The sequence below is a fragment of the Kribbella sp. NPDC051952 genome (assembly GCF_040680855.1).
In the GTDB taxonomy this organism is placed as follows: Bacteria; Actinomycetota; Actinomycetes; order Propionibacteriales; family Kribbellaceae; genus Kribbella.
Genome location: NZ_JBFAXQ010000001.1, coordinates 449619 through 506333 on the forward strand (window position 1 = coordinate 449619; position 56715 = coordinate 506333).

Genomic DNA, 56715 nt, shown 5'->3' on the forward strand with positions numbered 1-56715 from the left:
CGTACTCCAGCAGGTCGACACCCCGCTGAACCTCTACGACCGGCCGAAGAACAAGTTCGTGGCCGGCTTCATCGGCTCGCCCGCGATGAACCTGATCGAGGCCGAGATCACCGACGGCGGCGCGAAGATCGGCGACTACGTGGTTCCGATCGAGCGGAAGCTGCTGGCCAAGGCCGGTGACGACAAGACGCTGACGCTCGGCATCCGCCCGGAGGCGTTCCACCTGGCCGACGCCGGTCTGCCGGTGAAGGTCGCCGTGATCGAAGAGCTCGGTTCGGACGCGTTCCTGTACGGGACCGCGGAGCACACCGACGAGAAGCAGCAGATCATTGCCCGGATCGGCACCCGGCTCCACAACGACAAGGGCACTCTCGTGCACCTGGCCCCGGACGCCGACAAGCTGCACCTCTTCTCGACTTCCACCGAGGAGCGGTTGACCGCCTAGATACCGTTGCCGGATGCAAGCGTGGGTCAAGGGTGCATCCGGCGTGATGGAGCTGCCGTCGGGTCGACTGGTGCGCGGACGTGGTCTGCGCAACGGCCCGGCGGCAGAGCCATGTCCGGCGTACGGCGTGTACCTGTTGGGCAAGGAGCCACCGCCGGTTTCCTGGGAGTCGCGGTGGCTTCGCTGGCCCGACTTTTGGCTGCCCTCCGATCGCGCGGAAGCCCGCGCCGTTTTCGCTGAGGCGTTGGAGCGGGCGGGCAGCGAGCGGGTCGAGTTCGCCTGCGGCGGTGGTCGCGGTCGCACCGGTACGGCGCTCGCCTGTCTCGCGATCCTCGACGGGATCCCCGCCGCGGACGCCGTCGACTACGTGCGCCGGAACTACGACCGGCACGCAGTGGAGACGCCCTGGCAGAAGCGTTTCGTACGACGCTTTACCCGGTGAAACTCTTGACCCGGTAAAGCTGTTGACCGTAGCGCCGCGCTCGCGTTGGCTCGGGGGGTGACGATCGAGCGCGCCAACCCGGATGGACTGCACCCGACGCCTGGCTATCACCACGTGACCAAGGTCCAGGCGGACATGCTGATCTACCTGGCCGGCCAGTGCCCGCTGCAGCCGTCGGGCGACCTCGCCGAGGGCGGGCTGGAGGGCCAGACCGCACAGGTGATCGCCAACATCCTCACCGCGCTCGAATCCGCGGGCGCTTCCCCGGCAGACGTCGTACGCACGGTGATCTACGTTGCGAGCCCAGTCCGTGAGGACCTCTCGGCGGTGTGGACGCAACTGAACGAGTCCGCACTCGCACCGGCGTTCACCTCGGCCAGCACGCTGCTCGGCGTTGCCCAGTTGGGCTTCCCAGGCCAACTCGTCGAGATCGACGTAACAGCCGCTCTGTGATCGCACCCGCCGTGGTCGAGGAGCTGATCGCTAGAGCTGGTGATTCGCAAGCAGCCGGCCATCCGGGTCGTACCGGCGCTTGAGCTCCAGCAGCCGGTCGTAGTCACCGGGATCGAATGCCTCCCGGAGCTCATCGCTCGACAACACAGCGAAGGTGAAGTTGAGCAACCGGCCGACCGTAATCTCTCGCCAGGGCTCGAGGATCGTCCGGTACTGCTCGGCCCGATCGGCCTCCCCCGGTTGCAAAACAGTCAACGCGTACGCAGCCTCCCGATGGCCGACCGCGTTCGGGACGGCCGGCGGGCGGCTGAGTGCACCACCGAGATGACGGATCCCGATCACGGACATCGACGACGCGTCCGGACCGGCGAGGTCGGGCAGGGTCGCCAGCGCCTTCGGGTCGAGATCGCTGAGCAGGACATTGCGGGATCGATAGCTGTCCGGGCGTTCGGGCTCGGCGAAGATCTTGCCGGACTCGGCGTACGAGAGTTCGCCGACCGTGTCGAGCACTGGCTGACCGATCGCCCGGAGCGGCTTGATCAGGTCCTCACCGCCCGAACCGAGGATCGCGAGCTGGAGCTGGGCGATGTACTTGCCACGCAGTGGGGCAGGCACAGGCGGGATGTCGGGGATCGGGACAATCGCGACCGCCGAGGTGACCTCTTCGGGCACGGTCCGGGTCCATTCGCGCCAGACTTCCGCCGCGTCCGGGTACTCGGTGAAGTCGAAGTACAGGCTTCCGCCGTACAGCGTCGGTACGTCGAAGAGGTCGATCTCGATCCCCGTCACCACGCCGAAGTTGCCGCCACCGCCGCGGAGCGCCCAGAACAGATCCGGGTCGTCCTCCGCGTTCCGGCGTACCCCATCGGGCGTGATCAGCTCGATCCGCCGCACATGGTCGGCCGCGTATCCGTGCCGCCGAGCCATCAATCCGAGCCCGCCGCCGAGCGTGTACGAGATCGCGCCGACCCCAGGAAGACTGCCGGACAACGGCGCAAGCCCGTACGGCGTGGTCGCCTCGATCACGTCGCGCCAGGTCGCACCCGCTTCGACCCAGGCGGTCTTCCGGTCCGCGTCGACCCGGACACCATTGAAGGCGCCGGTCGCGATCAGCACGCCGCCGTCCATCCCCGCGTTCAGTCCGTGCCCGGCTGCCTGGACCGCGATCCGCAGGTCGTGATCGGTCGCATAACGGACCGCGTCCTCCACCTCCGCCGTACTCGTGACCGGGAAGATCACCGCGGGCCGGTGCGGGTCCCGTCGCTGGAATCCGAGCCGTGCCTCGTCGTAGCCGTTGCTTTCCGTCGTCAACATCATGTGATTCACCCTAGGAGCCCTTGCGGACACATCTTGTCCGCAAGGCATGCTGGTGTGGTGAGTACCCGGAAGGAGATGCCAGGCCGCCTGCTCCGCCTGCTGTCGTTGCTGCAGAGCCGCCGCGAGTGGTCCGGCCACGAACTGGCCGACCGCCTCGGCGTCACCGAGCGGACAGTACGGCGCGACGTCGACCGGCTGCGCTCCCTCGACTACCCGGTCACCGGGACGACCGGGACCGCGGGCGGCTACCGACTCGGTCCGGGTACGACGTTGCCGCCGCTCCAACTCGACGACGACGAAGCGGTGGCCGTCGCGCTCGGTCTGGTCGGCGCGGCCGGTGGCGGGGTGAGTGGGATCGCGGAGAGTTCGATGCGGGCGCTGGCCAAGCTCGAGCAGGTGTTGCCGGCTCGGCTGCGGCCGCAGTTGGCGGCGGTGAGTTCGGCCGCGGCGGCGGTTCCTCGGCCTGGTGTTCCACAGGTGGATCCGGAGGTACTAGCCGTACTCGCGCGGTGCTGCCGGAACCACGAGATCGTTGCCTTTGACTACCAAGGTCGTCAGGGGGACCCGGCACGTCGCCGGGTAGAGCCGCATCAGTTGCTGACGTTGACCTGGCGGTGGTACCTGCTCGCGTTCGATCCGTCGCGCGATGACTGGCGGACGTTCCGGGTCGACCGGATCGACGCGGTGACGCCGGCGTTGCATCGGTTCACGCCGCGGGTCCTGCCGGCGCCGGATGCTTCGACGTACCTGGTGGAGTCCTTCGCGGCCGCGCAGTACCGGCATTCGGTGCGGCTCACGGTCCAGGTGCCGGCTGAGGTCGTGGCCGACACGTTCGAGGGCGTGGTTCGCGGGACGGTTGAAGCACTGGCGGCCGATGCCTGCGTGGTCCGGTTCACTGCGGACACGGCCTCGATGGTGCTGTCCCAGGTGGTGTCGGTCGTTGCCCTAGGCGCCGAATTCACCGTCGACGAGGCGACCGAGGAGGTTGCCGCCCTGATCGGCTCCGTCGGCGAACGGCTCGCGGTGGCCTTCCGCGCCCGCGGGCAGTGATTCCACCCGCGGGGCGGCGTGGTCAGGCAACGATCAGGCCGATGCCGAGGGTCAGTACGCCAAGTGCGAGGGACGCGGCGCCGACCCAGAGCACCCAGAGGAACTGATTCGGCTGCGTCCGGTCCTTGCCCGCGGACGAGGCGAAGAACCCGCCGGACATCAGGACTGCCGCCGCCGGGATCGCCAGCCGCGCGACCCACAACCAGAACCCGGTCAGGCTGGTCTGGTCGACGTACAGCAGCCCGACCAGACTCAGGATCACCAGTACACCGGCATGCGCGTGACCGGCTCGCGCGAACGACTTCTGGAACCCGGTCATCGGCACCTGACCACGGACGATCTTGGTCATGAAGTAGCCACCGAACTGGATCGTGACGATGGTCAGCAGGATCACTCCGGCGATGATCCGGGATGTGTCGGTCATACGTACACCTCTTCTTTCACGTGGATCTCAGGGGACTTGCGTGCGGCCCGGGCCACCCAGAGCGCGACCGCCAGATAGAGCACCTGCTCAGGAATCCGCTGCCACAGCGGCGTCGCCTCACCACCGGCGAACGGTACGTCGGCGACCGCGGCGTGAATGTTTGCCGGCAGCAACGAAATGAACAGCGCGGCGAGCGCATAGCCGGCCGCCCAGCGGGTCGCGGTGACGACGAGACCGACTGCGCCGAGCAGTTCCAGAACACCTGTTATGTAGACGAGTGCGTCCGCGAACGGCAGGAACGGTGGCACCATCCGCGTCATGTCGGCGTGGTTCGGCATCACCGTCACATTCGCCGGGACGAAGTGCGCGCTCGCGGTGAACAGCAGCATCAGCGCCATCCCGTGCGCCGCACTCGCCGGCCAGCTCGCGAACCGCTGGACCCCGAGCGCACCCAGCGCCCGGAAGACCAGCGTCGACAGCACCAGCACGAGGGGGATCATCGATTCAGCTCCTCACATGGATAGTTGGAGTATCCGTTTATGGATACTGATACTATCCATCACAGTCGAGCGGAAGGCAAGCGAAAATGCGAATCGGGGAACTGAGCAAGGTCACCGAGGTCCCGGTGCCGACGATCAAGTACTACCTACGCGAGGGCCTGCTCCCCGCGGGCGAACTCAGCAGCCCGAACCAGGCGTCGTACGGCGAACCCCACGTGCGCCGGCTCCGCCTGATCCGGGCCCTGGTCGAGCTCGCTCAGGTCCCGGTCGCGCAGGTCAAGGACATCCTCGAGTCGCTCGACTCGGACGACGTACCCCTGCACGAACAGATCGGCCGCGCCCACCGCGCGCTCACCCCGACCCGCAAACAGACCGCCACCGAGGAGGCCCGCATCGCCGCCACCACCCAGGTCACGGACTTGATCACCAGGCGCGGCTGGACCGTAGAGCCCGAGGCCCCCGCCCTAGCCACCCTGATCGAAACCGTCGCCGCCTTCCGAACCCTCAGCCAGGACAACCTCGTCACCCTGCTGGACGCCTACGCCGACGCGGTAGACAGCTTCGCCGCCCTCGAAATCGAAGCAGTAACCGCCAACCCCACCCGGGACCAGCTGGCCGAGTCGGTCGTCATCGGCACCATCCTCGGCGAAACCCTCATCTCGTCCCTCCGCCTCCTGGCCCAAGAATCAACCTCAGCCAAACACTGGAAGAACCGCTAACCGTCGTGGGCCATGTCCACAAACCGCGAGTAGTGCCCCTGGAAGGCAACGACGACATCGGCAGTCGGCCCGTTACGGTGCTTGGCCACAATAAAGTCAGCTTCACCCGGCCGGGTCGACTCCCGCTCGTACGCATCCTCGCGGTGGAGCAGGAGGACAACGTCGGCGTCCTGTTCCAGCGAGTTGTGTAGGGCGATGCCGTTGGCGATGAAGTTGTGGGTGCTGAGGACGGTGGCGTCGTACACCTCTTGTTCGCCGAGGCTTTCGACCGAGGTGATGGTGTCCCAGAAGATGTCGTTGGTCGCGAGGACTTCGAGGTCGGCGTTGTCGAGGATATCGGCGACCTTGGCGAGGCGTTGCCGGCTGGGAGCGTGCTTCCACATCGTCGAGCCCGAGAACTTGGTGTCCATGGCTGCGGCGAACTCGCGGTGTGTGACGTTGCGGTCGGCAAGGACCTCGCGAACCCGGGACCAGACCTCCTTCGGCACCGTGTCCAGGTTGGTGTTGCCCTTGATGTCGCGGAGGGCTGTCGCGACCTCCAGCACCTTCAGGCCCCGAAGTCCGTGGACGCCGATCTGGTCACAGAACCGGAGCTGGTTCTCGGCGCCGTAGATGTGCAGGTGGTACGAATCGCGATAGCCAGCCTTCTTGGCTGTCTTGATCCGGGTGAAGATGTTGTGGCGGAGAAGGAGTCGGGCCAGGTCGTCGACGAGGCGGCGGCTGGTGCTGGCGTAGTAGATGCGACCTTGGCGGGTCTTCGCGTCCCAGCGGACCGAACCGTCGGTGGCCCAGAGATGGCGGATGAACTGAGCGATCTGCTCCTTCGGGAGCGCGAAGACGCCGTCGGGCACGAACTTCTCATGGCTGCGGAGGCCGAACAGTCCCAGACCGTCAAGCCAGGCGGCGATCGGGTTGCGCTTGCCGCGAGCCAGCCGGTACGGCGCGGGCAGACGAAGACTGGTCACCCGAGCGGCGGCGTGCTCATCGCGGATCCCGGTGATGCCGAACCGCCGGTGTGCCGCCTCCGCGACCGCGGTCAAATTGCCTTCGTCGATGCTGGCGTAGCGGATCGGCTGACGCTTGACGAAGGAGCCGTCTCCGAGGAGGTGCGCGAGCAGCGTGACCTCATCCTCGTCCCACGGCTTGACCTCGAGCGGCGGCGGCACGTGCCGGAGCGAGCCCACTCGGAACCCCGGGATCAGATCGCCCAAGGACTTCCAGCCGTCGTACGTCAGGAACGGGTGGTTCGCGGTGGCCTTGACCTCGCGGCCAGACGCGAGCTTCACCCGGAAGACCTCCTTGACCCCGCTCGGGAAGGCGTGCGTCAGGGTGCGCGGCACGAGCTTCAGCCGGTCGTCCAGCGACCAGACCGGGATGTCCTTGGCGTCCGTCGCCAGCAACTCGCCGAGCGAGATCTCCGCGCCGGAATCCGCACGCAGCAGCCGCGTGTCAGCGGTTAGGCAGCCGGATTCGCGGAGGTCTGAGGCCATGGGGCGTTTGTCGGAGCGTTGTTCTGAGCCTCGGTTCAGCTGGCAGATGGCTACTACCGGGAGCTCTAGTTCTTTGGCGAGGAGCTTGATGGAGCGGGAGAACTCGGAGACTTCGAGTTGGCGGGACTCGACCTTCTTGCCCGACGTCATCAGCTGGAGGTAGTCGATGACGATGAGGCGGAGGTCGTGGCGCTGTTTGAGGCGGCGGGCCTTGGCGCGGATCTCCATCATGGTGAGGTTCGGCGAGTCGTCGATGAAGAGGGGAGCCTCGGAGACCTCGCCCATCTTGCGGGCCAGGCGGGCCCAGTCCTCGTCGGTCATCTTGCCGTTGCGCATGTGGTGCAGCGGGACCTTGGCCTCGGCCGAGAGCAGACGCATGGTGATCTCGTTGCGGCTCATCTCCAGCGAGAAGATGCACGAGGTCAGGCCGTGCCGGATCGAGGCGGAGCGGGCGAAGTCGAGGCCCAGGGTGGAGTTGTGGGTCGGGATCATCGTCTTGCCGGCCAGGTACAGATGGTCGGGGTTGTCCACCTCGACACAACGCACCGGCACACTCTCGACCGGGTCGACCCACTCGAGCCGGCGGTCACCCTCACCGGCGAGCGCGGCCGGGAAACCGTGCCCGGTGATCTGCCGCGGCGCCGACCCGGGGATCGGCGGTGTCAGTCCGGGACTCGCTGACATCGCCGTGTACAGGTCGGCGGTCGTGCAGACCACCGGGCGGCCACCGTCCTCGACGCGCCACTGGTGCTCGGCGTCGGCGACGATCGTGCTGGCATCGGAGAAGGACAGCCGGAAACACGGCCGGTCCACCATCACCTCGGTCGCCGCCACCACCGTGGTCGGCTGACCGTTGGCGTCGAGGAGCTGGTCGCCGACGGCGATCTCGCCCATCGTGGTCCAGCCGGTCGGCGTCGGCAGCGGGGTGTCGAGCGCGAGCGCCTTCCCCATCGCGGGACGGGCGGCGACGATGATCATCTGGCCGGGGTGCAGGCCGTTGGTCAGCTCGTCCAGGTCGGTGAACCCGGTCGGTACGCCGACCATCGCGTCCCCACGGGAGTCGATCGCCTCGATCTCGTCGAGGGCGCCCTCCATGATGTCCTTCAGCGGCGCGTAGTCCTCGGTGGTGCGCTTCTCGGTGACCGAGTAGATCTCGGCCTGGGCCTCGTCGACGACATCGTCGACCTCACCCTCACCGGCATACCCGAGCTGGACGATCTTGGTGCCGGCCTCGACCAGCCGGCGCAGGATCGCCTTCTCCCGGACGATGTGCGCGTAGTACCCGGCGTTCGCAGCAAGCGGGACGGAGGCGACCAGCGTGTGCACGTACGGCGCGCCGCCGATGCGGGCCATGTCGCCGCGCTTGTTCAGCTCGGCGGCGACCGTGATCGCGTCGGCCGGCTCGCCGCGGGCATACAGGTCGGTGATCGCGTCGAAGACGGACTCGTGGGCCGGCCGGTAGAAGTCCGTGCCGCGCAGGGTCTCGATCACATCCGCGATCGCGTCCTTGCTCAGCATCATCGCGCCGAGCACGCACTGCTCGGCCGCCAGATCCTGCGGCGGCGTACGGTCGAAGCCCATCTCCGGGCTGCGCTCTTCCTGGCCGCCGCCCTGTCCCCCGCGGAACTCCGCCACGCTCACTTCGCCCGACCTCCTCGTTCACCGCTGCCCGACCATCGAAGGCCGGGATCGAACACCTGATCGAACCGTAGCCGTGCCCACCGACACTGTTCGCGCCCAGGTGACACGCGACCGTACGCCGGTCTCGTCACCGGGTGGTAGCCAGTCGTCCACAGGGGGTGTGGACGAGTTGTGGGAAACCCCGGCAGGTGGTGTGCACAGGTTGGGCACAACCCTGTGGATATCTGGGGACAACCATCCACAACATCCCTCTGACCTGCGGTTTCTCCCATTCACAACTGTGGAGAAGAATTAGTCCCGAACTTCTTTCCGCAGGCCGGGATCCGGCGCCTGTGTACAGCCGAAGTCAGGCACAATAGGCCGCATGCTCATGACGTGCCGCCGTCCCCGACCATCGGCATCGTGACAGGTCGCAGCGGACTTCGCCGGCTCTTCGGGGACCAGGACAAGGAGATTCTGCGGCTCGCCGTCCCGGCGTTCTTCGCGCTCGTGTCCGAGCCCCTCATGCTGCTGGCCGACTCGGCGATCGTCGGTCACCTCGGTACGCCGCAACTCGCCGCGCTCGGGGTCGCCGGGACAATCCTGCAGACGCTGGTCGGCATCTGCGTGTTCCTTGCCTACGGCACCACTTCTGCCGTCGCCCGTCGCATCGGCGCCGGCGATCACAAGGGCGCACTCGCTCAGGGCATCGACGGATTGTGGCTGGCGTTGCTGCTGGGCGTCGTACTGGCGTTGGCCGGTCTGATCCTCGCGCCGGCCGCCATCGGTGCGTTCGATCCGTCCGCGGATGTCGCGGACCACGCGGTGACCTATCTCCGGATCTCATGTTTCGGGATCCCGTCGATGCTGCTCCTGCTCGCGGCGACCGGCGTACTGCGGGGTCTGCAGGACACCAAGACGCCGATGATCGTGGCGATCACCGCCAACCTCGCCAACATCGCCCTGAACGTCCTCCTGGTCTATGGCCTCGACCTCAACATCGCCGGCTCGGCACTCGGTACGGCGCTCGCCCAAACCGGAGCCGGGGTCGCGCTGGTAGTGGTCGTCGTCCGCGGTGCGCGACGGGACGGCGCCAAGCTCCGGCCGGACCGGCCCGGCATCCTCGCGTCCGCACAGATGGGCATACCGCTGATCGTCCGCACCCTGACGTTGCGGGTGGCAATCATCTTGCTGACGTTCGTCGCGACAGCCCTGGGTACGACGTCAGTCGCGGCACACCAGGTCGCCTTCACGCTCTGGTCCTTCCTCGCTCTCGCCCTGGACGCGATCGCCATCGCCGCCCAGGCCCTCACCGGCCGTGCGCTCGGTGCGGGCGATGTGGCCGGCACACGCGCGATCACCCGCCGGATGATGTGGTGGGGCCTGTTCTCCGGGCTCATCGGCGGTCTGGCTCTGTGGGGGCTGCGCGACGTCTACGTCCCGTGGTTCAGCAGCGATCCGGAGGTACGCCGTACTCTCGCCGCCATCATCATCGTCGCGGCTCTCTGGCAGCCCGTGAACGGAGTCGTGTTCGTGCTGGACGGCGTACTCATCGGCGCCGGTGACGGACCGTATCTCGCTGTGGCCGGGGTCATCGCGCTGGTGCTGTACGTACCGCTGGCGCTGAGCGTGCTGTGGCTCGATGGCGGCATCGTCGCCCTCTGGTGGGCGTTCGGCGGGTTCATGCTGCTGCGGCTGCTGACACTGACCACCCGGGAGCGTCGCGACGGCTGGCTGGTGACCGGAGCTACCCGCTGACCCCTGGGGTACGGCATCGTGGGGTCCGGAGAAAGGAGCCGGCATGCCCGACACCGACGATGACCCGAATGTCGCTCTCGAGCTCGACCAGTACGAGCAGGGCGAGGACGACACCGAGTCCGCGAGTGAACGGCGTGCCCGCGCGCTGCGGCGGCAGCCGGACGAGCGACTGGCCGCCGTCACCGGGCTGACCCGGGAAGAGGACGAGGCCCGCCGCCAGGCCGAGCTCGACGCCGCTCATGCCACCGAGCGCGAGCTCAGCGCTGAGGACGAGCGCGAGCTCGAAGAGCAACGGCTGCGACACGAGACCCTCGATGCCACCGCGGCGGCGACCGAAGCCAGGGAAGCCTTCCGGCTCGCCGACCTCGATGATGCGACCAGCGATCGGCACCGCGAGCTCGCGGACACCGAACGCCTGCATTCGGTCAGCGATCAGGCTCGCGGCGGGCACAAGCTCGACGAGGCGGCCGCACGACCGGACGAGCCTGGTGCGGCCGGCCTGGCCGCGTCCGGCCGGCGTGACCAGCGCGCGGCAGCTCGCGAGGGCCGGGTGGCGACCGAAGAGGACCTCATCGCCGACGACTACGCCGGCAGAGCCCGCGAACGCCGTACCGAGGGACAGCAGGCCCAGGAAGCACAACCGCCTGCGACGGCCACGGCACCGCAGAAGCCACCCGTAGCACGCAAGTTCGTCCGCAAGGAGCTCCGGAAGCGGCGGACGCCGGATCGCAGCACCGAGCCCGACCTCGGCCTGGGCGACTAGTCAGGCTGCAGCTTCTGGGTGTGGATGATCAGCAGGTTCGCGGCGACCACCACGACGAAGATGACCGCGAGCACCGGATGCCCGAGCGCCCACAGTGCCGCGCCGGCCAGGCCGAAGACGACGACCTTCACGACCGCCCGCACCACCGGAGTGGTGCGGGTCGCGGTCGGTGCGGCGAACCGCCCCCACACCACGGCTGCAACTACTGGCAGACCGATGGCCAGCACCAGCTTCACAGCCGTGCCGGAGCCGTTCTCCCAGCCCCACCACGCAAAGATGCCTAGGGCAACCAGCTCGACGGCGAACGCCAACGTCAGGTTGCCCCACTTCCACCCCAGCTTCAGCGCAGGCACATCTAGATTCCGCGCAGGTTCGGTTGACGCTGGTCGAAGAAGAGGCCCGCGGGCGGTTCCTCCACCGGGAGCGGCGGGATCGGGTAGTCGGTGTGGGTCCCGCGGCAGGCCGCGAACGGCCCGTCCGGGTCGAGCAGCGCCATCATGTGCGGGTCCGCGTGGTCGCGCCACCAGACCGACATACCGGTCGCCGGGTCGAGCCGGAGGTGCTCCCAGGCCCGCCAGATCGAGTCCAGCCGGCTGAGTGCCTCGGCGTGCCGGTACCACTCCGGGCACCAGATGAACTGCTGTCCGATCCGCCGGGTGTACAGGTAGATCAGCCGGTCTTCGACGAACGCCGCGACATGCGGATAGAAGAGTTCCTGTTCACCATCCACCGCGCTGCTCCTCGTTCTGCTCCCACACCGGCTTCTCCGGGCCACGCGGCACCGCCGGAGGCTGGCCGGCACCGGCCGAGACCCACGGGTTCCCACCGGCGGCCGGAGCACCGGACGCACCCGGGTCGTACTTCGCCAGTGACGCCTTCACAGCCCCCGCGTCCGGCCTGGTGAACCACGGTACCGTCTTCACCATCGTGGCCGGGATTCCGGACGGGAACACGACCGCACGACCGGGCGGCATCGCGGCCAGGTCGGACACCTCGAGGATGTTCTGCCGCTGGGTCTGCCGGCTGGTGCCGCGCTTGCCCTCGTTGTACGACACCGAGCTCGAGATGATGTCGTAGTCGCCGATCAGCTTGCTCAGCCGCTCGAGGAAGTTCGAGTCCGAGGCGCCGCCGCCGTACACGCGGATGTTCGCGGCGGACCACAGCTTCTCCATGCCGTGGTCGCCCCAGCACTCCTGGCCCTGCGCCCACGACTGCAGGATCGTCATCAGCACGATGCCGCGGGAGCCGAAGTGGCTGTAGAGGTCGGGCAGGTTCTTCCAGCGGCACACGTTCGCCGCCTCGTCCAGTACGCCGACCAGCGGGTTCGGCATCCGGCCCATCGGGCAACCGCGCGCGAACTGCTCGGCGGCCTCCACGACCGCCACCGTGAGTGCGGTGACCAGCGGTCCCGCCGTACCGGCGCCTTCCTTGGAGAGGCTGTACAGCGTGCCGCCCTGGCGGACGAACTCGTGCGGGTTGAACTGCGGGCGGGTGTCGTTCGCACCCTGCGGGACGACCCAGCGGGTGACCTTGCGGTTGACCAGGAACTGGGCGCTCTGTTGCGCCGTGCCGTAGACGCCGGCGCGCTGCTTGTCCGGCGCGTTGATGACACCGGACAGTGCGTCAGCGGACAGTTGCAGGCCCGGGGTGTTGCGCAGGATCCGCTCGGGCTCGTCGTTCCGCTGGTCGGCCAGCCAGGTGTACACCTGGGTGATCGGCCGCTTCGCAACCGCCGCGGCAAGCAGCAGGCCGGCCAGCAGGTCGGTGCCGGCGGCATCGAAGAACGCGTCGGTCTGGGCGTTCACCTGGCGCTGCGAGGCGACGAAGTGCTCGGCCATCTCGCGGGCCTTGGTCTCGTCGGTGATGTAGCTGAGCGGGTTCCACCACCAGGTGTTCGGCTCCTCGCAGACCTCCTGCGGGTCGAACACCCAGACCGGCCCGCGCTCGGTCCGCGGTCCCCGGGTGGCGTCGACGATGTCGCGCTTGTTCGAGGTGGCGACCACCGCGCCCGGCGCGTCCAGGATCGCCGGTACGGCGCGAGACGTCGTCTTACCGGTTCGGGGACCCCAGATGTCGACGTGCATGTCCTCCCAGGACCCGAACACCTCGAGGTTGTCGCGGACGGTCCGGCCGATCATGATGCCGGGACCGGCATGGCCGGCGCCGAGCCGCTCCGCGATTCCCTGCGCACCCTCCCGGGTGAGCTTGAAGATCTCGGACCGCTTCGACATCAGCGACGCCTGCCGGTCCACCCGGCCGATGCTCTGCTGCGTCCGCCGGGCGAACAGCCACCCGCCGGCACCGAGGCCGGCCAGCACCAGCAGCTCGAGGATCAGCACACCGGTGGCCGCACCGGACCACATCAGCTTGCCGCTGACCAGCTCGGCCAGGGCCGTCATCGGGTTCGGGACCGGACGGCTGTGGTTGATCCCGGCCGCGATCTTGAGCGCACCCCAGACACCGACCACGACGATCGCGAACAGGCCGATGCCGACGAAGATCAGGATCGACTCGCCGGACAGGCCGCCCGGTCCGGTGCTCTTCTTGCCCTGGGCCATTACTCGTCAACTCCCGTTCTGGCGACCACTCGCGTGGTCGGGTCGGGCGGCGGCAGCATCGCCGGATCGTCCAGGCTGTACTCCCCGACGACCTCCTCGGTGCCGTCCGGGGCGACCTCGATCTTCATCGGCTTGCCGTCGGCACCGGTCTTCCAGAGCTTGTTGGTGTCGTTGATCTCGCGCTCGACCGAGGTGAGGCCGACGTGCACCGGGATGCCCGGGCGGCCACCGACCTTGACCAGGAAGTTACCGCGACCAGGGGGCGCGGCCTCCTCACCGGTGGCCGGGTCCCACGCGGGCGGGTCCTGCCAGCCGATGAGCATGTTCTGCTCCTCCTGCGACATCGGCACCACTTCGGTCAGGTTCTCCATCTCGGCCCGCGGCAGACCACCGCAGATGACCATGCCGGACCGCTCGACGAAGCCCTTGGCCTTCATCCGGTCCTCGGGGTGTTCCAGCGCCAGCAGGTCGGACATGGTGTGCGAGATCATCGCCATCCCGACACCACGCTGCCGGTTCAGCCGGGTCAGCGCGTCGACGCGGTCGACCAGACCACGACCGGCGCGCAGCACCCGCCAGAGCTCGTCGAGGATGACGAAGTAGTGCCGCCGCGGCTCCAGTCCGGCCTCGGCCAGCGCCTGGGCGACCGCGACCGCACCGAACCCGTAGGACCAGCAGGCCAGCAGTACGGCGGCCTGCAGGTTCGTCTCGGAGTCGTCGATGTTGGAGACGTCGAAGACGACCGGACGGTCCATCTGCATCGGGTTGTCGGTCTGCTCGGAGAAGATCTCACCGAGCCGGCCACCGCCGACCAGACCGATCAGGGACGCCTCGAGTCCTTCGGTGATCTGCCGGTACCGGTCCAGGCTGCCGCGGTCCAGGGCAACGTTGCGGACCCGGTCCGGCGCCTCCTGGACGACCTGGAGCAGATCGCGGAGTACCGGCGTACCGGCGTAGCGCTCGTCGAGGACCTTGAGGGCCTCGTCGATGATCGTCTCCTCGCGGTCCGTCGGCGGAGCCGAGCGCATGATCGAGATCAGCGCCGACACCATCGTCTGCCGGCGACCGTGCGCGTCCGCCTGGATCGCCTCACGCGCCTTGCCGGTGAGCCGCAGTGCGGCCTGGCGGGACTCGCCCGGGTCGAGCACGTTCAGGTGACCACGGCCGCGGCCGAGCTGGATGACCTGCCCGCCGAGGGCCTCGATCAGGTCCTTGTAGTCGGGCTTCAGGTCGCCGAGCACCAGCGGCTGGATGCCGTACCCTGCCAGGCCGAGCGCCATCCGGCGGGTGATCGTCGACTTGCCCAGACCCGGCTTGCCGAGCACGAACATCGACGGGTTCGAGATCAGCTTGGCCCGCATGAACCAGCTGATCGGGTCGCAGCACATGGTCGCGCCGGACAGCAGGTTGCGGCCGATCGGTACGCCGACCATCGGGCTGCCGGTGCCGGCCGAGAACGGCCACATCCCGCAGACCTGCACCGTCGTACCCCGCCACTCGGCCGGAGCCTGCACGTACGTCGAGTACCCGCCACCCGGCTGCGGCCAGCCACGCGGCATCGGCCGCTTGCCCCGACGGGACGGATCGACCTCTTTCTTCTTCTTGCTCACTGCGGCTCCCCTGTGGTCATAGCGACTCGCGCAGACCCGCCGGTACGGCGAGGTGGGACTGCAGGACGACGCCCAGCGGCAAGGCGGCCACGAACGCGGAGTCCTGCGAGCCGTAGGCCGGCCGGAGCAGGATGCGCGCGGTGGCGCCCAGGTTGTCGACGGCGGCGACCATGTCCGGGATCTGCTCGGCCGTCATCACCGTGCCGGTGACGACCATGCCGAAGTTGACCAGACCGGCGCCCCGCGCTTCCTCCTGCGCGGTCCGGTCCGCGGCCCGGGCCTCGGCCATCGTCCGCGCGGTCGGCCGGCTCGACGTGGTGGCCCGGAAGGACGCGTTGCGCTTGTCCGACTCCACCATGCGGGCCGAGGTGGCCGCGTCCAGCGGACGGTACAGCAGGGTGACCCGCTTGCGGTCGATGTCACTGTGCGGGGCAACCAGCTGGGACAGCACCGACGAGAACACCTCACCACGCGGTGCCTGCGTCATCTGCCAGGTCACCGACCACGCGGAGTCGTGCCGGTACTTGTCCCAGAACGACTGCGCCGCCGCCGGACCGACATCGGTCCACTGCAACTCGGGCGCCATCCCCTGACCGCGCGCTTCGTCGATCAGTACGGCGGAAGCCGGGTCGTACGCGATCCGGACGATCTCGCACAGCTCCTGGGCCGTGACCGGACGAGCAGCGCCGGCCCCGGTCGCGTTCAGGCTCTGGGTGAGCGCGGGCAGCCGGGACGCGAGCTCACGGCCCATGTCGTCTTCCTTGCGGCGCTTGCCGTTGCGGTCGGTGCCCTTGAACGTCAGTGCGACCCGGGCTGCGAGCAGCGCGGAGCCCTCCGGGTAGGTCTGGACGACCTCGGTGAGCATCGCCCTGGCGATGGCCGGCGTACCGTCCATCATGTTGTTGCCGACCTCGCGGCGGAGCCGGATCCCGGTGTCGGGCGCGCTCTCGACCGTCACCGACGCGGCGACGATGCCCGGCTCGTGACCGAGCGACGCCAGCCACTGGCCCCAGTGCGCGACCCAGACGTCCACCTGGTCCTCATCGACCAGCGAGGCACCGTCGGGCTCGGCGTTGATCACGACGGTGAAGTGCCGGGTGCTCGGGTAGAAGAGCAGCGCGAACGGCCGGCCGTACGAGTCCCGGTACTCGCTGAGCTGGGACGCGGCGGCCAGGCCGGGGATCTGGAACTTGCCCCATGCGGTCCGTCCGAGCGGACCGGAACGGTAGATGTTGTGCTTCGCCATCTTCGCTCGTTGCCATCCAATGCGGGTCGAGAGCCGTTGCAGTGTGGACTGCCCGTGCTTGTCCTTCGTCATCAGCATCAGCAGGGCGATCCCGAAGATCACCAGCGTGATGACCGCGGGAATCGGGCCGCCCGCCATCATGACGGTGATCGTCATGAGCAGGCCGCCCATCATGATCCCGGTACCCAGCGTGCCGAGGCCGGCGATACCCGCCGACGCCGGTTGCCGCCAGTTGCCGTAGGTGCGCGGGGCGCTTCGTATGCCGTCAGCCGCTGCCACGTGGTCCGTCCATATCCTGTCGTTGCTGGTCGCGTTGCCGGTCGTCGTCCTGGCGCCTGGAGTCGTCGTACTGCTGGCCCTGCTGGCGCGAGTCGCCGTAGCCGCCGCTGCCCGACGGTCCACCGCCACCACCGCCACCGCCACCACCACCGCCGCCGCCACCGCCGCCGCCACCGCCACCGCCGCCGCCACTGCTGCCCTCGGCAGTGGTTCCGTCGCCGATCGTGTTCTCGGTGGCGGCCTCGCCGGCCGCCTTCACAGCCTTGGTGCCTGCGACAACGATGGCCACCGGGGCGGCTACGGCCGCGACCGGTCCGGCAGCTGCCGCCGCGCCGGCACCGGCACCAGCACCGCCTGCGGCTGCCGCACCGCCTTCGCCGCCGGCCGCCGCCGCGGCGCCACCTTCACCGCCCGCGGCTGCCGCGCCTTCGCCACCTTCAGCGGCGCCTTCGCCACCGCCGCCACCACCCTGGCCTTGCCCCTGGCTCGGGCGACCGACGTTCCGCGCACCGCTCGGACCACCATCGCCACCGCCACCGTCGTCGCTACCGCTGTCGACGGACTGCTGGGCCTTCTCGGCCAACTTGTCCATGCCGACCAGCTTGGCCGCGAGCATGCCGGCTCCGGCCCCGCTCGCGGTGGCGCCGACCATCGGCACGATGAACCGCATCAGCGCCGGCAGCGCGAACAGCGCGAGAATCAGCATGGTGACACCGGTGACCATGTTCATGATCTGGGCGCCGGCATCGTCACCGCTGATGTTCAGACCCTTCCCGTTGTTAGACGTGAGTCTGATCGCGGTCGCGTAGACGATCGCGGCCACGGGTTTGTACAGGATGAACGCGAGCAACCAGGCGATGATCTTCTTGAACCAGGCCCGGCCCATCTCGGTGTTCGTCGCGGCCGCGGCGATCGGCAGGACGCCGAGCAGCAGGATCAGCATGGCGGAACGCACCACCATCAGCACGATCTGGATCACGCCGGCGACGACGACGAGGATGCCGATGGTGATCAGCAGTCCGATCCCGATCGGACCGGTGGCCGCGGCGAGGCCGACCATCGCCCCGATCGTCTCGCCGAACCCCTTGCCGTTGCCGTTTCCGATGCCGCAGACCCAGTTCTCCTTGCCGTCGCTCAGCGCCGTGGTCACGAGACAGTCGGAGAACTTGTCACCGAACTCGATCAGCGCCTGCGCCACTCCGACCGAGAACAGCGCGGCCGACGCCAGGGTGACCAAGGACCGGAGCAGGTCGCGGGCGGACTCACCGCGCTGGCTCCAGGCCATCTGCATCCCGCCGATGATCACTCCGATCACGGCCACGAACCAGGCGATGTACTGGGTGTGCTGCCACATCCAGCCGACCGTGTCGTTGGCCGGCTGGCCGGTTTCGATGTTCCCGACGGCCGGGGTGTCGACGTAGATCCAGAACGTCCCGATGGTGCCCATCACGACGGTGATGGCCGAGGTGATGGCGTCCAGAATCGGCTGAAAAATCACGTTGATCAACCAATCTATGGTGTCGCCGATCGCGGACATGACCGCGTCGAGCATCTGGGAGGCCCAGCTGAGCGGAATCATGTCAGGACGGTTTCGGTGCGACGAAGCGGAGAATGGCGGGCAGCGCGACCACTGCGATGATCATCATCGTGACGCCCATGACGATCTTGAGAGTGTCCGACGTACCGTCCGGCGGATGGGCTCCCTTGGGGACGGCCGGCGCCGCCATCAGCTTGATCGCGGTCGCGTAGATCAACGCCGCGACCGGTTTGTAGATGATGAACCCGGCCAGCCAGCCGACTGCGCGTTTGAACCAACTCATCCCCATCTCGGTGTTGGTCGCTGCGGCGGTCAGCGGCAGTACGCCGACCAGCAGCACGAGCATCCCGTAGCGGACGATCATCAGGGCCAGCTGGATGATCGCGGTGATCACCATCAAGATGCCCACGAAGATGATCAGGGCGAATCCGAGCGCCTCGTCCGGGGACTTCAGCGGGTCGACCATCCGCTCTGCCAGCTGTTTGGTGAAGGCGTGATCGTCCGCCCCGAGCGCCTGGCCGATGATCCAGGAGGAGAACTGGTCCGCGGAGTCGATCAGCACCGCCGCGAAGGTCGTCGCGGCGGCCGAGACCACCACCATCGTCATCAGCAGCTTCAGGATCTCGCGGAGCGGCTCACCGCGGTGCGAGATCGCCATCTGGATCGCCCCGAAGATCACCGCGATGGTCGCCGCCGCGACCAGGACGTAGTTGGTGTGGTCCTGGATCCAGGCGGCCGGTCCGTTGTCGGAGATGTCCGGCGTCTTGATGTAGATCCAGAGGAACCCGACCGCCTTCAGCACGGCCTCGACCGCCGCCACGACGACCTTGGTGATGGCCTCGAAGATCAGCTTGAAGAGTCCACCCAGTGCCTTGTTCAGGGCCCAGCCGAGGAACTCCTCGACACAGTCGTCCCAGTCCCAGGGCGCCCAGGAGCAGCCGAGTGCGATCATCACGCCCCCCGGAAGCCGACGTAGCTGTCCAGCGACGCCAGTACGTCGGGAGCTACGGTGCCGTTGAACGTGCCGTCCTCTTTGAGGTCCGCCTTCCAGTCACCCTTGTTCCACCGCATCGTGACCGGCAGCGCCGCGTAGTCCCGGTTGTTCACCTGGGCGGCGATCTGGATGATCGCGAAGTTGGATTCGTAGGCGAGGATCTTGAACCCGGCGAACTGGACCTGACCCGCCGCCTGCGGCGTGGTCGGGTGCCGGAACTCGTTCAGCGCCCGGTTCCGCCCCGGACCGGGCAGCACCCTGGCGAGGAGAACGTCCTCGGTCATGTCCGGGTTGATGACCTGGCCGAGCAGAACCATCGTCGCGAGCACGGCGCCGGTCGGTGAGTGGGCGAAGCAGGAGCGAACGCCGGACTGCGCCGTCGTCGCCGGTCCGCCGGCCACCTGGAGCGGAATCAGGATGTTGCCCTCGAACTGCCAGGTGACGGCCGGCGGCGCCGTGGTGGGCAGCTTCATGTCCGGGGTCTTGTTCCGGCAGCCGCCCGTGGTGCTGTTGAGCGGCGGCGGTGTGGTCGGTCTGGTGGTGCCGGTGCTCGTGGGTACTTCCGTCGGTGTGGCGGGCGGCACGGACGGCTCCTCGGTGGGCTGTTCGGTGGGTACGACGTTGCTCGGCTGGGTCTGCGACGGCTGTGACGTCGGAGTGTCCGAATCACCGCGGGCGAAGAACCACACCAGCAGGCAGACGAGCACGGCACCGACGACGATCGTCGCGGCAACGAAGCCGCGCTCCTCCCAGAAGCGCAGACCGTCGCTCGCGGCGTCGTCGTCGTCACCGGAGTCGGGATCCCGGCTGAACAGTCCCATCGATGATCAGCGTCCGTGGCCGGCCGGCGTCACTTGGTCGTCTGCAGGATGCCGACGAAGCCCGACGCCGAGCCGATCACGATGCAGGCCGCCAGCACCCAACCCAGCCGGGCCGCGTGCTCGCCACCCTCACCGCGGCGCTGGCCGACGGCCATCATGGCGCCGGCGATGATGATGCCGAGGACGCAGATGGCGAAGGCGATCCAGGTCACCCAGCTGATGACCTTCTCGAGGCCACCGGAGCCCGGCGGCTTCGAGCCGGTGCCCGGGTTGACCGGGTCGAGCGGCAGCAGGTTCTGAGCCTCTGAGATCAGATGTACCAACATCATCGCAGTTGTGCCTTTCAGTATGGGGCGGGGTAGTCCGCTGAGTTTGACGCGCGAAGAGCGTAGATGGATTCAAGGACTTCGAAAACCTCGTCCGGGGTGTTGTCAGGCGTGGGAGCCTCCCCTCTGCGCCACTCCTCGATCCAGGGGATGTCCCAGACCCGGGGGACGCCGCCGCCGACGATGTCGGCGAAGTCGTCGAGAACGCGCGGCAGCCGGCCGGGAGCATCCGCGATCAGCACCAGGCCGAGCACAGCCACTCCCTGGACGACACCCGAGGCCCACTCGATCGCGGCCCGCTGCGCGGCCCGGAGACCCGAACCGTGGGTCCGGGCGACCAGGATGACCGGGGTCGGCACCGGCGGCGGCGGGATCGGCCAGCGATGGTTCGCGGCCCGGGTCCCGGGGAGCAGGAGCGACAGCGTCGTCTCGCCCGCACCGCCGTGCACACCGACCCACCAGAGCGTGTCCGCCATCGGGATCGCGAATTTGGGCAGGCGCTGATCCTCCGCAGGCGGCGCAACGCCGTGCTGCGGAGCCGACGGACCGCGCGGACTGAGGTCCGGCTGAGCCGGCGGGGCGGCTGACGACTCCGGTGGACCCGCATTCGGCTGCTGTTGCTGCTGCCGAGTCCACGGATTTTGCGTCATGGCCCCTCCTCTCGCGGTGCGTCACAGGCTGTCGCCCACAGTATTCTCTCGCTTTCCAGGTGTACTTTCGTGACCCATCCACAGGCGAGGATGTTTCTACCCCCTTGTCGGGGTCAGTCGAGCCGCCGGGCTCGCGTGGTTTCTGCCTGCCCGGAATCCCTGGCATGCCTCGTGCGGAGGACATGCTAGAACGAGGACGTCGGTGCCGGACGAGCGAGGGAGATCTGTGGCGGGAATGAGAGGTCATCGTGGCTGAGAAGATCCCGTCCTGGCCCAAGGTCACGATCCACCTGTACGACGATCACAACGCCGAGGTGAAGATCGCCGGCCGGAGTCATCCGGTCAACCACGGCGATCCGAGGCAGGCCGCGATCGGGATCGTCAGCGAGCGCGCCCTGCAGCTCGGCCGCCCGGTGAAGGCGACCGCGGTGGAGTCCGACGGCGCCTCCTGGCCGCTGGTCATCCACCCGGACGGCCGGGTCGAGGCGATCGAGACCGACACCAGCCGTAAGGGCCGCGGCGCCAAGCCGATCTGGCCGATCATCGTCGCGGCCGCGGTGGCGTTCGTACTGATCGCGGGGACGGCCGTCTACCTGCTGGCGTTCAGCGGCGACGGTACGCCGAAGCCGACCGCGTCGCCGACGTTGCCGCAGCTGCCCGCGCCGAGTGTCGGCCCGGACCAGTTCATCGCCCGGCCGGTGCCGCTGGGCTGGTCCACCAACGCGAGCTGGACGGTCGACATCGCGGAGAACACGGTTCCCGCGGTGTCCCCGGACGGCACGGAGGTCGCCGTACTGACGCCGGACGAGAAGCTCGCCGTGTTCGATGCCGAGGGCAAGGTGCGCTACCAGGACGAGGTGGGGAGCCAGTTCCCGGCGCCGGTGTACACGATGATCGACGGTCACCGGGTGCTCGCGTCCGCCACCGACGATCACATCTTCTACTGGCCCGGCGACGGTGCCCTGCCGAAGTCGATCGACCTGCCGAACGGTGCCGACGTCAACTTCTTCGGCACCTCACCCCTGATCCTGCTGGCCGACGGGGCCGGAGCCGGCGTCATCTCCAACGGTGAGATCAAGACGGTGCCGAACGAGAAGCGCGGCGCCACGATGTTGCTGGCCGAGGGCGACCGGGCCCTGATGGCGCGGTACGGCGGTCCGATGTACTGGAGCCAGCCCGGCAAGGAGCTCCAGCCGCTGGATCCGAAGCCGCCGAACGGGGCCAAGGGCATCGATCACATCGTCACCGCGAGTCCCGGCCTGGCCCTGGTGCTGTGGAAGACCGCGGACCCGGAGGTCGACATCCCGGCCGTGCACTCGACCGCCAACGGCGACGCCGTCGCCCTGTGCAGCCCCACCGAGACGGACAAGATGTCCCAGTGGCAGTGGGTTCCGGACCCGTCCCGCAAGGTGGCCGCTTGGGGTGAGTGCCTGATCAACTTCAGCAAGGGCACCTCTCGCCTCGCGAACTTCAGCCCACTGTCGATCGCCGGTACGACGATCTACGGGACGGTGAACGGCACTCCGTACGCCACCACCCCGGGTGGCGCCTCACACCCGATGGCGCCCGACACCGCCCGCCCGTGGGGCATCCTCGGCGGTCACGCGATCGTCGTACAGGACTCGGTCCTCTACGCACTGGACAAGACGAAGTGACGCGGCTCGGCAGGGGGCTGGGGTTCGGCGGGGCACTGGGTGGGGTCCTCGCCGTGCTGCTGGTGGTGCCGGCCGCGCCGGCGCTGGCTGCCGACGACCCCGATCCGGTGACCTGGCCGACGATCCTCGCGCCGAGTCAGCAGGGCAGTGGATCGGACCCGGCTCCGATCCAGTGGACGCCGATCACCAAGCCGAACAGTTCCGACTCCGGCTCCGATCCCCAACCTGTCACCTGGACGCAGGTCCAGAAGGAATGAACCCAGCCCAGACATGACAAGGCCCGCGCTCCCTGGGGGGAGGCGCGGGCCTTGGCTTTGGTGCTTGGGTCAGCTCGCAGCGACCTCGAGGCGGACCGTGGCGGCCACGTCGGGGTGCAGCTGGATCGAGACCTGGTGCTTACCGGTGGTCTTGATCGGCGACGCGATCGCGATCGCGCGCTTCTCGACCAGCGGACCGCCGGCGGACTTGATCGCGCCGGCGATGTCGGCCGGGGTCACCGAGCCGAACAGCCGGCCGGTCTCACCCGCCTTCACACCCAGCGAGACGGTGAGCTGCTCGAGCTGGTTCTTGACCTCGCTCGCGTGCTCCTTGCCCTGGATCGCCCGGGCGTCACGCGCCCGCTTGATCGACTGGATCTGCTTCTCGGCACCGCGGGTCCAGCCGATGGCCAGGCCGCGCGGAACCAGGTAGTTGCGGCCGTAGCCGTCCTTCACCTCGACGATATCGCCGGGAGCCCCGAGGCCCTCGACCTCCTGCGCCAGGATGAGCTTCATGGTCCGTGCCTCCCTCAGCGAGCCGTGCTCGTGTACGGCAGCAGTGCCACCTCACGAGCGTTCTTGATTGCGGTGGCCACATCGCGCTGGTGCTGCACGCAGTTCCCGGTCACCCGGCGGGCGCGGATCTTGCCGCGGTCCGAGATGAACTTGCGCAGCAGCGCGGTGTCCTTGTAATCGACGTACGTCGCCTTGTCCTTGCAGAAGCCGCAAACCTTCTTCTTCGGCTTCCGAATGATCTTGGCCATTGTGGTGCTCTCTTCCTTCCAGAGCCCGGCTCATGCCGGAATGGTCTGTCTTACCGATCTACGACCCGGACCGGATCAGAACGGAGGCTCCTCCATCGAGCCGCCGCCCTGGCTGGCCCAGGGGTCGTTCTGCGGAGCGGCCGCGGCCTGGCCGCCACCGCCCTGCGGGGTCGCCCAGGGGTCGTTCTGCTGCGGGGCGCCGCCACCCTGGCCGCCGCCACCGAAGCCACCGCCACCCTGGTTGCCACCGCCACCACCGAAGTTGCCGCCGCCGCCTTCGCCGCCGGGGCCCGAGCGCATCGCCCGGGTCACCTTGGCGGTGGCGCTGCGCAGGCTCGGCCCGACCTCGTCCACGTCGATCTCGAAGACCGTGCGCTTGTTGCCCTCACGGTCGTCGTACGAACGGGACTTGAGCCGGCCCTGCACGATCACGCGCATGCCTCGCTGCAGCGACTCGGCCACGTTCTCCGCGGCCTGGCGCCAGACAGAACAACTCAGGAACAGCGACTCGCCGTCCTTCCATTCACCTGACTGCCGGTCGTAGGTCCGTGGTGTCGACGCGATCCGGAAGTTCGCGACGGCGGCACCGGACGGAGTGAACCGGAGCTCAGGATCGTCGACAAGGTTGCCGACCAGTGTGACGACGGTTTCGCCTGCCATTGCCGTTCCTCCTGCTTTCGGGTGTGGCTGTGTCTACAGCTATTGGTAGCGGCTGGTGCCGACAGTACCGATAGCTGCTGACGACCCCAGGTTCAGTGCTGGTCCGGACGGATGACCTTGGTGCGGAGGATCGACTCGTTCAGCGTGAGCTGACGGTCGAGCTCCTTCACCACCGCCGGCTCGGCGGTCAGGTCGACGACGGCGTAGATGCCTTCGGACTTCTTCTTCACGTCATAAGCAAGCTTGCGACGACCCCAGATGTCGAGCTTCTCGACCGTGCCACCTTCCTTGCGGACGATGTTCAGGTACTGGTCGATGGACGGCTCTACGGTGCGCTCATCGAGCTCAGGGTCGAGGATCACCATGACTTCATAACGACGCATGCGCGAACTCCACCTCCTTCGGACTTGGCGGCCACGGTCTCTCCGTGGCAGGAGGGCGATGCGAGACTGCTTCACGCCAACACTTGCCGTCGGCGCCAAGCAACGAGCCCGGTCGATGGACCGGGCCACATCGAAAAGAATACCAGCGTCCGGACGGCCTCTTGACCATATCCACAGGGCAGTTCTGGTGACTCTGTGTCAACGAACCGCGATCGTCTGTACGGATCGGCGCAGTACCAGCACGAGCAACGGTACGGCGAGAATCGCCGAGATCACGGCCAGAACCGGGAAGCCGCCGAGCGTGAACAGCCACGGCGACGCGGCTGTGGCCAGCGCGGAGACGGTCCAGATGGACGACTCGACCTTGCTCTCGAGATCTGCGGTGACCAGGGCGGCGCTGCCGCTCAGGTAGCAGAGATTCCAGCCGTAGCCGAGCAGGAAGAGCGCAGGGGTGAAGGCTGGACCGGACTGGGTCACGAGCACCGCGGAAGCGAGCAGGAGAACCAGACCGCCGACCATGACCGGTCGGGGTCCGGAGCGATCGATCAGCCAGCCGGTCAGGGGCGAGAGCGCAAACATCCCGAGCGTGTGCGCAGACAACATCAACCCGAGCACTCCAAGGCCTGCGCCTTGATGGTGTGCGTGGACCGGAACTGCGGTCATCACTCCCACCATCACCAACTGGCCGACCACCATCACCCCAGCGGCCAACAGAACAGGTAGCCCCGAGCCCGACCGAGGCTCAGGTACAGCGTCGTCGGTGGAGTGAGCGACCTGGATGTAGCTGGAAGCCACCAGTGCACAGAAGACTGCGGCCAGGGCGAGCAGAAACGGTCCCGCGAGTTCAGGTAGCCCGAATCCCCGCGCAAGGGATTGGGACGGCGCCATCAAGAACGGTCCGCCGGCCGCACCCGCCGTACTGGCCCAGATGACCGTGCTCATGGCCCAGGCCCGTCGTGACGGCGGTACGACATCGGCCGCGGCGTACCGGGATAGCAGGCTCGCGGCGTTGCCGACACCGAGCAGGAACATGCCCACGAAGAGCAGTGCGACCGGTGCACCGACTGCGGCCAGGACTGTCAGCGCTCCCCCGGCGACGCCGACGCCGTACCCGGTGCGGAGTGCATGTGCCCGGCCGAGGCGCGCAGTCCAGCGGCCGACCGCCATGGCGCCGGCAGCGGTCCCCAGAACGCCTGCTGTGTTGGGCAGACCGGCCAGCGCAGGGCTGAGGTCGTCGGCGATCACGATCGTGCTGACCGCACTGGCGGCGACCATCGCGGCGTTCATCAGGGCGGCGGCGAGAACGACGGGAATCAGCATGCCTACAACGCTAGGAAGGCCGCGACCCCGCTTGAAGGCAGGAAATAAGCCATCTGGCCTTGCGGACGACCGATGTCGAAGGTGTTCTGGGGAGATGACCTTTCAGGACCGCGAGCTGGACGCCACTGACTGGCAGATCCTGTCCGCACTGCAGTCCGACGGCCGCCTCTCGTTCAGCCAGCTGGGCAAGCGGGTCAACCTCTCACCGCCCGCCGTCGCAGATCGGGTACGGCGCCTGGAGGAGGCCGGCGTGATCACCGGCTACCGCGCCCAGGTGGACCCGGCCCGAGCCGGTCAGCCGCTGTCCGCCTTCGTCCAGATGCGCTGTACGACGGGACGCTGCCTGCTGAAGACCACGCGGGCGGAGGACTTCCCCGAGGTGCTCGAGATCCACAAGCTGAGCGGCAACTCCTGCTCGATGCTCCGGGTCCGGGTCGCGTCGATGAGCCACCTGGAGGGCCTGTTCGAACGCCTCGGCGAGCACGGCGAGATGAACACGCACATCGTCTTGTCGACCGAGTTCGAAGGCCGCCCGGTGCAGCCACCCGCGGCGGAGACGCGCCCGGTGACCAGATCGGCGGGATGGGGTAGCTGAGACCGGGGCCGTGGGGTGGGGAAAGATTTAGAGACCGGGGCGGTGGGGTGGGGAAAGATTTAGAGACCGGGGCGGTGGGGTGGGGAAAGATTTAGAACTGTCGGACGGCGGTTCTAGGGTGGGGTCATGAGCTTGAAGCTGGGTGCGCATGTGGAGCAGGACGACCCGCTGGCCGAGGCGGCCGAGCGGGGAGCCGAGCTGGTCCAGTTCTTCCTCGGGAACCCGCAGGACTACAAGGCGCCGAAGCTCGCGTACGCCGACGGCGAAGAGGCACTGCGGGACCGGGCCGCCGCCGCCGGCGTGGATCTCTACGTGCACGCGCCGTACCGGCTGAACGTGGCGAACACGAACAACCGGATCCGGATCCCGAGCCGCAAGTTGCTGCAGCAGACCCTCGACAAGGCGGCCGAGATCGCCGTCAAGGGCGTCATCGTGCACGGTGGGCACGTCGGCGACGACGATGACCCCGAGGCCGGGTTCGACAACTGGCGCAAGTGCATCGAGCGGGCCGAGCTCCCGGTGCCGCTGCTGATCGAGAACACGGCCGGCGGTGAGAACGCGATGGCCCGCCAGCTCGATCGGATCGCGCGACTGTGGGACGCCGTCCAGTCCTCCGGCAACGATCGCCTGGAGAACGTCGGCTTCTGCCTCGACACGTGTCACTTCCACGCCGCCGGCGAGGAGCTGCCGACCATCGTCGAGAAGGTGAAGGCGATCACCGGGCGGATCGACCTGGTCCACGCCAACGGCTCACGCGACGAGTTCGGCTCCGGCGCCGACCGGCACAGCAACTTCGAGGACGGGCACATCGACCCGGCCGACATCGTCGCGGTGGTCCAGGCCGCCGGCGCCCCGGTCGTCGTCGAGACACCCGACGCCAACCACGGTCAGAAGGCCGACATCGACTACCTCCGCGCGCACCTCAAGTAGCGGGATTGAGGTTGTGGAGCCAGTAGGTCAGGCCCCACGGCAGAAGCAGAGCCAGCGCGGTCGTGTTGCTGTCCGGAACGAGGACACCGGCAACGATCGCGACCAAGGCCAGCACGGTCGTGATCTGGAAGAGGTCCACGCGGCCGAGGAGACGATCCCGCAGGGTGAGCATGTCGCGGGCGCAGCCGACATAGGCGGCGACGAGCGCGAGCAAGCACAGCACGGTCAGGACCACGCCGACCCAGGCGAGTGCGCCGTACCGGCCGGCGTCCATGAAGACGCGGGACAGCTGGAAGACGCCGACCACGCCGGTCAGGCCGGCTGACGTCCACATCAAGCCGGATTTCGTACTGCGCGCCTTCGCCTGATCAGGCACGGGCTCGGGGGCGGGGTCCGGTTCCGTGGAGGCCATGGGGGCGACGGTAGCGCAGGAAAGGACAATGGCAGCCATGCGGACCTGGGCAGAGCGCTTCCCCGAACTGTTCGCGCCGGACCATTGGGCCTGGGGCGAGGTGGACGTGCAGTACTCCACCGAGCGCCCGCCGGACGAGCTGATCAGCAACGTGCACGTGATCGGCCGGACCGGCGACGGGATTGTTGTCTGTAGCAACGATCTGGGCTGGCGCTTCCTCCCCGGCGGTACCCGCGAACCGGACGAGACGATCGAGGAACTCGTCCACCGCGAGCTCCTCGAGGAAGCCGGTGCCCGCCTGACCAGCCCGCTGACGTGGCTCGGCGCTCACCGGGCCCAACACGGCCGGCCCGCGCCGTACCGGCCGCATCTCCCGCACCCGGTCTCGTACTGGGCCACCGTTGTCGCGGACGTCGTGGTCGACCGGCAGCCGACCAACCCCGACGACGGCGAGCAGGTGGTCGAGGTCCTCGTCCTGCCACCGGACCAGGCAGCCGAGTATCTCGACGCGAAGGCCGACGGCGGTGCGATGGGCAGCCAGGTCAGGCTGGCTCAGGCAATGGGGCTGGTTTAGCCGCCTTCCACGGCAGGACGACCGCACTCAGCAGACAGCACGCTCCCGCGAACCACAGCGCACCCCGGAGTCCGATCAGCCCCGCGAGTGCTCCGCCGAGCACGATGAACGCTGGCTGCACACACCGCGAGGTGATCGACCACGCGCCCAGGACCCGGGCCATGAACCCGTCCTCGGTCACCTCCATGCGGTACGTCGAGAACGACGGGTTGAAAACCCCGGTCGCCACCAGCAGACAGGTCTCGGCCGCGGTGATCACCACGAACCCACCCATGCCGTGCGGCGCCAGCGGGAACGCCAACAGCCACGGAGTCCGCAGTACGCCGAACACCAGCAACAACCGATGCAGTCCGTGCCGACGGGTCAGTCGCGGCGCCAACCGGGAACCAAGCACGCCGCCCAGGCAGGAAACGCCGAGGAACACGCCGTAGCTCCAGGACGCCAGCCCCAGGTCACGCAGCATGAAGACAGCCAGCAGCGGTGACGTCAGCATCACCGGTCCGCCGAACAGTTGCGAGTTCCAGAACAGGGCCTGCAGTCCGCGATGCCGCAGGATGTATCGCCACCCCGCGGTGATGTCGGCTTTCCCGTCGCGTCGCACGGGCTCCGGCTCGGGCGCCTGGATCCGCCGGATTCCGAGCGCCGACAACAGGAAGGACACCGCGTCGACCGCCATCGTGGCCGTCGCGCCGACGATGCTGACCAGACCGCCGCCGATCGCCGGGCCGATGCTCAGCGAGATCCAGTTGGTCTGCTCGAACCGGCTGTTCGCCTCCGCGCGACCCTCGGCCGGAACCAGCGCCTTCAGGTGGGCACCGCTCGCGGCCTGGAACGCGATCATCGCCGCGGCCTGGAGAACGCCGACCACGCAGAGCTGCAGATAGGTCAGTGCGTCGAAGGCCGCCGCGATCGGCACCGAGACCAGGACGGCGAACCGGACCAGGTCCGCCGTGATCATCACCGGCCGCTTCCGCCGTTGCTCGATGACATCACCCATCGGCAACGCGAGCGCCGCCCCGGCGAGCGTGGAGATCGCCGCGAGCAGCGAGACCTGGAACGTGCTCGAATCCAGCGCGAGGACCGCGATCAGCGGCAGTGCGCCGAGGCCGACCGCCGATCCGAACGAGCTGACCGCGAACGCAACCCACAACCGCTGAAAGTCCCGACCCAAAGACACCCGCAGATCGTAGGAGCAGGCACCGACAGAATCAGCGGAGGTTCAGGCCGCCGTCCAGGAGCACGACTTCGCCGGTCAGATAACTGTTGTGGACAAGGGCGGAGATCAGGTCGGCGACATCGGTCGGCTGAGCGGCTCGACGCATGGGACTTGCGGATTTCCACAGGTCTTGGGCGTCGGTCCAGGAGGCTGTGAGCGGTGTGTCGACCAGGCCGGGTGCGACCGCGTTGACTCGTACGTCAGGTCCGAGGGCCGCGGCGAGGAGCTTCGTGACGTGGTTCAGCGCCGCCTTGGAGGCGGCGTACGCGACTGAGCTTCCCTTGGGCCGGACGCCCGCGTGGCTGGTGACGTTGACGATGCAGCCGCCCGATTCCCGGAGCGCCGGCAGGGCCGCCGTACACAACAACCAAGGCGCGATCAGGTTGACGTCGAGCACCCGCCGCCAGTCTGCTGCGCTCAATCCGTCCAGCTCCGCGTGCGGCACCGGCCAGCTGATCCCCGCGTTGTTCACCAGTACGTCGAGCCGCCCGTGCTCGGCCACCACTGCCGGGACCAGCGCAGCCGCGGCAGCGTCGTCCGCGAGGTCGGCTTGGTGGTACGACCCACCGAGCTCGTCCGCCAGCGCGATCCCGGCCTCCCGGCTCGACCGCGAATGGACCGCGACCGTCATCCCGTCCGCCGCCAACCGTCGCGCGGTCGCCGCGCCGATCCCCGAAGCCGACCCCGTCACCAACGCCACTCGTCGCATCCGCCCAGCCTAGAAACCCGGTAGCGACCCGCCGGACCCATCCCTACCGTTACCGTCATGCGCCCGTACGCCGAACTCGTCTCCGAAGCCGTCGACGCCGACTTCACCGGCTGGGACTTCAGCTGGCTGAACGGCCGAGCGACCTCCCAGGACCTGACCTGGTCGTACGACAACCTCGCCCGAGCAGCCCTCCGCCAGGCGCATCGAGTGCTCGACGTCGACACCGGCGGCGGTGAGCTGCTCGCCTCCTTCGCTCCCCTGCCCGCCGGAACGATCGCCACCGAGGGCTACCTCCCCAACCTCCCGATCGCCCGGGACCGGCTCGCGCCGCACGGCGTCGACGTACGACGGCACGACTACGGCGACCCGCTGCCGGTGGCCGATGACGCGGTCGATCTGGTCCTCAACAGGCACGCACGTTTCGACGCCGCGGAGTTCGCCCGCGCCCTGCGACCGGGCGGCGTACTCGTCACGCAACAGGTCGGGAACCGGAACGACGCGGAGATCAACGAGACGTTGGGCGGACCAGCGGTCACCGGTGACCATGACTGTGTGTCGGCTGTCGCGGCTCTGCGCGAGCACGGGTTCGAGATTCTCGAGGCGCGGGAGGAGTGGCCCGAGTTCGTACTGCACGATGTCGGCGCGCTGATCTTCCAGTTGCGCGCGGTCCCGTGGCAGCTGCCGGGCTTCGACGTCACGATGCACGAGGAAGCGCTTGTCGCCTTGGACGAACGGATCCGGCGGTCAGGACCTTTCGTCGTCCACGACCATCGATTCCTGATCCGGGCTCAGGCTCGGTAGCGAAGTCCGTCGAGGAGCAGGTTGACCAGGCGGTCGGCCTGGTCGCGGTTCGAGCCGGTCGCGAGGGCGACACCGCTGAGGCTGATCAGTACGTCGTCCGCCGAGACATCCGGACGGATCTCACCGGCCGCGACACCTGCGTCCAGGAGCGGCTTGATCGCGCCGACAAGGAGCTCGAAGCTCTGCGCATACGGGTTCGCGCCGGACGCGATCACCGCGCGCAGTGCGTCAGCCATGCCGAGCTTGCGGGTCATGTAGTCGATGTAGCGACGCATCCACACCTGCAGCGCCTCGGCCCCCGGCATCGTGTCGACCAGCTCGGCCGCCGCGTCGCAGACCGCGGCCAGCTCGTTCCGGTACGCCGCCTCGATCAGCAGCTCCCGGGTCGGGAAATGCCGGTACAGCGTGCCGATTCCGACGCCGGCGTCCTTCGCGATGCCCTCCAGCGTCGCTTCCAGGCCGCACTTCGAGAAGGACCGCGCAGCGGCGGCCAGAATCTGGTCCCGGTTGCGCTGGGCGTCAGCGCGCAGCGGGCGTGCCCCCGTGTCCTTCATCTCCCCCTCCTCACAGCTCTTTGACCCAGAAACCTAGCGGACTTGATAACCGGAGGCACCTCCGGTTAACTGGGTTTTACCGGAGGAGCCTCCGGTTTCAGAGTAGCTCGCAGAACAGGACGGGACCTGATGAGCAGGATCACCACGCCTTTCACCCATAGCTCCACCGCCGCCGAGGTCATCGCCGGCGTCGATCTCACCGGCCGCCGGGCGGTCGTCACCGGCGGCGCCTCCGGCATCGGTGTCGAGACCGCCCGCGCCCTCGCATCAGCCGGCGCCGAGGTCACCCTCGCCGTCCGCAACACGGCGGCCGGTGAGCGCACCGCAGCCGGCATCATCGAAAGCACCGGCAACAACCACGTCTTCGTCGCACCGATCGAGCTCGCGGACCGTGCGTCGGTCCGAGCGTTCGCGGCGAGCTGGGACGGCCCGCTGCACATCCTGGTGAACAACGCCGGTGTGATGGCCGAGCCACTCAATCGCACGCCGGAGGGCTGGGAGCACCAGTTCGCCACCAACCACCTCGGCCACTTCGGCCTGGCGCTCGGCCTGCACGATGCTCTCGCCGCGGCCGGTGACGCCCGGGTCGTGTCGGTCAGCTCCAGCGCGCACCTCCGCTCGGACGTCCACCTCGACGACCTCCACTTCGAGCACCGTCCGTACGAGGAATGGGCGGCGTACGGGCAGTCGAAGACGGCCAACGTCCTGTTCGCCGTCGAGGCGGCCAAGCGCTGGGCGAGTGACGGCATCGTCACCAACGCCCTGATGCCCGGCGGTATTCGGACCGCGCTGCAGCGGCATGTGCCCGAGGACGTGCAGCGGGAGTGGGACCGGTTCCAGTGGAAGACCGTCGAGCAGGGCGCATCGACGTCGGTACTGCTGGCCGCGTCCCCACTCGTCCAGGGCGTCACCGGTCGGTACTTCGAGGACAACAACGAGGCACTGCCCGTGACGGAGGACGATCCGATGCACGGCGTCGCGGCGTACGCGCTCGATCCGGAGTCGGCCACTCAGTTGTGGGAGGTCTCGGAGAAACTCCTCGCCGGCTGATCTGCACAGGTTTGATCAGGAACCGGCTCGGCTACGGATAAAGGCTCCGGGCCGGTAACCTGACCGACCGTGAGTGACTTGAGCATCCGGACCATCTCGGCCGACGAGCACGCGGCGTACGTCGCGTCGCAACCGTCGGCGAGCTTCCTGCAGACCCCTGGCTGGGCGGCGGTGAAGAGTGAATGGAAGGCGGAGTCGCTCGGTTGGTTCGACCCGGCGAACCCGGCCGAGCTGGTCGGCGCCGGTCTGGTCCTGTACCGCCAGATGCCCAAGGTGAAGCGCTACCTCGCCTACCTGCCCGAGGGCCCGGTGATCGACTGGGACGCGATCGACCTCGGCCGGTACCTGCGTCCGCTGGCCGCGCATCTGCAGCAGCAGGGCGCCTTCGGCGTACGGATGGGTCCGCCGGTTGCGACCCGGCGGTGGAGCGCGAAGACCATCAAGGACGCGATCGCCGGTGGTCAGCAGCCGAAGCTCGGCGACGTCCGGCCGGATGTGATCGAGCCGTCCGGTGAGACGGTGACCGCCCAGCTGCGCAAGCTCGGCTGGAAGGCACCCAAGGTCGGCGAAGGGTTCGCGGCCGGGCAACCGCAGTACGTGTTCCAGGTCCCGCTGGCCGACCGCAGCCCGGACGACCTGCTGAAGGGCATGAACCAGCTCTGGCGGCGCAACATCAAGAAGGCCGACAAGGCCGGCGTCGAGGTGACGCAGGGTGGCACCGAGGATCTGAAGGCCTTCCACCAGCTGTACGTCGAGACCGCCGAGCGGGACCACTTCACGCCGCGGCCGCTGCCGTACTTCGAGAAGATGTACGCCGCGATGGCCAACCAGCCGTCCGATTGCTGTGACTTCCGGATCTACAACGCCTACCACGAGGGCGACCTGGTCGCCTCGACGATCTGGGTCCGGGTCGGTGGTCACTCCTGGTACTCCTACGGAGCCAGCTCGACCGCCAAGCGAGACGTCCGTGGATCGAACGCGATCCAGTGGCGAATGATGTCGGACGCACTCGCATCGGGTGCGACCGTGTACGACCTACGGGGCATCACCGACACCTTGGACCCGAACGACCCGCATGTCGGGTTGATCCAGTTCAAGGTCGGCACCGGCGGCGAGGCCGTCGAGTACGTCGGTGAGTGGGATCTGCCGTTGAACAAGGCGCTCTACACCGCATTCGACCTCTACATGAGACGGCGTTGACACCATGCCCCTAGTCCTGCACGTCGATTCCGATCGATGGCGTGATCATCTGCGTTCGACCTGGAACCCGGACGTCGTCCCGGTGGCGAAGGGCAACGGGTACGGGTTCGGCAACCAGCGGCTGTTGGCCGAGTCACGCGCGCTCGGCGCCCGGACGGTTGCCGTCGGCACGTACTTCGAGGTGCCGCCGGACCCGCGCGAGGACGTCGTCGTACTGTCGCCGTGGCGGCCGTTCCTGGAGGTTCCGCAGAGCAAGAACGTGATCCACACGGTCAGCCGGCTGGCAGACCTGGTCTCGATCCCGGCCGGTAGCCGGGTGTTGATCGAGGTGATGACCTCGATGCGCCGGCACGGTATCGGCGCCCGCGAACTGCGGCACACGATGCTGCTGAACGCGCTCGACCGGATCAAGTTCGAGGGCTGGTCGCTGCACTTCCCGATGGGTGCCGGCGGTACGTCGGCCAACCTCCGGGAGGCGCAGCAGCTCGCGAAGGCGGCGATCGACGTACGCAAGGGTCCGCTCTGGGTCTCGCACGTGCCGGCACAGAAGCTGGCCGACATCGGCGAGAACGTGCGGCTCCGGATGGGCACCGGCCTCTGGCTCGGTGACCGTGGTGCGCTGACGGTCCGGGCGACCGTCCTCGACGTGCACTCGGTGCGCCGCGGTGAGCGGGTCGGCTACCGGCAGCGCCGGGTCAGCGGCGACGGCCACATCCTGGTGGTGTCCGGCGGGACCGCCCACGGCGTAGGCCTGGAGGCACCGACCGCGGCGGCGACGGTCCGGCAGCGGGCGATCGCGATGGCCAAGGGCAGCCTGGACGCGGCCGGGATGGCGCTGTCCCCTTTCACGATCGAGAGCAAGCAGCGCTGGTTCGCCGAGCCCCCGCACATGCAGGCCAGCATGCTCTTCCTGCCGTCGTCGGTGGCGCCGCCTGCGGTCGGCGACACGGTCGGCGTCGACGTCCGCTACACCACCACCATGTTCGACAAGGTGTCGATGGACTGAGCCGGGCGGGTCTCGCTTGACTTCAGGTGGACCTGAAGTTGCAGCGTGGTCTCATGAGCTTTTTGGATCGGATCGAGGAGCGGCCCGGAGCAGCGGAGCTCCGGGCTGAGTCGTACCGGTTGCTGGGCCTGAAACGGGGTGCCACCTGTGTGGATGTCGCCTGCGGTGCCGGGCACGCGGCCGCCGAATTGGCGGCCAAGGGGCTGAAGGTGACCGGGGTGGACCCGGATGCGGAAGCCATCGTCGCGGCCCGCGAGCGAGCGCCGGGCGCAATGTTTCACGTGGCACATTCCGACGACCTGCCGTTGGAGGACGAGTCGATGGACGGCTACCGCGCCGTCCGGCTCTTCCACCTGCTCGAGGACCCGGTCCCGACCGTGACCGAGGCGTGGCGAGTGCTCCGGCCGGACGGGCGGATCGTGCTCGGCGGTCAGGACTACGGGTTCCTCCTGATCGACAGCACGGACCAGGACTTGACCGACGTCGTACTGCTCGGGTTGGAGTCGCGCACGGTCTCCCCGCGCGCGGCCCGCAGCCTCCGCGACGTCCTTCTCGACACAGGCTTCCGGGACGTCGAGGTCGTCGTACGCACCGAAGTCGTGACCGATCACGCGGTGATGGCAGAGCAACTGAAGGCTGCCGCCGCGGGTGCGGTCGACAAGGCGTTGATCACCCAGGAGGACGCGGACGACTGGCTCGCCGAACAGGCGGACCGAGGCAAGCACGACCGCTTCCTGGCCGTCCTCCCGACCCTTCTCGTCAGCGGTCGGCGCTGACGCGCTGCCGCACCGACTGATACGCCGCCATCAGAGCGCCGAGGGACAAGACGACGGCGAAGCCGATCATCGACGGGCGTAGCGCGAACTGCCGGATCACCAGGCTGAAGGCGATCGACGGCACCCCCATGCCGACGTACGCGATCACGAAGAACGCGGCCAGCACACCGGCGCGAGATGCCGGTACGGCGGCAGTCACCGTCTCCGCGACCGCACTCTTGAACAGCAGACCTGCCCCGGCGCCGGCCAGCGCGGCTGCGAACAGGACCAGCCACAGAGCGGGCCGATAGAGCGACAACGCCGTCAGTGCGAGGCCGACCGGGAAGAGCAGCGTGCCGATCAGCAGCACCCTCGCGTGCGCGAGCCGGCCCACCGCGAGCTGAGCGACCGCGGACGCCGCGAACGCGACGAACGGCGCCAGTCCGGCGACGAAGTACGACGTGATCCCGAGCTGACCACGCACGATGATCGCGCCGAGCGACGAGAACAACCCCATCACCGCGAACGCGAAGAACCCGAGCGCAGCCGCCGAGGCGAACGCACCCCGCTGCCCGTCCCGCACCGCGAACCGCGCCGGCCGATCCTGCCCGGTCACTTCGGTGTCCACAGTCTCCGGACTCGACAGCACCAGCAGAAGCAGCACCACCATCAAGGCCCCGAACACGATGTACGCCGTTCGCACCGGAGCCGGAGCCCATTGCGCCAAGGCTCCCGCGACCAGCGGGCCGAGGGCGAGCCCACCCAGGTTCGAGACGGTCGCGACGAGCGCGGGGAACGCTGATCCGGCCTGCGCCGGCCGAGCCTCACGATGCAGGTCGGTCAGATAGGCGGTCGCGGTGGACGCCATCAACCCGACCGCGACACCGGTCAGGATCCGGCCGACGAGCAATCCGGGCAGCTCGGGCCAGCTCGCCATAACCGCCGCGGACAGGATCCCGGTCAGCAAGGCAGGCAGGATGATCCGGCGCCGGCCGAGGCGGTCGGACAGATGGCCGAGCAGCCGGAAGCTCGCCGCAGCGCCGACAACCATCACGGCGAACGCGACGGTCACGGTCGTCGCGCCGAAGTGATCTTTCACCTGGTAGAGCGGCCAGAGCGGCGTCGGCACGGTGCCGAACGCCATCAAGGTCAGGAAGGCGACCGCGACAAACCAGAACCCGGTCAGGTGCCGGTTGCCGACGCTCAGGGCGGTACTCATCTCGGTGGTGCCTCTCGTCGTGGAGTCAGTTCCACAGAGTCCGAACGACCCGCGTGAGAGCTCTGATACCAGCTCTGCGAGGATCGGATCAGATGCCTTCCATCTCTTCTGGAGATACTAGGAAGCATGGAACTGCGCCACTTACGGCACTTCGTCGCGCTCGCCGAGGAGCGCAGCTTCACCGCGGCCGCCGGCCGGGAGCACATCGTTCAGTCCGGATTGTCCACGTCGATCCGGGCGCTCGAGAAGGACGTCGGGGCGCTGCTCTTCGTCCGCGGCACCCGCCCGATCCGCCTGACCGCCGAAGGCGAGGCTCTGGTCCCGGCTGCACGCCGTACGTTGGAGGCTGCCGCCGCGGCACGGCAGACGGTCCAGGAGGTGCACGGCGTACTCGCGGGCCAGTTGCGGATCGGAGCACTGCAGTCGACCGCGCACACGCTCCCGGTCGCGAGCTGGCTGGCGGAGTTCTCGCTCGCTCATCCGCGAGTGGACATCTCCGTGCGGCAGCTGTCCGCCTCGGAGATGGTCGGCCTGGTGATCGACGGCGGCCTCGACTGCGCACTGGTGGCCCTGCTGGACCAACGACCGACTGGCCTCGAGGTGGTGCCGCTCCTCGCCGAACCGCTGGTACTGGCGTGTTCCGCGACTCACCCGTTGGCCGGTGAGAGGGCCGTCCGCCTCGACCAACTCATCGGCGAACGGTTCGTCGAGGCACCACCCGAGTGGGCGATCCGGGCGCAGGTCGACCGTGCCTTCGCGGACGCGGGACTGCAGCGCCGGATCGCGTGTGTGGTGAACGAGTGGAGCATGGCGCTCGACCTCGTCGCGGCCGGCGCCGGGATTGCGCTCGTACCGGAAGGACTGGACTTCACCCTGCACCCGCGGTCGAGCGATGCGCTCCAGCTGGTCCCGTTGGCCGGGATCCGGCTGGAGCGCCGGGTCGATCTCGTCCTGCCGAGCGGACATGCGGCAACGCCGGCTGCCCGCCGGTTCGCAGACCTGGTGAAGACGAAGGTCAGCCCTTGAGGTGACCCTTCCAGCGGACGGTGGGTAGCAGGGCGGCCGGGTCGACGCGGTCCTTGTTCGCGGCGACGATGTCGAACATCGAGTCGATCAGGGTGTCCGACAGCAGGTGCGGCTGCAGGCCGAGGCCGACCAGGCCGGTGTGCTTGACGTTGTAGTAGTGCTCAGGCTGCTCGACCCGCGGGTTCTCCAGGTGCTCGACCTGAACCGGGCCGGGGAAGCACTCCGCGACCTTCTCGGCGAGCTGAGCGACCGAGTAGCTTTCGGTCATCTGGTTGAAGACCCGGAACTCGCCGGCGTCGGCCGGATTCTCGACCGCGAGCCGGATGCACTCCACGGTGTCCCGGATGTCCAGGAAGCCGCGGGTCTGGCCGCCGGTGCCGTAGACGGTCAGCGGCTCACCGAGCACAGCCTGGATCGCGAACCGGTTGAGCACGGTGCCGAAGACGGCGTCGTAGTCGAACCGCGTCGCCAGCCGCGGGTCCCGCACGGTCTGGTCCGTCTGCTGCCCGTACACGACGCCCTGGTTGAGGTCGGTGACGCGCATCCCCCAGATCCGGCAGCCGAACTCCAGGTTGTGGGAGTCGTGCACCTTGCTGAGGTGGTAGAACGAGCCCGGCTTCTTCGGGAAGAGCATCCGGTCCTTGCGACCGTTGTGCTCGACCTCCAGCCAGCCTTCCTCGATGTCGATGTTCGGCGTCCCGTACTCACCCATCGTGCCGAGCTTGACCAGGTGGATGTCCGGGTTCGTCTCGGCGACGGCGTACATCAGGTTCAGCGTGCCGACGACGTTGTTGTGCTGGGTGTAGACCGCGTGCTCGCGGTCGATCATCGAGTACGGAGCGGCCCGCTGCTCGGCGAAGTGCACGATCGCGTCCGGCCGGAACTCCTCGAGCACCTGGTAGACGAACCCGGCGTCGAGCAGATCACCGACGTACGCCGGGATGGTCTGGCCGGACACCTCCTGCCAGGCCGCCACCCGGGCCTCGAGATCCTCGATCGGCACCAGGCTCTGCACGCCCAGCTCGCGGTCGTAGCCACGACGCGCGAAGTTGTCGAGGACGGCCGTCTCGTGGCCACTGTCGGACAGATGAAGCGCAGTCGGCCACCCTAGGTAGCCGTCACCGCCCAGGACGAGTACGCGCACGGCTCGGCCGCCTTCCGGTAGGACATTGGCTGTCACAGTCATTCCTATCCCGAGTACCCGCTCCAGTAACGTGATCAGTCCCACTGATTAGCTGGCAATCCGCTGAGAATCCCCTCCGGACTGCCCACGTCGGGTGCGGGGGTGCAGAATAGGTCCCGATGCGCCTACTCACCAAGCTGAAAAACGGACTCGGCCTGAGCCGGAGCCGATTGTTGCTGTGGGCGAGGTATTCGACCTCGTCCGTAGTCGCCACCGTGGTCAGCCAGATAGCGTTTGCCCTGTGCTACTGGTTCGGTACGGCGGCACTGGTGGCGACCCTGGTGGCCTGGCTCGCCGGAGCGGTGCCGAACTACGTGATGAACCGCCGCTGGGCCTGGGGCCGCGGCGGACAGCTGTTGCCGTACGCAATCATCGTGCTCGGCTCGGCGGCCAGTGCGGCGCTGGTGACGACGGTGACCGATCACCTGGTCCGGGGCATCGAATCCCACGCCTGGAAGACGGTGCTCGTCACCGGCTCCTACTTCGGTACGTACGGCGTCCTCTTCATCCTGAAGTTCGTGCTGTTCGATCGGTTCGTGTTCGCCAGGTCCGCGACCGCCGACCCCGTCGAAGCACGTACTCCCGTAACCACGTCGTAGTCATCACCCGCCCGTAGTTCGCGCCGTACACCAGGCCCGGGCCCTTCTTGCTGGTCCCGTCACCGCGACGCCGCATCGTCATCGGCAGCTCGACCACCCGCGCACCGATCGCGAGCGCCCCGAGCAACAACTCCGACGACTGGTACTGCGGTTCCCGCAGGGTAATCGCGGTGGCCAACTCGGCCCGCAGCGCGCGGAACCCGAACGACGTGTCCGTCAACTTTCGCCGCGTCAGAATCGACGCCAGTACAGCGAAAACTCGTACGCCGACCCACCGCAGCCGACTGTCCGCGTCCTCCGCGCCGAGCCGCCGCGACCCGGTGACGAAGTCGGCCCGGTCGAGCAGGATCGGCTCGAGCAGCACCTCGAGCTCGTCGTTGTCGTACTGACCGTCCGCGTCCGTGGTCACGACGTACCGGGCGCCACCCTGAGCGGCCAGGTGGTATCCGAGCCGGAGCGCGGCGCCCTGACCACGGTTGCTCGGGGCAACACAGACGAAAGCCCCGTGACTGCGGGCGATCTCGGCGGTGTCATCGGTCGAGCCGTCCACGACGACCAGTACGTCGACGGGCATCTCCGCGCAGGTGCGCGGCATGTTGGTGAGGACGGCGCCGATCCCGCCGGCTTCGTTGTAGGCGGCAATCACCACGACGACCGGAGCCAGGTTCGGCTTCCCGAAATCCTTGACAGCAAGGGCGTCCACGGCATCCGGGTAGTCCGCCATCGCCGGACGGGCCTGATCCTTGCCGAGGATCGCCCGTAGACCGATCGCCCCGGCGAGCGGGAACAACACCAGACCGGGCAACTGGTAGCGCCAGGAGAACTCGAACGCGGCGGATCCCAGCAGCAGGATCACACCGGCCGCAACGGGCAGCAGCGTCGCAGCTCGGAGCCCGGACGTCTTAGCCCGGCCGAGTCCTGCAACCGCGGCCAATGCGATCAGCCCGTAGAGCGCGAGAAGTGTCCCAGACGTGTAGCCGCCATGCAGTTGGTACGCGCGCAGGATCTCGGCCGGCACCCGCGCGACGTGCGGCTCCGACCCGCCCCACTTCACTGCAGCCTTGGCGGTGTTGGGGTCCTGCAGGTTCGGGTAGGTGAGCTGGAACTGCCAACGGTCCAGCGGCACGTCGTCTGGGGAGGTCGCCCGGGTGGGCGCGAAGCCCTTGCCGAAGTCCTTCAGCGCGGCCCAGGTGACGTCAAGCGGTTGGTGCCGGATGACGAGCCGGGCGAACTCCGTCGCGAGCTGCCGCTTGGTAGTTCCCGGGGGCAACGGTCCGGGCCAGTTCGGGTCGCCGTAGTGGTTGTGGGCGTACTTGTCCACACCCAGCCGTTGTCCGAGCGGCTCCTTGGGACAGAACAGCCGTGTGCCGTCATTGAGCGGGAGTTCGGCGCAATTCGCGACCACTGCGGTCCGGCCGTACAACACCTGGTTTTCAGCGCCGGTGAAACCCCACCGGCCCGTTTCCGCGTGGTAATAGCCCGCATAGGCGCCGAACACGACTGCGAATCCGGCCAGCGCTGCGGCAGTACGCCGTACGAGGTGCAGGCGGCGTTTGCGCCAGGCGTTGCCGACGACCACCAAGTAGAGGACCACTGCCACGATCAGGACCAGGCCGATCGTGCGGACCGCGAAGGCGGCGCCGAGCAGGACGCCGACCGCGGCCGCGCGCTTCCAGCCGGGGGCACCGCGGCCCAGGAGCAACCAGAGGATCGCGACCAGTAGTACGTCGAAGGTGGTCTCGGCCATCACGTTCTGCTCGATCTGCACCTGGTAGGCGTCGAGCAGGATCGGTGCGGCGGCCACCGCGGACAACCAGCGATACACGGTCAGGCGGCGGGCCAGTGCGTAGATCGCGATACCCAGGAGCAGTCCGACGACGTGCTGCACGATCACTACGAAGGTGATGCCGCCGATGGCGATCATCGGGCGCAGGACGAAGTCGTAGCCGATCGGGTTGAGCTGGTCCGGGCTCAGCTTCTCCATGTTGTTCAGGTACTGCACGGAGTCCGTGTAGACGATCCCCGGCCGGTACGCGACCGTCGCGAGCACACGCAAAACGGTGCCCACCATCAAGAAGATGGCAAGCAACCAGTGTGTCCTTGTGACCCGCTTCACTGGTTCTTGAAGTACTGCCACGTGCGGCCGAACCCTCGCTCCAGCGACATCGTCGGTGCGTAGCCGAGGTCGTTGGTGATGTCGACGACGACCGCCGGCATCTCACCCGCCGGCGCCTCGATGTGCTCGGCCGGCACCGCACGGCCGGTCAACTTGCGCACCGTCTCGACCATCTCCAGCACCGACACCGACCGACCGGATCCGATGATCGCGCGACCGTCGTACCGCTTGTCGAGCGCGAGCAGGATCCCCGCGACCACGTCGTCGAGGAAGACCAGGTCACGCCGCTGCTCGCCGTCGCCGTAGATCCGGACGCCCTCGTCCTTCAGCGCGGCCCGCATCATCCGCGGCACGAAGCTGTCCTTGTGCGACATCCCCGGCCCGTACACGTTGGTGAACCGCAGCGCGGCGGTCGCCATCCCGTAGCTACCGGAGTACGCCGAGAGCAACATCTCGCACGCCGCCTTGGTCGCGCCGTACGGCGTCAACGGGCGCAGCGGGAGGTCCGCGGTGATGGTCGACGTACCGACGTCGCCCACGACCGCATTGGTCGAGGCGAGCACGAACCGGTCCACACCGCTGCCCCGGGACAGCTCCAGCAGCACCTGCGTGATCGTCACGTTCTGCGCGAAGGTCTGCATCGGAGCCTCCACGGACTTCAGCACCGAGGTCAGCGCGGCCAGGTGGACCACAGCCGTCGGCCGCGTCTCGAACGCGGAGATGCAGACCTCTTGATCGGCCAGATCACCGGTCACCACGTGGACGCCGTCGTCCCAGGTCGGGTCCGGCGGTTCCCGGTCCACAGCCGTCACCGCGACTCCACGCCCCCGTAAAGCAGCCACCACAGCCCGCCCGATGAATCCGGCCGCACCGGTGACCAGCACACGTTCGTCCATGGCCATCAACCTACCGCCGACAGACCAACGACAGGACACAGGCGAACGGAGTGCAACGAACCCTTGACCGCAGGTGATCGCAGAACTCTCTTCGGTCGACCGTCAGGCCGATCCGCCTGCCTTTGGCGTCGGCTGAGGCTCATCGGGATAGAGCTCGTGCCACAGCCAGGTCAGGAACTCGTCGTCCGTGTCCCAGTCGTCGCGGTCGGCGGCCGTACTCAACGCGTCCGCCGGTAATCCGTCACGCTCACCACTGAGCAAACGAACGAGCTCTTGCTTGAAGGTCTTCATCTGCTCGTCATCGTGCCGACTACTCTTCGCCCGCCGAGACAGGGCCGAGGAGTTCTCCGGAGGAGACTCAGAATGATAATGCGTCTGCACAACAGTCAGAAAAGTAGCAAACGGCGCATCTTTGTCCTTGAGCCAATACATGCCAGAGTATCCCACTGAAATCTCTTTCGCTTAAATGTCACGGGGCCGGGGGTACAACGTGTATATCTCGTATCTCCTGGCGTCGGGATTACCTTTGAAAACGACGTTGATGTCACCATCCTCGAAGGTCGGTATCTGCTCGACCTCTGGTTCTGGCATCCCCGCAAGATCACTGCCGGCATCGCGCGCTTGGATCCACTGCTTGCGTGCCGCCTTCGATTCAGGCCAGTCCCCTTTCAGCGTAAACCCGGAGCACTGCTCATGGCCGGTAGGCCCGAGAAGTTCCTCGATCGGAATTGCGACCGGACCAGGTCTGAAATCATCAGACCAGGGCGTTTCGAGTATCGCTCGAACGTCGGGATTCTCGGTCGCTCCGGCATAGGCCGCAGCGAATGCGTCGGCATCGTGGATCCTCGTCGATTCCTTGCCGCAATAATGCTGCAGATTGGGACTGAGCCCATCGATTCCCATGGATCTCTTCACGGGATCGGTCTGCGCCGGATCCTCATTGAAGGCGACTCTGCGGGCGTACAGCGCGTCGTCCCCCATCGGCCCGTGCCGGATGTGACCGTGCCCGTCGCCCAGATCCACCGATGCGTAGACATTCTGGACGACCGGATCGCAGCTGGCCGCTGGTACGAGCCAGGGCCGGGCCTCCTTCGCCGCAGCAATGTAGGCGACGGCGTTTCTCTGGTCCGCCTTGCGAGCATCGGCTGGATCCGTCGCTTCAGCTGTCGCTCCCGTTGACGCCTCGCCGGCATCAGTCGAGAGAGGTCGGGAATGTGCGACCCGTTCGGGGTCCCAACGCTCGAAGCGATCCCTCACCTGCTCGCCGTTCACAGAGCTGTCGAGCCCAAATCGCGTCCCGGAGTCGGTGCCGCTCTCCGCGACGCGGTCACCCTCGCGATCCCCGTCCCCCGACTGAGCCGTCCCCGCGCCGTCCGACTGCAACTGCGAGGTCTGCGATTCGTACTGGGCCGGATCCTCGTCATCGGCGCCCTCGGCATCTGCAGGCTTCGGTGCGACGACGTCCGCGAGCCCTTCGTCAGCGGATGCTGTACGGCCGGATCGTCCTTGGCCATCGCTGGTTGCCTGGGCACGATCGCCAACCGTGCGGGATGTGTGACCGGGCTCGGCAATCGTCGCGGTTGAACTGGCGTCGTCGGTCGGATCGGGCTCATTGGTCGAGCGAATGGTCGTCCCGGCTGGGGAATCTTCAGAATGGAGGTATTCGAGCCGGGCGACGGTGTCGTCGCGTGTCGTTCGGGCACGAAGGTCCTCGGTCGGGCGGGGAGGCTCCACGCGATCATCGTCGACGGGCGCAGGAGGCTTGGCGTCGTCACCCCGGCGGTTCAACGGTTCATTGGTCGGACGGACCGGCTCGTCGGTCGAAAGGTGCTCCAGCCGGGCGACGGTGTCGTCACGCATCATCCGGGCACGGAGATCCGCGGAATCGTCACCCCGCGACGGCTCCTGGTGGCTCAGTTCGCTGCTGTGGCCGCCGGGAGATGGCTCCTCGGCACCGGCCCTCACCTCCGTTGATTCGGGTGCAGGCCGCCTGTGTCCGTCCATCCTGATCTACCCGAAGGTGGGTCGGGACGCGGACCTCATCGCTCGGTCCCCCGGTTGAGGGCATTCAGCGCCCTGGCGTATTTCTGCCTCAGTCGCTCCTGGGTGGCCGTGTCGAGTTCGCCAAGCCTTGCCTGGCTGCTGTTGTGCTCGACGTCGGCGCGTTTGATCAGTACGGCGTCAGGGCTGGCAGCAACTCGAGCGAGGTAGGCGTCCTGGGGTTCACCGGCTCTGTGGCTCAGGGCATCGACCAACTGCACGACTTGCTCCGGCACACCGAGGTCCCGAAGGTGCTCGAGTGTGCAGGGCGTGTCTTCGACCGAGTCGTGCAGCAGTGCGGCAATCTGCTGGGTCCCACTCGCTCCGTTGGCGCGTGCGATGCCGGCGACAGCACGGACGTGACGTACGTACGGCTGCCCACTCTTGTCGACCTGCTCCCGGTGTAGCGCCGCGGCCAGCCTGTCAGCCGCTTCAAAGGTGTCGACCGGGCCGCGGAGGTACGAATAGGCATCGGTCCAGTCTGCGAACAGGCTGTTCAGTTTCTCGTTCACGACCGCGAGCGGAACGAACCGCTCGACCGTCTCGGCGTAGTAGGAGCGCTGCTTCGGCACCCTCGGGTGAGTGTGCAACCGCTGCACGTTGCTGTAACGATCGGAGAGTTTCAGCAGCAGAACATCCTCAGGCGCTGCTGCAAGCTTCGTGAGGTACGCCGTCCTGACCTCATCCTTGGTCTGGTCGTCGCGGACCTCCGGAATCGTGACGGCATCCACCAGTTCCGCCGTACGTTCACCGAACCGGGACGTCAGATCCGCCCGCGTGCCATCAGTGTCCTCGACCACGTCGTGGAGCAGCCCTGCCCTGAGCAGATCGAGGTCCTTAACGCCGATCTCGCACACCAGAACCTGCAAGACCTGCAGGAGATGCTGCCAATAGGGCTCACCAGCCGGTCTCGTCTGACCGTCGTGCCACTCAACAGCATCTCGGAAAGCTCCGCCCAACTGATCGACCACCTCCCGAGGCAGTACCTCGCCCAACTCGGCCTCGGCAGACTCCCAGCCGTCCCACCCAGCAAACACCCTGCTAACCATCGAGAACCTGGCTCCTATACTCATCCCAGCTCGGAAGATCAAACGGAGCGGTCTGATCGGCCCTGACGTCGCGGAACTCGAACTGTCCCGCCATCTCGCGGCGTCGAAGCTCCGCTCCCGCCTCTTTGATCACCTGACGTGCCGCCGCGTCATCGGCGTACTTGCGAGCATCAACGAGAAACGCGGCCTGCAGATCTCCAGTGACCATCACATACCCGACGGCGATCCACAGGTTGTCTGCCTCAGACATGCCATCTGCTCCTTGTCTCGTCCTGATCCAACGCTGCCGCCTCTGCCTGCATCCGACGCACCTTCTCCTGCTCGCCGGGCGTCGGACGAATATGGGGCTTGTACACGGTGTTGTGTTCCAAATCTGAGGCGATCGACGAACGCCAGGTGCAGACCTGCAGCTCGAAGGTGTACGGCATCCCGGCCACCTCGACCGCGATGATGAAAGGAACAACCCGATACGACGGATTGTGCGGCTTCGGGTCGGAGTACATGTTCTCCATCTCCAGGATTCGGCCGCCGTCCCCGGTTCCAAAACGATCCTTCACCTCGGACACCAGGTGCTCGAGACGTACAGTGTCGGGGACGACGATCCGCGCCCCCACCGCGTCGATCGCATCGCCTACCTGATACTTGGGCCGACCCGGCCGACCATCGATCCCCTCTGCCATCCGTGCAACCTTGTCGAGAAGGCCGAGGTCGTCCTTCGCGCGGACGCTGACGGCACCGTCGACTACCCGCGCCGACCGTCTCACCTCGACCTGTACCTGCGGCGCCACCTCGTCCACGAGTCGGCGGCTGTAGTCGGACACCAGAACGCGTTCGTCAACTGACGGCTCCGCGCCCACGGTTCGGGCCGCATCGAGACTCTTGCACCGGGCAACGTACGTCGCTTTCCGGGAAAGACCGTCCTGATGCTGGTTCAGTTCCCGCGGGGTCGGCGCGAACAGCGGCCCACGGCCGGGGTTCTCAGCGGTGAATTCGGTCAGGTCACGTCCCGCAAGCAGCTTCTCATCGGCAAGCTCGCGAATTGTTGCCAGCGCGGCGGGACGGCGGGCGCGATCCTTCAGATTGGACACCACATCCAACGGATGCTTGTCATCCGCCACCAAGCGTTCGACGACACCCGCGACATCCGGGTGGCGATCGGCCAGGGCCCCTCGGACCTCTCGTAGCGTCTCAGACCGGTCTGGCCGATCGTCGCTGCCGTCGGCCGAAGTCGCCGTGGTCTCGCGCCGATCGTTCGAGGCCGCCTTCGATGACGGTTCGGTAGATGAGCCCCCGTCGGCCGGCGCATTTCCCGGTCGGGGATGCGCGATCTCAGTCCTCGACCCAGGACGATCGGTTCGATGAACCTCGGGTGCTACTACCTCGGACCTTGGCCTGTCCGATCGTCGATCCTGCTCGGAAGGATGCCGACCAGCCTCGTTCCGGTCGGTTCGGATGGAATCGGGGGCTGGTTGCCTCTGCGCACCCGGTGAGCGTCCGTGTTCTTCTGTTTGCTGGGTTCGAGGCAGGTACCGGAGTCGAGCGACCGTATCGTCTCCGGTGGCCGGGTCACTCCGCGGTACGTCTGCACGCGACCGATCGACTCGCTTGGTCGGGCGCTCCTGTGAGGGTTCGACGGCTCCTACGCTTTCGCCAGCTCGGTCCCTCGTGCCGGGTTGCTCAAGAGGATCCGATGGATGGTGTTCGTTTGGTGGTCGTAGTTCACTCATGGGTGGCGGCTCTCGGGGTCTTCGCGTCCGTTACGACGGCGAGGCGGAAGACGTGACGGTGCCAGTCGCCGGGGATGTCGAGGAAGCGTGCTGCGTCGGCCATGCGGTGGTCAGGGTCGACGGCGCCGGAGAGCTCATCGATCGCGTCGGCCAACGCACCATTGGCCCAAAGCATCTCAGCAGCAGGCAGGCTGCTGCCCGGGCGGGACAGGTAGCTGGCGAACTGCTCGCTGATCGTCGAGCCGCTGAGATCGAGACCACGTCCACGCCACTCTGCTGTCATCGGATGAGCCTGGTCAGGGTGACCGCCCCAGACATGTAGAGCCTCCGCGACATCCGCGAACCGGTAACGGCCCGATTGCCACCGCAGCTCGGTGTCGAGAGAGCAGACGACGTAGGGATCGGTGAGAGCACCTGAGACCGCAACCGCCAAGTGCGCCGACAAAGTAGACGGCTCATAGTCGGCCCGTATGAGCCCCGACCGGCTGGCTACAGCTCGCTCGACTGCCTCTGCCACAAGACATTCGCGGATCCGCGCCGGCATTGTCGGCGAAACCGGCACGACCCTCGGTACTGGACGCGGTAGGCCGGCGACGTGGGCGATCGTGAGAAGTTCGACCCAGAGGGTCAGCCTCGGATTCGCATCCAGAGCTTCCGCCGCGATGGACAGGTCGCGAAGGGTGCATGGGCGGGATTGACAGCTCGGGCCACATGCCGGCGTGCGCCGGCCGGTCGTTGCCACGGTAGGGCCGGCCTTGATCCGGTGCTCGCGATCCTCGCCATAGGGGACCTTGACGCGTACGGGCCGGTCCATCCCGTCGGTGAAGACTGCTGCTTGGCCAGGCGGGAGGGAGACTACGGCGCGCGATTGCGGTTCGTCGAGGTTCATGGTGGCGCCGACGTGGTCGCGGTCGTCGGCGGCGGGGAGGCGGTGGAGGATCTTCAGGGCCGAGTTCTTGACGACGTCGGGGATGACCTTGCTGGGGATCTGTTCGGCCACCACGATGCCTTCGCCGTACGCACGGATCTCGGCGAGGAGGCCGGCGAACATCTCGACGGCGTGGCTGGATGGAGTTCCCTCGGCGGCGGCCTTGAGGAGGCGGTGGGCCTCCTCCACGACGGTGACGTGACGCAAGCCTTCGGTCGGCTCGGTCGCGTGCCGCACCCGGAGATGCTCGATCAGGCGGATCAGAACCACGCCCATACAGAAAGCCTTGTCCTGATCGTCGCCCACGTCTTCGAGTTCGAGGACTACATTGCGACGGAGCAGCTCTGCCACATCCAGAGGATGCCCGGTCCCGAGAAAGCGACCCGGCGTGCCAAGGAGCAGGGAAGTCAGCCGTACGTCGACGAATCCGCGGACGTCGGCCGCCAACTCCGCGCCGTACCCGATGTCGTCGACCACGCTGCGGGCGACGGATTGCAGGTCGGCGAGAGTCGGGAAGGGTGTGCCTTCTCGGTGCGGCCGACTCAGCGCGAGATCCCACCCGAACGACGCGTAGCAGCGGGTCAGCGCCTGGCTGAGCACCTGGGGAAACGGCTCGTTCGCTTCGAAAGCCGCTAGAAACAAGGCCCGGACCAGATCAAGGTGCGTCTGGAGTGGAAAGCCCTTCTCCGGCTGGAGCGGGTTGAGGCTCAGCGGTACGGCATCAGGATCGCCCAGCCGGAGCACTGCTACGTCACCGCGTGGCCCGAGCCTGCCCGCCATTGCGGCGTACTCGGCCTTGGCGGGCTCGATCACAAGCCACGGAATGGACGCGTCGTTGAGGCCTTCCAGCAGATGCCTGATCGTCTGGGACTTGCCGGATCCGGTCGCGCCTGCCACCAGCGCATGACGGTTCAGCGTCGACAACGGAACGGCGAATTGAGTCACGGCCCGGCCGGTGCTGTCGAGAACAGCACCGAGCGGTACGCCGTCGTCCGGGGTTTCGGGGGTCAGGTCGAACCGCACCTGCTCGACGGCGCGAACCCCGGCGATCTCACGCACCGGCGGACGAGCGATCGCGGCAAGGAGCTCACCCGTCGCCTCGAACCACGCTGGATCCGCGGTAGTCGGCATCAGCTGGTACGGCGTACTGTGCAGGTCGGCCGCCCCCGCCAGCACCTGCGCGGATGTCCGGGCGGTCGCCCCGTCGACCGCGCCGACCAGGATCTGAACCCGCCACAACCCGCCCTGCGCTGCCGAGAAGTCCCGGTATCTGGCCCGGTTACGCTCGAGCTCAAGGGCTTCCCGACCGGAGATCTTCTCCCGATCCAGGCCGATCGTCATTCGCAGATGGAGATCGTCGAGCAACTCCGTCCGATCGTCCCTGCCGATCGGTGACGCCGAGACCAGCCAGGCAAAGGGCTCAGGGCCTGCCGCGTCAAGCAGATCCTCGAGGATGCCGATCGAGTCGGCCTCGAGCTCGGGAAGCGCACTGAGCACGTCGTGCCCGCCGTCGACGGCGAGCCAGACCGGCAGGTCAACCGAGTCTGCGGTCACACAGCGAGCACCGACCGGGTACGGGATCGCCCCGTCGGCACCAGGCTCGATATCCAGCCGAATTTCGACCGGGCCGTTCGCGACGGTCCGTGTCCAACAACAGCTGAACGAAAGTCCCGCCGCTGCGTGCGCGGTCAGTGCTGGCAGTAACCCTCGTTTGAGCGACGCCAGGCGCTGACCAACCGCGCTGTCTGGTCCGCCGGTCAAGGGCACCTCGATCAGGCGCCATCGGGGGATCATGTGCCACCCAAGCGTGGATCGCAGTCGCCGAGACGGGGACTGGCTGGGTCAAGCGGATCCACCATGATGAAGGCTGTCGGCGACAACCCCTGGAGCACTGTCGGCTCGATCGAGTACTCGTAGGTCCGTTGGTAGCCGACGGACGTGTTCTCACTGGTTCCCTTCGACGCCGAGGTCGACGTCGATTCCGACCACGATGAGCCACCGGTCGTGCTCGACGAGGACTGCTCGCCGCTGCTCTTGCTGCCAGATCGGTGGCGACGGCTGAAGAGCAGTCCGAACGTGGCCTGCCGACTGTCCGAGGTCTGCACCCCGACTGAGTCGCTCGTCGAGGAACTGTTGCCGCGGGAGGTGCTGTCCGACGTGGACTGAGAGGTGGTGGTCCCGTGGGAATAGGTGAACTGGCTCGCCACGAGGCGATGCTGACGGCCGATGAACGTCGCTGCCTGCTCGGCTTCCTTTGCGTTTCCCAGGCGCATGAAGAGCACCGCATCTCCTCCGCCCAGCAGCTCCACCGCACTGTCCCGGAGATGCGAGAAGAGAAGCACGAGACGCAGGCCGTTGCGGCGGCAGATGCTGTCGAATCGCTCCAGGTCCGGCCGCGCCAGTACGTCGGCGCCCGCAATCACCACGATCCGCTCACCGCGGCCCGACATCTGTCCACGCTGGATTCGGGACATCGCGACCTGGAAGACCAACTGGCGGAACAGCGCCGCGGTCAGCTCGGACTCGCGATGGGCCAGCTGAACGACCCGCAGTGAGATCTCCTCGCCGTCCCAACCGTCCATCGCCACATCGCCGCTGACGCCCGCCAGGCGAGCGATTCCGGAGGCCAGCCGGAACAAGCGAGGCTCGGCAGTACGTCGCGCCGCTTCGCTGAGTAGGTCGGTCAGCGTTCCGTATTCGGCTCTTGTCAGATCACCCCGTTGACCGGGTGGGAGCTGTCGAAGCATTACCTGCAACGCCAGGTGCAGCCGGCCCATGGTGACCGGAGACTCGGTCAGACACTCGACGACCTGCTGTACGAGCGTCGCGTCAACCCCGCGCGATTCGGTTGGCTCGGCCTCAGCAGCTCGCAGTGCCTCGGCGATTACGACGCCGATCTCCTCCGCACTCAGCCCTGCAAGCAGGTTCAGTGAACGCTTCTCGTCGGGAACGACCGTCGATCGGATCGGCGCGCCATGATCCTCAGCCAACTGACGTAGCGGCTCGGCGACCGCATCCTGAGTCAGGTCAAGGACCGTCAGGCGGCCACCTGCGCTCATCAGGGAACTCCCCATCGCGAGCAAGGCAGCGCGCCATCCGGCGGCGGTCCCTCCGTAGAGATCCACCCGTTCTTTGGTTGCCGGTCCGACCGGCACCCACGGCCGCACGGCTCGAGCTTGCTGCCCCCTGGTCCGCTCCTGGTCGTTCAAGTCGAGCCACCACGTCTGAACGTCGGTTTCGAACCGAGCCAACGAATCACTACAGGCGGTCAGCCACAGCTGATGTTCGCGCACAGTTGCTCGACGCAACAGCTCCGGACGCCCCCAACGCAGCCAAGCGAAACCCAGTGTCAGAGCGCCCGGTGCCAGCGCCAGTAGCGGGTCGGCGGCGAGGCCGACGCCCGCAGTGAGCAGACCACCACCGACTACAACCCAGGTCAGCAAGGAACGCGTACGGAGCGCGGTCGCACGCTTGGCGTCCAACCTGGCCAGCCCCGTCGGCTCCGGCACCACCGGGACGGGCGGCTCCTCATGCTCGACGACGACGACCTCGCGACCGCGGTACTCCCAGCCCCACTGCTCGGTCTGGACCGTTGCGAGCGCCTGCTCAACCATGCGTCACCATGCCGGCAACCGGCCGGTCGGTTCCGGGGCTGTCGATCCGATCTAGAAGGACGCCTCGAGCTAGCTCGGCAAGCACGGTTGCGGCCGTGTCGATCACCTTCGAAGCCTGCCCGACTGCGGTTTCCCGCTCCGCGTCGTCGATTGCGGTGAAGCGGTGCCGGCATCCCGTGCAGTGGGTAACCGACGGCTCAGACCAGGCGAGGCATCGGGAGCACTGACGTGCTTCGAGCAGCCGCTCTGCCTGAGTCAGCCGTCGGCGCTCGGTCAATGCGCGTTGCCAGCGAAGCCGGGCCTGGGGCAGATAGTCGGCAAGCTGCCGGTCCGTAAAGCTCCTTCCGCCGGCGCCCGCGACAGCTGCGGTAAGCCGAGCGGCGGCGTCGCGATGCGCCGTGGTCGCACGTCCGAGCGGGCCCACTGTGACCAGCAGCGGGAACCAGCCAAGGGTCTGTAGACGGAGGGTGTCCTGGCGACGTCGCCATTGCAGCGACAGGCTCGAAGGTTCGCTTGGATCGGCGACCCATCCGGCCGGCCGCACCGCGGACTCGAACAGAGCGCTCTGAGCCTCGCCGAGCGCAGGCTGAGGGAGGAGTAAATGGACGTGGTGCCTGCGGACGATCTTGGCCCGGTCCGATACCACTCCCAGTCCTCCCCAAATTCGCGTCGTACGCCGGTGCGCGCGACTTGCGCAAGGCAACTTTAGTTACCGGCTGTGCCTGTCGCATCATCTTCGTGTCGCCACTTGTGGAAAACTCCAGAGCTGCGTTGCGGACTCATGGCGACGAAGCCTTGACCAGGAGTGATGGGCGGGAGACGATTCCGGCGAAACGCGGGCTGACAACCTTGTCATCGGGGCCGCGTGACCATCTTCGGTGCGCGGTCGACCGTGAAACCGGGCGTCCGTGCGCCCGGCCGTGCAAGGAGCGTGGATGAATCTCCGCCGCCCATTGGGGCTCGTCGCGTCTCTCGGGCTTGTTGCTGTGACACTGTCTTCTGCCATGACGTCAGCGCATGCCGTCCCCTCCACGAGCGAGGATCAGCCGGTGGTTTCCGGGTCCTCGTACTACACGTCGTTCGAGCCGGGTCAGCCGCAGCCCGGGTACACCGACACCGTCGAGACCGGGCCGGACGGGAAGCCACGCACCGACGGCGTCCGCGGTCCGACACCGACCGGCGTCGGCGGCAGCGAGATGGACAAGGTCACCAAGGTGACCGCGAGCGGCGAGAACACCGGGGGCGGTGAGATCGCCTCCAACGCGGCCGACGGTGACAAGTTCACCAAGTGGCTGGTGTTCGAGCCGACCGGCTGGCTGGTCTACGAGACCTCGGCGCCGGTGGTCATCCGCAAGTACGCGCTCACCTCGGCCAACGACGCCGACGGCCGCGACCCGCAGAACTGGACCGTCTCCGGTTCGAACGACGGCACGACCTGGACCACGCTGGACACCCGGACCGGCGAGAGCTTCGAGAACCGGTACCAGACGAAGGAGTACAGCTTCACCAACGAGACGGCGTACAAGTTCTTCAAGTTCGACGTCACGCTGAACCACGGCGAGGACATCGTCCAGCTCGCCGACTGGTACCTCTCGAACGGCGCGCCGCTGCCGCCACCCGGCCCGGTCGCCGAGTCGCGGCTGGACAGCGGCCCGACCAGTGCCTACAACGCCCGCGCCCGGGTCGGCTTCACCGGCGTCAAGTCGTTCCGGTACGCCGGTCACCAGACCACCGAGGGCCGTGGCTACACCTGGAACAAGATCGCCGACGTCGACCTGAAGGTCAGCAAGGACACCCGGTTGTCCTACAAGATCTTCCCCGAGCACGTCGAGGGCGACCTGAGCTACCCGAGTACGTTCGCCGCCCTCGACCTGGCGTTCTCCGACGGCACGTACCTCAGCGATCTGCGCGCGAAGGATCATCACGGATTCACCCTGAGCCCCCGTGGTCAGGGCGACGCCAAGGGCCTGTCCACGAACCAGTGGAACAACGTCGAGGCGGACCTCGGCACGGTGGCCAAGGGCAAGACGATCAAGCGGATCCTGATCGGCTACGACAAGCCGTCCGGTCCGGCCGACTTCCGTGGCTGGGTGGACGACGTTCGGATCGCCGCCGCGATCAACCCCGACCGAGCGGCCCAGAAGACCGCGGCCAAGCACCCGTCGGACCTGGCCCTGACCACCCGGGGTTCGAACGCCACCGGTGGGTTCTCGCGGGGCAACAACTTCCCGGCGACCGCCGTACCGCACGGCTTCAACTTCTGGACCCCGGTGACGAACGCCGGCTCCACGTCCTGGCTGTACGACTACGCCAAGGGCAACAACGAGGTCAACAAGCCGACCATGCAGGCGCTGTCGATCAGCCACGAGCCGAGCCCGTGGATGGGTGACCGGCAGACCTTCCAGGTGATGCCGTCGACCGCGGCCACTCCGACCGCGGATCGCAAGGCGCGGGCCTGGCAGTTCAGCCACGACAACGAGGTCGCCCGGCCGTACTACTACGGCGTCACGTTCGACAACGGCAACGCGGCCGAGATCGCGCCGACCGACCACGCGGCGATGCTGCGGTTCAGCTTCCCGGCCGGCAAGCCGTCGCTGATCTTCGACAACGTGAACAACAGCGGCGGCCTGACCCTCGACCCGGCGACCGGTGTGGTGACCGGGTTCAGCGACATCAAGAGCGGCCTGTCCACCGGCGCCGGCCGGCTGTTCGTGTACGGCGTGGTCGACCAGAAGGTGGTTGCCTCCGGCAAACTGTCGGACGGCGGCGGCGCCAACGTCGGTGGCTACTTCGGCTTCGACCCGAAGGCCACCCAGGTCCAGCTCCGGATCGCGACCTCGCTGATCAGCACGGCCCAGGCCCAGAAGAACCTGGCGATGGAGCTGCCGGCGGGATCGAAGTTCTCGCACGTGAAGGACGCCGCGCAGGAGCAGTGGGACGCGAAGCTGCGCACGATCGAGGTCGAGGGTGGGACGGCCGACCAGCTGACCACGATGTACTCGAACCTCTACCGCCTGTTCCTCTACCCGAACAACGGCTCCGAGAACACCGGCACCAAGTCCAAGCCGGTGATCCAGTACGCGTCGCCGACGTCGCCGAAGGTGGGTACGGACACCCCGACCACGACCGGTTCGAAGATCGTGGCCGGACAGACGTACGTGAACAACGGTTTCTGGGACACGTATCGCACGGTGTGGCCGGCGTACTCGCTGTTCGCACAGGACGAGGCGGCCGACCTGGTGAACGGCTTCGTCCAGCAGTACAAGGACGGCGGTTGGATCTCCCGCTGGTCGTCACCCGGCTACGCGAACCTGATGGTCGGGACCAGCTCGGACGTCGCGTTCGCGGACGCGTACCTCAAGGGAATCAAGGGGATCGACGTCCAGGCGGCGTACGACGCGGCCGTCAAGAACGCGTCCGTGGTGCCGCCGTCGGAGAACGTCGGGCGCAAGGGCATGGACCTGTCCACGTTCAACGGCTACACGTCCAACGTGACCGGTGAGGGCTTCAGCTGGTCGATGGACGGCTACATCAACGACTTCGGCATCGCGAACATGTCGAAGGCGCTGTACGACAAGGCGAAGAAGAGCGACCCGCGCAAGCAGGAGTACCTGGACAACTACAAGTACTTCTTGAACCGGGCCCGCAACTACGTCACGCTGTTCGACCCGGAGATCAACTTCTTCCAGGGCAAGGGGCCGGACGGGGTCTGGGGCTACTCCCCCAGCATGTTCGACCCGCAGGACTGGGGCCACGACTACACCGAGACGAACGCGTGGAACATGGCGTTCTCCGCACCGCAGGACGGCGCCGGCCTGGCCGCGATCTACGGGGGCCGCGACGGTCTGGCGAAGAAGCTCGACGAGTTCTTCAGTACGCCGGAGGACGCGCTGCACCCGGGTGGGTACGGCGGCACGATCCACGAGATGCTCGAGGCCCGCGACGTACGGATGGGTCAGTACGGGCACAGCAACCAGCCGTCGCACCACCTGACCTACATGTACGACTTCGCGGGTCAGCCGTGGAAGACGCAGGCGCTCACACGTGAGGTGCTGTCGCGGTTGTACCTGGGCTCGGAGATCGGGCAGGGGTACCCGGGTGACGAGGACAACGGCGAGATGTCGTCGTGGTACCTGTTCAGCATGCTCGGGTTCTACCCGTTGCAGGTCGGATCGCCGACGTACGCGATCGGCTCGCCGCTGTTCACGAAGGCGACAGTACGGTTGGCCGGCGGCAAGAAGCTGGTGATCAGTGCCCCGGGCAACAGCTCGAAGAACGTCTACGTGAAGAGCGTCCGGATCAACGGGAAGAAGTGGACGTCGACCGCAATTCCCCACGACCTGATTGCTAACGGCGGCAAGATCGAGTTCGAGATGACGGACAAGCCGTCGAACTGGGGTAGCGGCCGCAACGACGCACCGCCGTCGATCACCACCCCGGGCGAGGACCCGATGACGTGGCGGGACTCGACGTCG

General features: G+C 67.6%; 55 protein-coding genes (2 of these 55 running past the window's edge). 20 read left to right on the top strand and 35 right to left on the bottom strand.

The window, feature by feature from the left end; genetic code table 11:
• The 3 genes in view from ugpC to AB0L70_RS02215 are tightly spaced (at most 57 nt apart) and all read left to right on the top strand, a layout consistent with a single transcriptional unit that may run on beyond the window.
• On the top strand, positions 1–445 hold the end of the coding sequence (gene ugpC / locus AB0L70_RS02205) for a sn-glycerol-3-phosphate ABC transporter ATP-binding protein UgpC (protein ID WP_363678999.1). The gene continues 635 nt to the left of window position 1, outside the view; the window shows 445 of its 1080 coding nt (coding positions 636–1080); the start codon falls outside the window, past its left edge; the stop codon is at positions 443–445.
• Between the two features lie 13 nt (positions 446–458).
• Positions 459–887, top strand: a complete 429-nt coding sequence (locus AB0L70_RS02210) for a protein phosphatase (RefSeq protein WP_363679001.1) — start codon at positions 459–461, stop codon at positions 885–887.
• Positions 888–944: 57 nt separating this feature from the next.
• Positions 945–1340, top strand: a complete 396-nt coding sequence (locus AB0L70_RS02215; protein ID WP_363679003.1) for a RidA family protein — start codon at positions 945–947, stop codon at positions 1338–1340.
• Between the two features lie 30 nt (positions 1341–1370).
• Here AB0L70_RS02215 and AB0L70_RS02220 read toward each other — a convergent pair whose 3' ends face one another.
• Positions 1371–2657: an FAD-binding oxidoreductase gene (locus tag AB0L70_RS02220; RefSeq protein ID WP_363679005.1), complete on the bottom strand. Its 1287-nt coding sequence runs from the start codon at positions 2655–2657 to the stop codon at positions 1371–1373.
• A 57-nt stretch (positions 2658–2714) separates the two neighbouring features.
• Between AB0L70_RS02220 and AB0L70_RS02225 the strand changes: the two genes are divergently transcribed.
• Positions 2715–3707, top strand: a complete 993-nt coding sequence (locus AB0L70_RS02225) for a WYL domain-containing protein (protein WP_363679007.1) — start codon at positions 2715–2717, stop codon at positions 3705–3707.
• 22 nt (positions 3708–3729) lie between these two features.
• On the opposite strand, the gene AB0L70_RS02230 is transcribed toward AB0L70_RS02225, so the two are convergent.
• Positions 3730–4131 (bottom strand): hypothetical protein, encoded by a 402-nt coding sequence (locus AB0L70_RS02230; RefSeq protein ID WP_363679009.1) that lies wholly within the window; start codon positions 4129–4131, stop codon positions 3730–3732.
• Positions 4128–4631: a hypothetical protein gene (locus tag AB0L70_RS02235; protein ID WP_363679011.1), complete on the bottom strand. Its 504-nt coding sequence runs from the start codon at positions 4629–4631 to the stop codon at positions 4128–4130. The genes AB0L70_RS02230 and AB0L70_RS02235 overlap by 4 nt, the downstream gene beginning before the upstream one ends.
• Positions 4632–4717: 86 nt before the next feature.
• Between AB0L70_RS02235 and AB0L70_RS02240 the strand changes: the two genes are divergently transcribed.
• A complete protein-coding gene (locus AB0L70_RS02240; RefSeq protein ID WP_363679013.1) occupies positions 4718–5350 on the top strand; it encodes a MerR family transcriptional regulator in 633 nt (210 codons plus the stop codon).
• On the opposite strand, the gene AB0L70_RS02245 is transcribed toward AB0L70_RS02240, so the two are convergent.
• On the bottom strand, positions 5347–8421 hold the full coding sequence (locus tag AB0L70_RS02245; protein ID WP_363679953.1) for a replicative DNA helicase: 3075 nt from the start codon (positions 8419–8421) through the stop codon (positions 5347–5349). The two genes, AB0L70_RS02240 and AB0L70_RS02245, sit on opposite strands and share 4 nt — an antisense overlap.
• A gap of 462 nt (positions 8422–8883) precedes the next feature.
• Between AB0L70_RS02245 and AB0L70_RS02250 the strand changes: the two genes are divergently transcribed.
• Both AB0L70_RS02250 and AB0L70_RS02255 read left to right on the top strand, forming a co-directional pair.
• A complete protein-coding gene (locus AB0L70_RS02250) occupies positions 8884–10218 on the top strand; it encodes an MATE family efflux transporter (protein WP_363679015.1) in 1335 nt (444 codons plus the stop codon).
• Positions 10219–10261: 43 nt separating this feature from the next.
• Complete coding sequence (locus tag AB0L70_RS02255) at positions 10262–10981, top strand: hypothetical protein (RefSeq protein WP_363679017.1); 720 nt, start codon at positions 10262–10264, stop codon at positions 10979–10981.
• Here AB0L70_RS02255 and AB0L70_RS02260 read toward each other — a convergent pair.
• The 10 genes from AB0L70_RS02260 to AB0L70_RS02305 are packed head-to-tail and all read right to left on the bottom strand — an operon-like array spanning position 10978 to position 21002.
• Positions 10978–11334 (bottom strand): YrdB family protein, encoded by a 357-nt coding sequence (locus AB0L70_RS02260; RefSeq protein WP_363679019.1) that lies wholly within the window; start codon positions 11332–11334, stop codon positions 10978–10980. The two genes, AB0L70_RS02255 and AB0L70_RS02260, sit on opposite strands and share 4 nt — an antisense overlap.
• 2 nt (positions 11335–11336) lie before the next feature.
• Complete coding sequence (locus AB0L70_RS02265) at positions 11337–11711, bottom strand: DUF4913 domain-containing protein (RefSeq protein WP_363679021.1); 375 nt, start codon at positions 11709–11711, stop codon at positions 11337–11339.
• A complete protein-coding gene (locus AB0L70_RS02270) occupies positions 11701–13539 on the bottom strand; it encodes a TraM recognition domain-containing protein (protein ID WP_363679023.1) in 1839 nt (612 codons plus the stop codon). The genes AB0L70_RS02265 and AB0L70_RS02270 overlap by 11 nt, the downstream gene beginning before the upstream one ends.
• Entirely contained in the window at positions 13539–15149 is a 1611-nt protein-coding gene (locus AB0L70_RS02275) for an ATP/GTP-binding protein (protein ID WP_363679025.1), read from the bottom strand. The genes AB0L70_RS02270 and AB0L70_RS02275 overlap by 1 nt, the downstream gene beginning before the upstream one ends.
• Positions 15150–15165: 16 nt before the next feature.
• Positions 15166–16674 carry an SCO6880 family protein gene (locus tag AB0L70_RS02280; RefSeq protein WP_363679027.1) on the bottom strand — a complete coding sequence of 503 codons (1509 nt, stop codon included), beginning with the start codon at positions 16672–16674 and terminating at the stop codon, positions 15166–15168.
• Complete coding sequence (locus AB0L70_RS02285; RefSeq protein ID WP_363679029.1) at positions 16661–18253, bottom strand: hypothetical protein; 1593 nt, start codon at positions 18251–18253, stop codon at positions 16661–16663. Before AB0L70_RS02285 ends, AB0L70_RS02280 begins: the two co-directional genes overlap by 14 nt.
• Position 18254: 1 nt before the next feature.
• Positions 18255–19163: a type IV secretion system protein gene (locus AB0L70_RS02290; RefSeq protein WP_363679031.1), complete on the bottom strand. Its 909-nt coding sequence runs from the start codon at positions 19161–19163 to the stop codon at positions 18255–18257.
• A complete protein-coding gene (locus AB0L70_RS02295; RefSeq protein WP_363679033.1) occupies positions 19163–20026 on the bottom strand; it encodes a hypothetical protein in 864 nt (287 codons plus the stop codon). Before AB0L70_RS02295 ends, AB0L70_RS02290 begins: the two co-directional genes overlap by 1 nt.
• A gap of 29 nt (positions 20027–20055) precedes the next feature.
• Positions 20056–20355, bottom strand: coding sequence for a TrbC/VirB2 family protein (locus tag AB0L70_RS02300; protein ID WP_363679035.1), 300 nt, complete (start codon positions 20353–20355; stop codon positions 20056–20058).
• Positions 20356–20369: 14 nt separating this feature from the next.
• Positions 20370–21002 (bottom strand): DUF6668 family protein, encoded by a 633-nt coding sequence (locus AB0L70_RS02305; RefSeq protein WP_363679037.1) that lies wholly within the window; start codon positions 21000–21002, stop codon positions 20370–20372.
• Between the two features lie 248 nt (positions 21003–21250).
• Here AB0L70_RS02305 and AB0L70_RS02310 point away from each other — a divergent pair, with 248 nt between their 5' ends.
• Both AB0L70_RS02310 and AB0L70_RS02315 read left to right on the top strand, forming a co-directional pair.
• Entirely contained in the window at positions 21251–22657 is a 1407-nt protein-coding gene (locus AB0L70_RS02310) for a hypothetical protein (protein ID WP_363679039.1), read from the top strand.
• Complete coding sequence (locus AB0L70_RS02315) at positions 22654–22914, top strand: hypothetical protein (protein WP_363679041.1); 261 nt, start codon at positions 22654–22656, stop codon at positions 22912–22914. The genes AB0L70_RS02310 and AB0L70_RS02315 overlap by 4 nt, the downstream gene beginning before the upstream one ends.
• Positions 22915–22983: 69 nt before the next feature.
• Here the strand turns inward: AB0L70_RS02315 and rplI are convergent, their stop codons facing one another.
• The 5 genes from rplI to AB0L70_RS02340 form a co-directional block, all read right to left on the bottom strand.
• Complete coding sequence (gene rplI / locus AB0L70_RS02320; RefSeq protein ID WP_363679043.1) at positions 22984–23430, bottom strand: 50S ribosomal protein L9; 447 nt, start codon at positions 23428–23430, stop codon at positions 22984–22986.
• A 14-nt stretch (positions 23431–23444) separates the two neighbouring features.
• A complete protein-coding gene (gene rpsR, locus AB0L70_RS02325; RefSeq protein WP_012924539.1) occupies positions 23445–23678 on the bottom strand; it encodes a 30S ribosomal protein S18 in 234 nt (77 codons plus the stop codon).
• A 75-nt stretch (positions 23679–23753) separates the two neighbouring features.
• Positions 23754–24338 carry a single-stranded DNA-binding protein gene (locus AB0L70_RS02330; RefSeq protein ID WP_363679045.1) on the bottom strand — a complete coding sequence of 195 codons (585 nt, stop codon included), beginning with the start codon at positions 24336–24338 and terminating at the stop codon, positions 23754–23756.
• A gap of 92 nt (positions 24339–24430) precedes the next feature.
• The gene (rpsF, locus tag AB0L70_RS02335; RefSeq protein ID WP_130386399.1) at positions 24431–24721 is read right to left on the bottom strand and encodes a 30S ribosomal protein S6; all 291 of its coding nucleotides are present in this window, start codon (positions 24719–24721) and stop codon (positions 24431–24433) included.
• Positions 24722–24919: 198 nt separating this feature from the next.
• A complete protein-coding gene (locus AB0L70_RS02340) occupies positions 24920–26041 on the bottom strand; it encodes an MFS transporter (RefSeq protein ID WP_363679047.1) in 1122 nt (373 codons plus the stop codon).
• 94 nt (positions 26042–26135) lie between these two features.
• Between AB0L70_RS02340 and AB0L70_RS02345 the strand changes: the two genes are divergently transcribed.
• Positions 26136–26636, top strand: coding sequence for an Lrp/AsnC family transcriptional regulator (locus AB0L70_RS02345; RefSeq protein ID WP_363679049.1), 501 nt, complete (start codon positions 26136–26138; stop codon positions 26634–26636).
• A gap of 126 nt (positions 26637–26762) precedes the next feature.
• A complete protein-coding gene (locus AB0L70_RS02350; protein WP_363679051.1) occupies positions 26763–27566 on the top strand; it encodes a deoxyribonuclease IV in 804 nt (267 codons plus the stop codon).
• Here the strand turns inward: AB0L70_RS02350 and AB0L70_RS02355 are convergent.
• Positions 27559–27978, bottom strand: a complete 420-nt coding sequence (locus AB0L70_RS02355) for a hypothetical protein (protein ID WP_363679053.1) — start codon at positions 27976–27978, stop codon at positions 27559–27561. The genes AB0L70_RS02350 and AB0L70_RS02355 overlap by 8 nt on opposite strands.
• A 37-nt stretch (positions 27979–28015) precedes the next feature.
• Here AB0L70_RS02355 and AB0L70_RS02360 point away from each other — a divergent pair, with 37 nt between their 5' ends.
• The gene (locus tag AB0L70_RS02360; RefSeq protein WP_363679055.1) at positions 28016–28552 is read left to right on the top strand and encodes an NUDIX domain-containing protein; all 537 of its coding nucleotides are present in this window, start codon (positions 28016–28018) and stop codon (positions 28550–28552) included.
• Here AB0L70_RS02360 and AB0L70_RS02365 read toward each other — a convergent pair.
• A complete protein-coding gene (locus AB0L70_RS02365; protein WP_363679057.1) occupies positions 28521–29729 on the bottom strand; it encodes an MFS transporter in 1209 nt (402 codons plus the stop codon). The genes AB0L70_RS02360 and AB0L70_RS02365 overlap by 32 nt on opposite strands.
• A 31-nt stretch (positions 29730–29760) precedes the next feature.
• On the bottom strand, positions 29761–30477 hold the full coding sequence (locus tag AB0L70_RS02370) for an SDR family oxidoreductase (RefSeq protein ID WP_363679059.1): 717 nt from the start codon (positions 30475–30477) through the stop codon (positions 29761–29763).
• A gap of 57 nt (positions 30478–30534) precedes the next feature.
• On the opposite strand from AB0L70_RS02370, the gene AB0L70_RS02375 reads away from it, so the two are divergent.
• Positions 30535–31278, top strand: a complete 744-nt coding sequence (locus AB0L70_RS02375; protein WP_363679061.1) for a methyltransferase domain-containing protein — start codon at positions 30535–30537, stop codon at positions 31276–31278.
• Here AB0L70_RS02375 and AB0L70_RS02380 read toward each other — a convergent pair.
• A complete protein-coding gene (locus AB0L70_RS02380; RefSeq protein ID WP_363679063.1) occupies positions 31266–31832 on the bottom strand; it encodes a TetR/AcrR family transcriptional regulator in 567 nt (188 codons plus the stop codon). The genes AB0L70_RS02375 and AB0L70_RS02380 overlap by 13 nt on opposite strands.
• Positions 31833–31961: 129 nt before the next feature.
• Here AB0L70_RS02380 and AB0L70_RS02385 point away from each other — a divergent pair, with 129 nt between their 5' ends.
• The 4 genes from AB0L70_RS02385 to AB0L70_RS02400 all read left to right on the top strand — a co-directional run bounded on the left by AB0L70_RS02385 (position 31962) and on the right by AB0L70_RS02400 (position 35864).
• Positions 31962–32882: an SDR family NAD(P)-dependent oxidoreductase gene (locus AB0L70_RS02385; RefSeq protein ID WP_363679065.1), complete on the top strand. Its 921-nt coding sequence runs from the start codon at positions 31962–31964 to the stop codon at positions 32880–32882.
• Positions 32883–32951: 69 nt separating this feature from the next.
• The gene (locus tag AB0L70_RS02390; RefSeq protein WP_363679067.1) at positions 32952–34082 is read left to right on the top strand and encodes a peptidoglycan bridge formation glycyltransferase FemA/FemB family protein; all 1131 of its coding nucleotides are present in this window, start codon (positions 32952–32954) and stop codon (positions 34080–34082) included.
• Positions 34083–34086: 4 nt separating this feature from the next.
• Positions 34087–35088: an alanine racemase gene (locus tag AB0L70_RS02395; RefSeq protein WP_363679069.1), complete on the top strand. Its 1002-nt coding sequence runs from the start codon at positions 34087–34089 to the stop codon at positions 35086–35088.
• 53 nt (positions 35089–35141) lie between these two features.
• Positions 35142–35864: a methyltransferase domain-containing protein gene (locus tag AB0L70_RS02400; RefSeq protein WP_363679071.1), complete on the top strand. Its 723-nt coding sequence runs from the start codon at positions 35142–35144 to the stop codon at positions 35862–35864.
• Here AB0L70_RS02400 and AB0L70_RS02405 read toward each other — a convergent pair.
• The gene (locus AB0L70_RS02405) at positions 35848–37062 is read right to left on the bottom strand and encodes an MFS transporter (protein WP_363679073.1); all 1215 of its coding nucleotides are present in this window, start codon (positions 37060–37062) and stop codon (positions 35848–35850) included. The genes AB0L70_RS02400 and AB0L70_RS02405 overlap by 17 nt on opposite strands.
• Positions 37063–37188: 126 nt before the next feature.
• On the opposite strand from AB0L70_RS02405, the gene AB0L70_RS02410 reads away from it, so the two are divergent.
• On the top strand, positions 37189–38088 hold the full coding sequence (locus AB0L70_RS02410; RefSeq protein ID WP_363679075.1) for a LysR family transcriptional regulator: 900 nt from the start codon (positions 37189–37191) through the stop codon (positions 38086–38088).
• Here AB0L70_RS02410 and AB0L70_RS02415 read toward each other — a convergent pair.
• Positions 38078–39268 (bottom strand): NAD-dependent epimerase/dehydratase family protein, encoded by a 1191-nt coding sequence (locus AB0L70_RS02415; protein ID WP_363679077.1) that lies wholly within the window; start codon positions 39266–39268, stop codon positions 38078–38080. The genes AB0L70_RS02410 and AB0L70_RS02415 overlap by 11 nt on opposite strands.
• 122 nt (positions 39269–39390) lie before the next feature.
• On the opposite strand from AB0L70_RS02415, the gene AB0L70_RS02420 reads away from it, so the two are divergent.
• Complete coding sequence (locus tag AB0L70_RS02420; protein ID WP_363679079.1) at positions 39391–39870, top strand: GtrA family protein; 480 nt, start codon at positions 39391–39393, stop codon at positions 39868–39870.
• Here the strand turns inward: AB0L70_RS02420 and AB0L70_RS02425 are convergent.
• From AB0L70_RS02425 to AB0L70_RS02470, 10 genes are all read right to left on the bottom strand, one after another.
• On the bottom strand, positions 39776–41941 hold the full coding sequence (locus tag AB0L70_RS02425; protein WP_363679081.1) for a glycosyltransferase family 2 protein: 2166 nt from the start codon (positions 41939–41941) through the stop codon (positions 39776–39778). The genes AB0L70_RS02420 and AB0L70_RS02425 overlap by 95 nt on opposite strands.
• A 41-nt stretch (positions 41942–41982) precedes the next feature.
• Positions 41983–42882, bottom strand: coding sequence for an NAD-dependent epimerase/dehydratase family protein (locus AB0L70_RS02430; protein WP_363679083.1), 900 nt, complete (start codon positions 42880–42882; stop codon positions 41983–41985).
• A 102-nt stretch (positions 42883–42984) separates the two neighbouring features.
• Positions 42985–43173, bottom strand: coding sequence for a hypothetical protein (locus tag AB0L70_RS02435; protein ID WP_363679085.1), 189 nt, complete (start codon positions 43171–43173; stop codon positions 42985–42987).
• A 171-nt stretch (positions 43174–43344) separates the two neighbouring features.
• On the bottom strand, positions 43345–44745 hold the full coding sequence (locus AB0L70_RS02440; RefSeq protein ID WP_363679087.1) for a hypothetical protein: 1401 nt from the start codon (positions 44743–44745) through the stop codon (positions 43345–43347).
• Positions 44746–44921: 176 nt separating this feature from the next.
• On the bottom strand, positions 44922–46013 hold the full coding sequence (locus AB0L70_RS02445) for an HD domain-containing protein (RefSeq protein WP_363679089.1): 1092 nt from the start codon (positions 46011–46013) through the stop codon (positions 44922–44924).
• Positions 45964–46221 carry a hypothetical protein gene (locus tag AB0L70_RS02450; RefSeq protein WP_363679091.1) on the bottom strand — a complete coding sequence of 86 codons (258 nt, stop codon included), beginning with the start codon at positions 46219–46221 and terminating at the stop codon, positions 45964–45966. The genes AB0L70_RS02445 and AB0L70_RS02450 overlap by 50 nt, the downstream gene beginning before the upstream one ends.
• Positions 46214–47089, bottom strand: a complete 876-nt coding sequence (locus tag AB0L70_RS02455; protein WP_363679093.1) for a hypothetical protein — start codon at positions 47087–47089, stop codon at positions 46214–46216. The genes AB0L70_RS02450 and AB0L70_RS02455 overlap by 8 nt, the downstream gene beginning before the upstream one ends.
• A gap of 601 nt (positions 47090–47690) precedes the next feature.
• Positions 47691–50180, bottom strand: a complete 2490-nt coding sequence (locus AB0L70_RS02460; protein WP_363679095.1) for an ATP-binding protein — start codon at positions 50178–50180, stop codon at positions 47691–47693.
• A 236-nt stretch (positions 50181–50416) separates the two neighbouring features.
• Positions 50417–52240, bottom strand: a complete 1824-nt coding sequence (locus AB0L70_RS02465) for a hypothetical protein (RefSeq protein WP_363679097.1) — start codon at positions 52238–52240, stop codon at positions 50417–50419.
• Entirely contained in the window at positions 52233–52886 is a 654-nt protein-coding gene (locus AB0L70_RS02470) for a hypothetical protein (RefSeq protein WP_363679099.1), read from the bottom strand. Before AB0L70_RS02470 ends, AB0L70_RS02465 begins: the two co-directional genes overlap by 8 nt.
• A gap of 358 nt (positions 52887–53244) precedes the next feature.
• Here AB0L70_RS02470 and AB0L70_RS02475 point away from each other — a divergent pair, with 358 nt between their 5' ends.
• Positions 53245–56715, top strand: the 5' portion of a protein-coding gene (locus tag AB0L70_RS02475) for a GH92 family glycosyl hydrolase (protein ID WP_363679101.1). 480 nt of this gene lie beyond the right edge of the window; only the first 3471 of its 3951 coding nucleotides appear in the window; the start codon lies at positions 53245–53247; its stop codon lies beyond the right edge, outside the window.

Excerpts from the sequence above, each read along its gene's own strand:
- AB0L70_RS02230 (WP_363679009.1), bottom strand. The coding sequence starts at position 4,131 with ATGACCGACACATCCCGGATCATCGCCGGAGTGATCCTGCTGACCATC.
- AB0L70_RS02465 (WP_363679097.1), bottom strand. The coding sequence starts at position 52,240 with ATGGTTGAGCAGGCGCTCGCAACGGTCCAGACCGAGCAGTGGGGCTGG.
- AB0L70_RS02375 (WP_363679061.1), top strand. The coding sequence starts at position 30,535 with ATGCGCCCGTACGCCGAACTCGTCTCCGAAGCCGTCGACGCCGACTTC.
- AB0L70_RS02245 (WP_363679953.1), bottom strand. The coding sequence starts at position 8,421 with ATGGGCTTCGACCGTACGCCGCCGCAGGATCTGGCGGCCGAGCAGTGC.
- AB0L70_RS02430 (WP_363679083.1), bottom strand. The coding sequence starts at position 42,882 with ATGGACGAACGTGTGCTGGTCACCGGTGCGGCCGGATTCATCGGGCGG.
- AB0L70_RS02380 (WP_363679063.1), bottom strand. The coding sequence starts at position 31,832 with ATGAAGGACACGGGGGCACGCCCGCTGCGCGCTGACGCCCAGCGCAAC.
- rpsF (WP_130386399.1), bottom strand. The coding sequence starts at position 24,721 with ATGCGTCGTTATGAAGTCATGGTGATCCTCGACCCTGAGCTCGATGAG.
- AB0L70_RS02220 (WP_363679005.1), bottom strand. The coding sequence starts at position 2,657 with ATGATGTTGACGACGGAAAGCAACGGCTACGACGAGGCACGGCTCGGA.
- AB0L70_RS02270 (WP_363679023.1), bottom strand. The coding sequence starts at position 13,539 with ATGGCCCAGGGCAAGAAGAGCACCGGACCGGGCGGCCTGTCCGGCGAG.
- AB0L70_RS02295 (WP_363679033.1), bottom strand. The coding sequence starts at position 20,026 with ATGGGACTGTTCAGCCGGGATCCCGACTCCGGTGACGACGACGACGCC.
- AB0L70_RS02305 (WP_363679037.1), bottom strand. The coding sequence starts at position 21,002 with ATGACGCAAAATCCGTGGACTCGGCAGCAGCAACAGCAGCCGAATGCG.
- AB0L70_RS02425 (WP_363679081.1), bottom strand. The coding sequence starts at position 41,941 with ATGGTGGGCACCGTTTTGCGTGTGCTCGCGACGGTCGCGTACCGGCCG.
- AB0L70_RS02450 (WP_363679091.1), bottom strand. The coding sequence starts at position 46,221 with ATGTCTGAGGCAGACAACCTGTGGATCGCCGTCGGGTATGTGATGGTC.
- AB0L70_RS02300 (WP_363679035.1), bottom strand. The coding sequence starts at position 20,355 with ATGATGTTGGTACATCTGATCTCAGAGGCTCAGAACCTGCTGCCGCTC.
- AB0L70_RS02400 (WP_363679071.1), top strand. The coding sequence starts at position 35,142 with ATGAGCTTTTTGGATCGGATCGAGGAGCGGCCCGGAGCAGCGGAGCTC.
- AB0L70_RS02345 (WP_363679049.1), top strand. The coding sequence starts at position 26,136 with ATGACCTTTCAGGACCGCGAGCTGGACGCCACTGACTGGCAGATCCTG.
- AB0L70_RS02435 (WP_363679085.1), bottom strand. The coding sequence starts at position 43,173 with ATGAAGACCTTCAAGCAAGAGCTCGTTCGTTTGCTCAGTGGTGAGCGT.
- AB0L70_RS02210 (WP_363679001.1), top strand. The coding sequence starts at position 459 with ATGCAAGCGTGGGTCAAGGGTGCATCCGGCGTGATGGAGCTGCCGTCG.
- AB0L70_RS02330 (WP_363679045.1), bottom strand. The coding sequence starts at position 24,338 with ATGGCAGGCGAAACCGTCGTCACACTGGTCGGCAACCTTGTCGACGAT.
- AB0L70_RS02395 (WP_363679069.1), top strand. The coding sequence starts at position 34,087 with ATGCCCCTAGTCCTGCACGTCGATTCCGATCGATGGCGTGATCATCTG.
- AB0L70_RS02405 (WP_363679073.1), bottom strand. The coding sequence starts at position 37,062 with ATGAGTACCGCCCTGAGCGTCGGCAACCGGCACCTGACCGGGTTCTGG.
- AB0L70_RS02370 (WP_363679059.1), bottom strand. The coding sequence starts at position 30,477 with ATGCGACGAGTGGCGTTGGTGACGGGGTCGGCTTCGGGGATCGGCGCG.
- AB0L70_RS02410 (WP_363679075.1), top strand. The coding sequence starts at position 37,189 with ATGGAACTGCGCCACTTACGGCACTTCGTCGCGCTCGCCGAGGAGCGC.
- AB0L70_RS02385 (WP_363679065.1), top strand. The coding sequence starts at position 31,962 with ATGAGCAGGATCACCACGCCTTTCACCCATAGCTCCACCGCCGCCGAG.
- AB0L70_RS02355 (WP_363679053.1), bottom strand. The coding sequence starts at position 27,978 with ATGGCCTCCACGGAACCGGACCCCGCCCCCGAGCCCGTGCCTGATCAG.
- AB0L70_RS02420 (WP_363679079.1), top strand. The coding sequence starts at position 39,391 with ATGCGCCTACTCACCAAGCTGAAAAACGGACTCGGCCTGAGCCGGAGC.
- AB0L70_RS02360 (WP_363679055.1), top strand. The coding sequence starts at position 28,016 with ATGCGGACCTGGGCAGAGCGCTTCCCCGAACTGTTCGCGCCGGACCAT.
- AB0L70_RS02290 (WP_363679031.1), bottom strand. The coding sequence starts at position 19,163 with ATGATCGCACTCGGCTGCTCCTGGGCGCCCTGGGACTGGGACGACTGT.
- AB0L70_RS02235 (WP_363679011.1), bottom strand. The coding sequence starts at position 4,631 with ATGATCCCCCTCGTGCTGGTGCTGTCGACGCTGGTCTTCCGGGCGCTG.
- AB0L70_RS02350 (WP_363679051.1), top strand. The coding sequence starts at position 26,763 with ATGAGCTTGAAGCTGGGTGCGCATGTGGAGCAGGACGACCCGCTGGCC.
- AB0L70_RS02255 (WP_363679017.1), top strand. The coding sequence starts at position 10,262 with ATGCCCGACACCGACGATGACCCGAATGTCGCTCTCGAGCTCGACCAG.
- rplI (WP_363679043.1), bottom strand. The coding sequence starts at position 23,430 with ATGAAGCTCATCCTGGCGCAGGAGGTCGAGGGCCTCGGGGCTCCCGGC.
- AB0L70_RS02340 (WP_363679047.1), bottom strand. The coding sequence starts at position 26,041 with ATGCTGATTCCCGTCGTTCTCGCCGCCGCCCTGATGAACGCCGCGATG.
- AB0L70_RS02240 (WP_363679013.1), top strand. The coding sequence starts at position 4,718 with ATGCGAATCGGGGAACTGAGCAAGGTCACCGAGGTCCCGGTGCCGACG.
- AB0L70_RS02440 (WP_363679087.1), bottom strand. The coding sequence starts at position 44,745 with ATGATGCGTGACGACACCGTCGCCCGGCTGGAGCACCTTTCGACCGAC.
- AB0L70_RS02285 (WP_363679029.1), bottom strand. The coding sequence starts at position 18,253 with ATGATTCCGCTCAGCTGGGCCTCCCAGATGCTCGACGCGGTCATGTCC.
- rpsR (WP_012924539.1), bottom strand. The coding sequence starts at position 23,678 with ATGGCCAAGATCATTCGGAAGCCGAAGAAGAAGGTTTGCGGCTTCTGC.